This is a genomic window from Paenibacillus sp. HJGM_3 (assembly GCF_045062745.1).
Lineage (GTDB): Bacteria > Bacillota > Bacilli > Paenibacillales > NBRC-103111 > Paenibacillus_AA.
Window position 1 is genome coordinate 1 of sequence record NZ_JBJGED010000019.1, and the last position, 57,671, is coordinate 57,671.

The following is a 57,671-nucleotide window of genomic DNA, read 5'->3' on the forward strand; positions in this document are numbered from 1 at the left end:
TGGAGATTGACTTGGGTCCGCTGCGCATCTCGGCCGTACCAGAGCTCGTCCATGATCTGCGCTTTGCTGACCGGCTTGCCCTGGTGATGATACAGGTAGGCGAGCAGCTCCTTCGCCTTCGAATTCCGAAACCGGATCTCCGCGCCCCCTCGCATCTGAACGGTGAATGGGCCGAAGCGATGAACGACGATTCCCGGCTCGGGCGGCTGGCCCTGATCGGGAGCGTGACCGGCATTGCGGCCGGTTCGCTTCAGGAACCGGCCGAGCGTGCGGTTCAGGTCGTCCTGCATGACCGGCTTCAGCAAGTAATCAAGCGCCTCCACCTCGAACGCTTCCTTGGCGAACTCCTCATAAGCGGTCAGGAACGCGATCTGCAGCTCCGGCCGGCATTCCCGGAGCCGTCGCGCGAGCTCCAGGCCATGCATCTTCGGCATGTCCACGTCCAGCAGCACGAGATCGATCGGCTCCCGTTCGGTTAAGACATATTCCAGACAAGCGATCGGCCTGTCGAACAGGCCTGCGAGATGGACGTGCTCGAGCTGCTCGAGCAGCTTCCCGACTCGGCGCAGCGCGGGCTGCTCGTCGTCCACCGCGATGACTCGAATCATCGGCTCACCTCCCTGTGTTCCATCGCGGCATGGGGAATGCGAATGGTCACCTTCGTGCCTCCGCCGCTTCCCCGCCCGAGCTCAACCCCGGTGCCGAACAGCCTCAGCATGCGCAGATGAATGTTGCGCAGCCCTACGCCTCCCTTGCCCTCCGTCTCCATGGACTGGATCGTCCGCGCCCATTCGGGCATGCCTGGACCGTCGTCTTCTACGGACAGCTCCGTACCCTCCGCATCGGCGCGGACCGAGACCGTCACGGTACCACCGTCCTCCAGCTTCGTAATGCCATGCCGGACCGCATTCTCCACGAGTGGCTGGAGCGTCAGCGGCGGCAGCATGCAGTCCGCGTCTTCGTCCACCTCATAGCGGATGCGGAGCCGCTCCCCGAACCGGGCCCGCTCGAGCTGGAGGTACGCTTCGGCCAGCTCCAGCTCCTTGCTCAAGGGGACGAGCCGGTCCTTGGTCTTGAAGTCGAAGCTGCCGCGGAGATAGCGGCTCAGACTTAGCAGCAGATCGTGTGTCAGCTGCGGATCCTCGAGCGAGAAGCTGATGATCGTGTTCAGGGCATTGTATAGAAAGTGCGGCTTAATCTGTGCCTGCAGGAACGCCAGCTCCGAACGGACCGCTTCCTCGGCCGAGCGCTTCATCTCGAGCAGCGTACGCGTGCGGGCGCGCAATTCATAAGCCTGGAACGGCTTCGTCAAATAGTCGTTTGCCCCGGCCTCGAAGCCGACGATCACATCTGCCGGCTCGCTGCGCACGGTGGTGAGCAGGATAGGAAGCTCGCTAAGCGGGTAGGTCTGCCGGATGAGCCGGCACGTCTCGTAGCCGGACTGCCCGGGCATCATCACGTCGAGGATGACGAGGCCGATTCGGCTCCCCAGGCGGTCCAATGCGGCCATCGCTTCCTCGCCGCCGGAGACCGCCACGATCTCGTACGGCTCATCGGCGAGTACCGCCTGGATCACCCGGAGGTTGACCGGATCGTCGTCCACCGCCAGGATCACATGCTCGCGCCGCACCCCGCCGGCCGACCCCGGAGCTCCCGCAGCAGCCGCCGCCGCCTCTGGCCGAACGGCCGCTGCCGCGGTTCGAAGCGCTGCCGGGCCTGCCTGCTGCACAGCCGTGGGCATTACGCCGGATTCGCCTATCGGCAGGGTGATCGTGAAGACGGAGCCTCGGCCGACCTGCGACTTCACCGAGATTCGACCGCCATGCAGTTCGACTAGCCGTCTCGCGATGCCGAGTCCCAATCCGGCGCCGCCGTATTCTCTCGACTCCGAGGTGCCTACTTGCTCGAACGACTGGAAGATCGTCTCGAGCTTGTCGGCCTCGATGCCGATCCCTGTATCCGACACAGCCAAGTGCACCATCCCGCCTTCCGCCCAAGCGGATACCGCAACCTCGCCTTCCGGGGTGAATTTTATCGCATTCCCGATCAGGTTGTACACGATCTGCAGCAGCCGGCTCTCGTCGGCGTATGCATAGGGCAGCTTCTCCGGCCAATGGAAGCGCAGCGCGATCGGCTTGTCCCCGATATAATGACGGAACACCTCCTGCTGCGCCGATACTACGGCCCGAATATCGACGGGGCCGAGCTCCAGCTGCATGCCGCTGTTCTTGAGCCGCGACCAGTCCAGAATGTCGTTGATCAAGTTCGACATCCGGCGGGCGACGGAGATGACGATCTCCAGCTGCTCCCGCTGGCTCCCGGTGAGCGGCCCGGACTTCTCCTCGGTCAGAGCCAAGGAGAGATTCATTATCCCATGGAGCGGCGTCTTCAGCTCGTGGGAGGTGTTGGCCAGGAATTCGTCCTTCATCCGGTTCGAGGCGAGCAGCTGCTCCGACATCCGGCCGATAATCCGGTACGCGTTGGTGAATCGGCGGGCGAGCTCCATCGCTTCGATGAACACAAGCAGGATGACACCGTAGGGCACGAGCTGCAGATCGCTCCAAAGGATGAAGCCGTTGCTGTACAAGATATCGTGGATGGCTGCCGCCACGAAGAGCACCCATCCGGTCAATTGAAGCAGCGCGCCTTCCCGCCTGCGCCAGCCCGCCCAGGCGAATCCGAACAGGATATAGGCCAGGCTGGCCAGCGAGACGTATTTATACAAATCGATCAAGCGGGTATACCATTCCGTCGGGAGCAGCACCACCGTCCCAATGAAGGCGCAGCCTATTCCGGCCAATATTTTGATCGCAACAGGGTGGAACTCCCTCGGGTACAGCTCCCGCACGAACAACAGCGCGGCGGTCACGCCTCCGTAGTAAGTCAAGTACTCTATGAAAATAAGCAGACGAATATCGGTATGCGGGAAGAGCTGGACGATATACATGCCGCCCACCGCACCCATCCGGATCGCTCCTAATAGACAGCATATTCCGAAATAGAGCGTCGAGCGTTCCGACCGGCGCAGGACGAACAGGGCGAGCTGGTACAAGCCCAGCAGCGCGCAGCCGCCGAACACCGCCATCTCCGCATAGCCGGTGTGCTCCTTCAGCGCCAGCATCGAGGGTTCCGTCCCAAGCATCAGGCTGAACCAGATGCCGCCTTGCGGATACAGCTCATTGGCCACCTGAATCGTAACATCGAAAGTGTCGCCCTCAGGGTCGAACGAGACGGTTTGCGGCTTGTAGGCGGCCCGTACCGCGGTTCGATCCGGGGAGACGACGCCGGTCTCCGTGATGACGCGGCCGTCGACTAGAAGCCGGTAAGCGGGTGCGATCGCCGGGATGTGCAGTGCGAGCGGACCGACGCTTCCTTGGGTTAGTACGGTAAGCCGGTAGGTAGCAAAGCCCCGTCCCGGCAGTTGAAGGCCCTTCCATTCGCCGGGCACCTCCGCGAAGTCCGGCTCATTTCCTTCCGCGAAGCCTTCATCGACAGGAGACAACAACGCGTTCCAATAGAAGGCCCAGCGGCCGTTCAGACGGACCGGCCCGTCTTCCTGCAGATTCCACTGTCTGAGGTCCAGGACGCCGTCTACGGCCTGGGGACTGCGCTCCGCCGTCATCATCTCCGTGAGGGGCCAGCATAGCGCGACCAGGGCGAGCACAAGGCCGAGCAGCACGGCCAGCCGTTTGCGTGAATGTGGAGACATCGATCGTTCTGCACCGCTTTCCAGGGAGTGTAGCCTTTCACTCTCATCTTAGCATACTTCCGGGGGGCTCCTGCCCGTTAAGAAAAATTAGCATACATGAGAATGCCGAGCGCGCTTACGATCCACAGGGCGGGGAACACATTCCAGAGGATTGCAGCTCTGTAGCGCTGTCGACTGTATAACCGCCAGCCGGCTATCACTGCGGCGAGCAGTCCCGCCGGATAAGACAGTAGGTAGAGAATGACGAACCAAGTGAACGCCTGTGCGAACACGCTCGGGTCGTTGAAGCTCATGAGTGAGATGCCGGCCATGAACAACCAGACTGCGAGGAATAGTACGAACACAAGATGAAATCCAAGCAAGCTCCAAAGTACGGCTTTTCGTTTCATTGACTGCACCTCATCGATAGCGGCTGCAGAAGTCTGCGAATTCGCGGAAGGACATCGAGTAGACGTTGACCTTCCCATATGGGGAATCGTGCGACTGCACCCGGGATGTAAGCTTGCGATACAAGCGGTTTGTATAAGCGTTATCCGCCAGTGTAGGAATTCTTACTTCCCGTACGTTTGGGCCCGCATCCTCGATTTCCTCGACCAGCTTTTGCAAGCCCCTCACAAACGTCCGGTTATTCTGGTAGTCCTCCAGGAAGCAGCTGTTGCCGAGCACCGCAATGTCTTTGTCCTGATACTCATCCTCCGCCAATCCTAGCACAAAGCTGCCGATTCCGACCACCTGATCGGTTTCGTTCAGAATAATCGCACCCCGTCCATGCTTCATATAATTCCTGACGTCTCTCACCGCCAGGCTCACTCGGTAGTAGGGGATGATGCTCGTTCGATGCTGGATATAAAAATCGGTAAACCGGCTCCATTGCCGGGTGTCCGCGCATGTTTGGATTCGAATCATCGGCAATACACCTCATTATGGGTATAATAGAAAAAAATTGAAAACATGCTTGTTATTTCTAATTACCTGCCGTATATTAAAGTTGAATTCAAGCGAGGAGGTGAGCAGGAATGGGACAATCCGGCTGCAATATGCCACAGCAAACGGCGCCAGAGCGTGACGACGGATCGGCCGATCGGCAGTAACACGGGAAGGAGGCCGGCAGCCATGCCGGTCCCCTTCATCTGCTCCTGTGCGAAGAGATCCGAGCCACATATTGCCGTAATCGCTCGGGCGTAGTGACATAGAAGTCGAGCAAACCGCAGGAATGGGTTCTCGTATCGTGTAACGTCGCGATTTTGCCGAAGAGCTTTCTATGGGCTGCAGTCGAAAGGCAATAAAATTCAAACTGACGAATCGGTTGCGGCAGTTCGGCTTCCCGCTCGAGCAAAGCTTCCATCGCTTCCACGAGCTTCGTTCCCTTGCGCAAATCAGCATCAAGACAGAGAAGAAAGATTTCAATCCGGGCTGGATCAGCGCTTTTGTTCTCCCCGGTCCCGTAAGTATAGACCAACACGCCTCTAGCCTGTCGATCTTCATCATCCAGAGCAATCATAAGGCCGGAATCGTAGATGGATGTATACAAAAAATTCATGATCGTACTCCAATTGTACGGGACGCCGAGGTCCTCCACATGCCGGCACAAGAACCGGACCCCCTCTTCCTTCAATTGCTCCGTATCGGCGGTCATCCATTGCAGCATCACGCATCTCTCCTTTGCATTCGCGATTTTAGCGTCGCTTCGAGCTCTTCCCGGATGGCCGGATAGCGCAGCAGGAGCGGGTGGAAGTGGTTATAGGACAACGACAGCAGCCAGCAGGGCGTCGCCGTGACGATCGTGGCCGTTCGCGGAATGTGCTGCATCAGCGCGATTTCCCCGAAATGATCCCCGTCCTCGAGCACAGCTACTTTGCGGCGTTCGCCTCTCTCCGCGGCAATCATAACCTCGACCTTCCCTCTCGCGATCAAATAAAACTTATCCCCCTGATCGCCTTGCTCCACGACGGTCGCTCCGGCTTCGAACTTTTCCGTAACGAAGAGCCGGGAGATTTCGTCGAGCGCGCCGGAATCGATGCTTCGGAAGAAAGGCAGCTGGCGCAGCCGATTCGACTCCACTTGCGCGCCGTCTCCGCCGTGGGCAAGCAGGAACCCTTGCTGCTTCTCCCACATAGCACGGTATAGGCCGTCCTGCTGCAGCAGCTGCTCATGCGTTCCCGTCTCGGCGACGGTCCCCCGATCGAGGACGATGATCCGGTCGGACATCGCGGCGTAGGCCAACCGGTGCGTGACCGACACGATCGACATGCGCCGTCCCAGCGCCAGGATCGTCTCGTTCACGGCTCGTTCGGTGTCGGGATCGAGGGCTGAAGTGGCTTCGTCGAGGAACAGGACGCGCGGATTGCGCAGCAGCGCCCGGGCCAGAGCGATGCGCTGCCGCTGTCCGCCCGACAAGGAATCCCCGTACTGGCGCACGAGCGTATCGTAACCGTCGCGGAATGCGGCGATCGTGTCGTGGATGCCGGCCGCTCGCGCGGCATCTTCGATCTCCGCGTCGCTCGCGTCAGGCCGGCCTACGAGAATGTTGTCCCGGATCGTTGCCTGGAACATCACCGAATCCTGGAAGACGACCCCCACCTGTCTGAGTAACGTTGCATACCGGGCGTCGCGAATATCGTGCCCGTCGAACAGCACGGCTCCGTCCTGCGGGTCGACGAACCGCAGGAGCAGCTGGAGCACCGTGCTCTTGCCGGCCCCGCTGGAGCCGACGATCGACGTATAGCCGCTGACCGGGATGGCAAGATTCAGCCGCTGCAGCACCGGCTCGCCAGGCACGTAGCCGAACGTGACGTCGCGAAGCACGATGTCCGTCCGTAGAGGAGAGAGCTCACGGCCGTCCCGCTCGATTACGTCCGGCTTCCAGTCCATCGCTTGCCTGAGGCGGTCCAGACTCGTACGCGCCGAGAGAATATAGGGCAGCACGGAGGTTACGCCGAACATGGACGTGCCTACCGTGAAGAAAATCGAGTTGTAGGCGATAAATTCGCCGATCGTGAGACTTCCGTCGAACGTCAAATAACTGCCATAAGCGAGTATGGCCGCGGTCAGAATAGAAATGGCGAGCATCGGCAACCGGGTCAAGTTCGAGTTCACGAAGTTCCTCTGCACGCCGAGCGAGAGCATCGAATGGAGAATCCCATCGATCTTCGCGAGCATGCTGCTGCGCAGATCGAACGCACGGATGACGCGGAACGTCTTAATGTTCTCGTCCACCGATCGGTTGAACTGATCGAGATACTTATAATAGACGTCTCCGAGCGCCAGCGAACGAGACTTGAGCAGCCGAAAAGGGATGAATAAGAGAGCGGAACCGGCTACGGTCACCAACGTCAGCTTCCATTCCATCGTGAACAGGATGGCGATTCCGACCACGACGCTGGCGATCGAGAGGAATCCTCCGGTCAAGATATAGAGGACGGCGGACTGAATGGCCGGGATATCCTCCGAATAACGGGCCATTAGATCGCCGACGCCGAATCGGTCATAGAAGCGCTGGGACTGGAGCTGCATATGCCGGAACAAGCGCATCCGATGCTCGTACAGGAAGCCGGACCCGACTCGGGCTTTAGCGTAGTCGCTTGAGATGCCGATCAGCACGTTGAACAAACCCAGAATGAGCAACACGCCGATTATGATCGCGAGAGCTTTGCCGTCCCGGGGCAGCAGGGCGAGATCGATCAAATATTTGTAGCTGAGGGAGGAGAGGTAACGGAACAAAATGTCGATGACGGCACCCAGCAGGATTAGGAAGATGAAGAAGGGAGACGACCGAACCGCAGCGAGGATGCTCTTCCACAACATTGTTGTCCGACTCCTTTGTCAGTCATGCGTTGCCTGCAAGCGCACTTGCAAGGCCGCCATTAGATTCACTCTAAAGGAGAAGACTAGGTCGCAAACTGAAAAGAAAGCGCTTCATGTCAGGTTTGATCGAATTTTTTGAATTAGATTTGCAAAAGCTGAAGCGGTGTGATATTGTATTTCTATGATTTTAGAAATAACGAATTTTGAGAAAGGAGTGGGAACGATGGTCGAGGACAACGAGGATGTCAAACAAGCGGTGAAGGTGTACAAAGCGCTCGGTGAACCGACCCGGATCAAAATCGCAATGCTGCTTACGGAAGAAAAGAACTTGTGCTGCTCCGACATCGGCAGCAAGCTCGAATCCGTGGCCGGCTCTACGCTGTCGCATCACCTGAAGCAGCTGACGGACAGCGGATTGCTTACCCTTCGCAAGGATGGCACTTATATCTACTACAGCATCAATAAAGAAATCGCCCGCAAGTACGCACCTTATTTGCTGGAGTAGTTTTTTAGCCCTATTTTTTGCTTTATATTTCGATAATTCTAGATATATAGAAACATTAAAGGAGTTGGAGAGGTTGTCTAATACTTGGAAAATCTACATGCTGGCGGTGGTGAGCTTCCTTGTCGGCACGTCGGAGTTCATCATCGCCGGCATTCTGGATAAAGTCGCGGCGGATATCGGGGTTTCGGTCGCCGCCGCCGGTCAGCTCATCACCGTCTTCTCCCTGGCCTACGGGTTCGGCACGCCGTTCCTGATGGCGATGGCCGCCAAGGTCGATCGCAAGAAGCTGCTATTGTACTCGCTCGCCGTCTTCGTGATTGGGAACGCCGTCGCCCTCTTGCTGCCGGGCTTCGGCTTCCTGATCGCCTCCCGAATCATCTTGGCTCTTAGCACCGGTGTATTCGTCGTGACGTCGCTCACGGTTGCCGCGAAGCTCGCTCCTCCGGAGAAGCAGGGCAGCGCCATTGCCACGCTGGTCATGGGATTCAGCACCGCGCTGATCGTCGGCGTCCCGATCGGCCGGCTCGTCGCCTCCGTCTATGACTGGAACCTCGTGTTCGGCGGGATCGGCTTGTTGGGCCTGTTGGCGATGGTGCTCATCGCCTTCACCATTCCGTCTACGGAAGGAGAGGCGCCGGTGCCGCTGCGCGGGCAGCTCGCTCTGCTCAAGCAGCCGAGAATCGTCGTAGCGCTGCTGATCACCTTCTTCTGGATCGGCGGCTATTCGATTACGTACACGTACATCTCCCCGTATCTGCTGAACATCACGGGCATGAGTGAGAAGGGCGTCAGCATCGCCCTGTTCGCCTTCGGCATCGCCAGCCTGATCGGGTCCAAGCTGGGCGGCTTCAGCTCGGACCGCTGGGGCTTCTCCCGCACGCTGGTCGGCGGCATGCTCCTGCACTCCCTGGCCCTCGTCCTGATCTCGCTCGCGGCGCAAACACCCACGCTGATGTTCGGACTGCTCGTGCTGTGGTCATTCTCGGCTTGGTCATCCGGCCCGACGCAGCAAGTGCATCTCCTGACGCTCGCTCCCGACGCGTCCAGCATCATGCTCAGTCTGAATATGTCGGTGGTCCAGCTGGCTATGGCCGCAGGTGCCGTCATCGGCGGCGTTATCGTGGAGCAGGCATCGCTGACCTCGATCAGCTGGATCGGCGCAGCCGGCGTGGCGGTCGCCGCACTCACCGCCGCCAGAGCGTTCGGCTACTTCCGCTTCCCTTTTGCAGCACGCCGGAAGCAGGAGGAACCGCAAGGGCAGGAGCTCAGCGCCTAAAACGCATGGATGTGAAGAGAAGACCCTATCTGCGACCAATCAGCGGATAGGGTCTATTTCGCTTCGATCCACTTCGTGATTACGTCCAGCAGCTGTTCCTTTTTGGCCTGCACATCTTCCGGACTCGTCAAGGTTACAATCGCCCGGTCGTTCGACGCCCATTCCAACAGGCCTGTCGTGTCTTCGATCAAGCGAGCTTGTCCGGCATGCGCTCTTACCTTGGCGCCGCAGTGAAAAATTAGGCGGAACCGGCCTGTGCCGTGCAGATTAAACGTGATCCGGTCTTCGTTCTCATAGCAGAAGCTGGGGGCGTTCCATTTGATCTGTTCGGTGATGCCGGGATTAGCGCTTAAGATAAGATTGCGCACCTCCAGCATAGCCGGCTTCAGCGGGTGCTCGAGACAGTCCAGGTAAGCTTGAACTTGCTGGGGGCCTGACAAGGCCGTCGGCTTTTTAACAGACTTTGGCGTGGTCATGGCAACGATCGCTCCCTTTGGCAGATTTTCTCATTCGAAATACCTCCATCATAGCATAAAAAGGATGCGCCGAATTCTCTTGGATTGCTGCCCTGGAGCGTCCAAACGAATCGGGCTAGCCGCCAACCAAAGGGGACCCCGTCTCGAGGAGCGTCTTCATCCCCGACAAGACGACCGGCACGCCCGCTTCCAAGACGCGCGACGTATTCGGCGCTTCCTCGAATTCGTCGTGGACGACGGTGACTAGCGTAACGCCGGCGAGCTCCGCATGCGGCTCAATCTCCCATGTCAATCGGGAAGGCTGCTCATGCGCCGTATCGGAGAGGGAGAGCAGCTGCCACGTCATCACCAGCTTGCGCGGCGGGTCCACGACGAGCAGCTCGCCCTTGGCCTGCAGCTTGCCCTCGGGATCCCGGATTACGTACGGACTGCCGGCATTCCACTCGGCATGAATGGATCCGTTGTACCAATACTTGGATGTCAATGCCGGATCGGTCAAGGCGCTCCAAATTCGTTCCGGGGTTGATTTGATCGCGATTTGGTTCACATGGCTAGGTTTTGGGGTCACTGCGGGTTCACTCTCCAGTTCCGTTTTTAACTGCGTCAGCCCCGATACCCACGGCTCCGCGTACTTGCTCACCCAGCGGTCATAGATTTGGCGGATGGAGACCGGATTGAGATAATGCAGCTTCTCCCGGCCGATTTTGCGCGTAGTAAGAAGTCCCGCATCCTCCAGAACATGGAGGTGCTTCATGACCCCGAATCGGGACATCTGCAGGTGAGCGCACAGCTCGCTCAGCGAGCGGCCGTCCGAGGCGTGCAGCAGATCGAGCAGCGTGCGGCGGCTCGGATCGGCCAATGCTTTGAATACGTCATTCTCATTCTCCATGGGATTGCCTCCATGTATTTCATTCCTATTGACACGTGACCATAGGGTAACTTATATTAAAGGTGACACTTTGGTCACATTATACCATAAATCGGGTTTGTTGTCAGCTGACCATAAGGAAACTCATGGAATCGTGGAGGATGGTGAAAGATGGCGATCTCAGCGGATAAGAAAAAATACGATGTTATTGTGATCGGCGGCGGATTGACGGGATTGACGGCGGCTGTCTATATGGCGAGAGCGGGGAAGTCCGTACTCGTGTTGGAAAAGGAACGTCAACTCGGCGGGATGGCGCGTACGGTGAAGCTGAACGGAGCGTTGTTCAATCTCGGCCCCCACGCCATGTACGAAGGGGGCGCTGCGCTTCGTATTCTGCGGGAGCTGGACTGCTTGCCGGAAGGAGGGTATGCCTCGAAAGGCAGCTTGATCGGACTATGGAACGGAGGGCTCGTATCGGTCCCGAACGACCTGTCTGCCGAAGAGAACGAGGAGTGGCGCAAGCTGATGGGAGGGCTAAGCGGCATCGACACCGAATCCATTCGGTCGGTCAGCCTGCGGGAATGGGCGGAGGAGCACATTCGCCACGACCGCGTGCGCCTGTTCTTCCACGCCATGTGCAGGCAGTGGTCGTATTCGGATGCGATGAGCGAGCTGAGTGCAGGGTATGTTATCGAGCAAGGTCGTCTGGCAGGAAATGGGGTCCGTTACGTAGAAGGCGGGTGGCAGACCGTCGTGGACGATCTGCGCCGCGAGAGCCTCATGGCCGGGGCCGATCTCGTCACCGGTGTAAAGGCCGATCGAGTGCTGCTGACCGACGGGAGGGTTCGAGGCCTCGCCTTGACGGACGGGACTGAGATCGAGACCACGTCCGTCATCGTCTCAGCAGGGCCCGATGAAGCGTTCCGGCTCGTTCCGGAGGCCGGGCGAACGACGCTTGGAAGATGGCGTAGCGCCTGCCGTCCGCTCTATGCCGCCTGCCTGGATGTTGCCTTGAGAAACTTGCCGTTTCCGGAGCGTGTATTCGCTCTCGGGTTAGACGAACCGCTGTATTATTCCATCCACTCGGGTGCCGTTCGATTGAGCGATGATGGCGCGCACGTGCTGCATGTCATGCAGTACAACAATCACGATAGCGGCCGAAATGCCGTGGAGGACGAACGGCGGTTGAAGCGGGTGCTCGATCTGCTGCAGCCCGGCTGGGAGCACGATGTCGTTGCCATGCGCTATTCACCTAATGTACTCGTCGCCCATGATTCCCGCACGATCTACCACGACGGTGCAGGGCCGGCCTCCGATTGTGCCGTACCGGAGGTTCGCGGACTGCTCGTAGTCGGCGATTGGGTCGGCGAGGAAGGACGACTGGCCGACGCGGCGATGGCGAGCGCCAAGCGGGCGGCGTTGAGCGTCATTGGAGGGATTTGAGCCTATTACGATGGACTCTAAGTCACGGTAATGACTACATTTCCCTTTTTGTGCCCTTGTTCTACGTATCGATGCGCTTCGGGAACTTGTTCGAGCGGATAGCGCCGGTCTATAACCGATTTGATTTTCCCCGTCTCCATCAGCTCTTTGAGGAAATGCAAATCCTCCAACCGTTCCTTGGCAATCCCCTGACCTTCAACCGACAAAAAGGTTCCGTCCGGTGCCAGCGCCTCTTTGCATTTGGATTTCGTCGTTTTCCCGACGGTATCGAAGATAATGTCATACCGTTCGCCGCTTTTCGTAAAATCCTCTCTAGTGTAGTCCACCGCCTTATCGGCACCCAGCGTTTTCACCAACTCGATGTTGGCTCCGCTGCATACCCCCGTCACTTCGGCCCCGAAGTACTTGGCGAGCTGTACGGCAGAAGTGCCGACCGATCCGGATGCCCCGTAGATGAGCACTTTTTGCCCGTGCCGGATGTTCCCTTTTCGGAGAAAATGCAAAGCGCTAGTCCCGCCGAAAAGAACGGCAGCGGCTTCCTCATAGGTCGCGTTAGCCGGTTTCAGCGACACCATTCCGTCTTCAGGCAAACAGGCGTATTCGGCGTAAGCGCCGAATCGCATCGAGGGAAAGGCATACACCTGGTCGCCCTTCTTGAATCGCTTCACATCTTTTCCTATCGCCTCTATTTCGCCTGCCAGCTCCACGCCGAGAATCGGTTTTCTCGGTTTACGGAGGCCTAGAAACAATCGCATCGGGATCCAATACAAGAGTGGACTGTTGAAACCGCGAACCCGGCAGTCGCCGGATGTTACAGTCGTAGCGTGAACTTTCACCAATATTTCGTTGTCCTTGGGCTTACATTTCTCTACCTCTTGCAGCTGCAGTACATCCGGAGAGCCGTATTTCGTGCATACGATCGCTTTCATAGGATTCCTCCATCCTTGGTATGCGACTAGTATAGAGGCGGCACCGACATACATGTAGCTACTAAAGTATGGTTTCGTTCACAGCAACCCCCACTCGCGGGCGCGGGCGACTGCCTCGGTTCGCCGCTTGACCTGCAGCTTGTCGAAGATGATGCGGTTATGTCCTTTGACCGTAGTCAACGCGATGTAGAGACGCTCGCCAATCTCATGATTGGACAGCCCCTCGGCAATGAGGCGCAGAACTTCCAGCTCCCGCGCGCTGAGCGGCTCGATGAGGGGGGCGGCCGGCCGGGAGAGACTCGGATCGGATTGGGCCAGGCTCGACGGTTCCTCCGATTCCCATTCAGCGATCAGCTTACCTACGTACTCCGGCATAGCTGTACTAGCGGCCGCTTCCTCCAACACGCTGCGCATCGGCATCCCTTCGTCGACGAAAATCCGGATGAAGCCGCCAGGCTCGGCCATCGTCAGAGCATCGGCCACCACCTGCCCGGCCTTGAGCGCTTCGCCGTGCGCATGCAGCGCCACCGCCTGCACGACCATAAGCTTGAGCCGTTCGTCCTCCAGAAGGTTGGCCTCCGCCTGCTCCCGCGCTCGCGCCAGCACCGCCACAGCCGCAGCAGTGTCGCCCTTCGCCAGGTGTACCCGAGCCTGGCTGAGGGGAAGCTCCTCGTGCTTGTACGCGAGTCGGGCGGCTGCCGTCACATCGCCCTGGCGAAGCAGCACCAGCACTTGGGCGGCCGCGATACGGGGGAGTTGATGACTGTAATTATGCCTGCGAGCGTAATGCTCCGCCTTATCCAGAATAGCGGCCGCGCCGCTAGCCTCTCCGTGAGCCAGCTTCAGCCGGGCGAGAAATACCTCGCCTGCAACGACTCTGTCCGTGTGCTCGAGCTGCTTCGCCAGTTCGACGGCCTGCTCACCATGCTGCAGAGCGGCGTCCAACTCGTTCCATTCATACAACACACGGGCTAACCCCAAGTGCGCTTCGCAAGCGGCGGGCAGGGGCGGGTCCCCGGCGAGGCTCAGAGCACGCCGATACGTATCGGCCGCCGAATAGAGCCGGTTTTCGGCTTCCTCGATGTTCGCTAGACCGAGTGTTGCCATGAGGGTGATGATGACATGCCCGATTTTCTCGCCGATCGATAATGCTTCGGCATAGGCAAGACCCGCCGAGGCCCGATCTCCTTGGAGATAGTAAGCATAGCCCAGCGTCCATGTAGTCGCCGTGCGGACGGGCAGGTTGTCCGGGCGCAAATAGTCCAGAGCGCGCCGCGACTCGGCCAAGATCGTTTCCGCCTGGTGCCGGCTGACCGCCATCGAGGCGCGTATGGAGGCAATATGGCCGATCAGATCTCGATTCCTCTCGTCGGGCTCCATCCCGCTCAGAGCTTTTTCCGCCGCTTGCAGTTTCGGCTCGACCCCAGCCATCTGGCCCACCATCAGCAAGGCGGAGGCATGCATCACCCGCAACGAGGGCCTTGCATCCATGTCTTCTTCAGGCAGGGAATCCAGCCATTTCATGACCGGTGCTACCGCTCCACGAAAGAGCAAGGGTATGCCTTTGCCTTCCAGCAGGCGTGCCGCCCGGTCCGTATCGCGGGCGGCCGCGGCATGGTGAAACGCCTCAAGCTCAAGTCCATGGTCTTCGTACCATGTGCTGGCTCGTATATGGGATTCGTCCACGACGGTCACAACCTCTTGCTGGAGGAGCCGTTTCCGCAGCAGCTCGGCGAAGAGATGGTGATAGCGGTACCAGTGCCGTTCGTTGTCCAGCGGAACGATGAACAGGTTGGCGCGCTCGAGCGATTCCAGCGTCTGTTGGCCGGAAGAGGAGGGGGCCAAGACTTCGCCTCGAAGAACGGCGTCACACAGAGGACCGCACAAGCGGTCGAGGATCGACGTACGCAGCAGGAAGGTCTGAATCCCTACCGACTGCCTCTTCAGCATTTCCTCCACTACATAATCGAGTACGTAATGGTGGCTGCCGGTGAACGAACCGATGAAGCTGGCGGGATCTTGATGGCCCTGCAAGGAAAGCGCGGCTAATTGCAGGCCCGCCACCCAGCCTTCCGTGCGGGACTCCAGCAGGGTCACGTGCTCCGATGAAAGGGTCAGACCCATCACGCGGCCCAGAAATTCGGCTGCTTCCGATGCGGTGAAGCGCAAGTCGGCGGCGCGCAATTCCGTCAGCTGGTTGCGGACCCGCAAACGTGCCAGCGGCAGACGAGGATCCTCGCGGGTGGCGAGGACGAGACGCATCTGCGCCGGCATGCGCTCGAGCAGAAGGGACACGGCATCGTCGATCGGTCCGGGCTCTATGACATGATAATCGTCCAGCACTAGCACGAAAGGGTGCGGAATGGCGGTGACGTCATTCAACAAGGCGGTAATAATCGACTCGGGTGACGGCGGCTGAGCGGATTGGAGCCCGCCCAACACGCCTACCCCCACATGGGGCGAAACCGTCTGCAAGGCCACGGTGAGGTAGGTCAAAAAGCGTGCAAGATCGTTATCCCCTTCGTCCAGGGAGAGCCAGGCGGCCCGGTGGGGAAACGCGGCGAGCCATTCGCTGACAAGCGTAGTTTTCCCATAGCCGGCAGAGGCGGAGAGGAGGGTCAGCCTGTTTTGTACTCCCTCGTTCAGACGCTCAACCAGGCGGGGGCGGAGGACCGCTTTCACCCGCGGTTGGGGGATATACAGTTTCGTGGATATAAGGGGTGCCGACATCATAACCCTCCGTTGTTCGCTGTCCGATACAGTGGTTCGATAGGTAGTTATGTTCGACAGCTAGCTTATATTTCCCTTGATTCCGAAATAATTAACTCCACTTCTGAATCTAGTTAAGCAAGGACCTGTTCCCCAAAAGCAGTAAACCGGTTGATCGATCTATAAAACGGACTATGGCGATTTGCCGGCAAACGAGCTAAGATAGGAAGATCAGAGCGCACGGAAAACGGGTTGTGAACTAATCGCATTGGATCTCGAAAAGAGGGTGTCGCCAGTGGGGTTGCTGCGCAAAGCCAGCCGTAGAAAAAGCATTTTCATTACCCTGCTCTTCTCCTATCTCGCCATTCTCCTGTTGCCGGTGACGGCTGGGATCTACCTCTACCATCAGGTGGAGAAAATCATGGTGGATCATGCGAACCGCACGAACCTGGGGCTGCTGGAGCAGATCAAGCTGGTGGCGGAGGAACGGTTCAAGGAGGTCGACCGGATGTCCGTGCAGCTGGCGTTTAATCCGAAGCTGCAATGGGCGCTCAACCACGTCGAAACCGATCTCATCAAAAATGAGTTCGACCTGGCCGAAATCATCAAGGACTTCCAGAACGTCACGAAAGAACGCAGCGCCATCTACGATTTTATGGTGTATTTCAAAAATACGGATACCCTCCTTACCTCGTCCGGCAAATCGGATGTGTCGTTTTATTTCAATAAAATCCTCCGCTATAACGAAAAAGACGCCGACTGGGTCGAAGCGAATTTATTTTCCGGCAGCCGGCTGAAAACGTATTTTCCGGTCACCAACATCAAAGAGGGCGAACGGGTCAGCCCTGTGATCACCTATGTGCAATCGCTTCCAATCGGAGAACAGACGAACCCGAAGGGGTATTTGGTCGCTTTCATTCACGAGCAGGAATTCGACCGGTATTTCCAGCAAATCGAAAAGGTCAACGACAGCTCCATCTCGATCATCGACAACAACGGCCAGGTGATTTTGTCCACGCCGAGGGAGCATGCATGGTCCCCGGACGTATGGTCGCTCCTCCGCGACAAAGACGGGTATCACTCCTTCCAGGAAAACGGCGAAGCGATGCTGGTCTCCTCCACGACGGGCGAAAACGGCTGGAAATACGTCTCCATGGTGCCGATGCAAAGCGTCCTGCAGCAGGTCAACCTGGTCAAAGCATTGGCTTTGATGCTGCTCCTGCTGATCCTGATCGCCGGCCTGATCGCTTCTTACACGTTGGCCTACCGCAATTACAGCCCGATCCGCGAGGTCGTGCGCATCATCATGCAGGAGAATACGCAGAAGCGGGCGGATGCGGAAAATGAATACGAATACATCCAGCACTCCATCGTCCGCTCCTTGGGCGAAAAAAACCAGATGCGGCAAACGCTCATGCAGCACCTGCCCGTCATCCACGCCAATTTTTTATCGAGGCTGATCAAGGGCCACATGGATGTAACCGCTCTAACCGAAGAAACCTTGACCTTCATGGGGCTGCGGTTCGAATACGACGCGTTCGGCGTGTTCCTGCTCGAGATCGAGGATTGCCGCGATTTCATCCAGAAGGATACGGAGCGGGAGTGGGCGGACGTCCGGGTTTTGCTGACGAATTTATGCCGCGACCTGCTGGGCAAACACGGGTATATCGCGGAGCTGGACCGCACTCGGCTGGCCGTGCTGGTGGACGTGGGGCCGGCCGCGGATCCCGGGCATCCGAACGGGACGGGGTTTGCCGAGCAGCTGCAGGAGGCGGCGTATCAACGTTATAACCTGAAGCTCTCCATCGCCATCAGCCAGGTGCACCGCGGGCTCGAGGAGATCGGCCGCTGCTATCGCGAGGCGCTGATCGCCCTGGATTATCGGATGATTCAAGGCTCTCACGCCGTGATTTACCACCGGGATCTTACCGGGCTCGAACCGCATGCTTACTACTACCCGCTGGAAGATGAAGTGCAGCTGATGAATTTCCTCAGAAGCGGGGACGACGCTAGTGCGGTCCGGCTCTTGGATCACATCTACGAGGCGAACTTCCAGTCGCATGCCATCTCGCCGGAGATGGGCAAGTTCCTGCTGATCGACTTGCTCAGCACGATCGTGAAGGTGGTCAACGGCATGCAGCTGACGGACCAAAAGCGGTTCGGCAGCTTCCTCGATCCGGTGAAAGTGATGGCCGAATGCGCGACGGCGGAAGAGATGATCCAGAAAACGAAACAGATAAGCCGGCAAATCTGCACGTTCGTCCGGGAAGAGCGAACGGAGCACGGGGACCGGTTCTACGGTAAAATTTGCGGCTACATTGACGAGCATTACGCCGACAACGGCTTGAGCCTGGCTTCGATGGCCGAGCATTTCGACGTGAGCCTGCAATACTTGTCCACCTTCTTCAAGAAACACAGCGGCGAAAACATTACCGACTATATTGCGGCCGTCCGCATCCGGGAAGCGAAGCGAATGCTCGCCAATCCTGCGCTTACGATGGGGGACATCGCCCTCAAAATCGGGTACGCGAATGCGGTCAGCTTCGTGCGGTTTTTCAAAAAAGTGGAGGGCGTGCCGCCGGGGAAATACCGCGACATGCAAGAGCCATAAGATTAGGAGGAAAAAGAGATGTTTGATGCGTTGCACGAGCCTTATGCCTCCCGCCGTTCCGCGATTTATGCGCGGAGCGGCATGGTGGCGACCTCGCAGCCGCTGGCCGCACAGGCCGGGCTTGAGGTCATGAGAAAGGGCGGGAACGCCATAGATGCGGCGATTGCCGCCGCGGCGGCGTTGACTGTGGTGGAGCCGACCTCCAACGGAATCGGCGGAGACGCGTTTGCCCTGGTCTGGGTGAAGGACAAGCTATACGGCCTCAACGCCAGCGGTCCCGCCCCCTCGAGCTTGTCGCTGGACGAGCTGCGGCGGGCGGGCATCGATACGATGCCCCGGCACGGTTTCGTCCCGGTAACGGTGCCGGGCGCTCCGGCTGCTTGGGCTGAGCTGTCCGCCCGCTTCGGCAAGCTGCACCTGACGGAAACGCTGAAGCCGGCGATCCAATACGCGGCGGAAGGGTTCCCGCTGTCTCCCGTCCTGGGCAGCTATTGGAAGGGAGCGGTAAAGGTGTTCGGCGGCTCGCTGAAAGGACCGGAGTTCGAAGCCTGGTTCCGAACGTTCGCCCCGGGCTGCCGAAGCCCCGAGATCGGCGAGATTTGGGCTTCCCCGGACCATGCCAGGACGCTGACAGCGATCGCGGAGACGCACGCCGGAGATTTCTACCGAGGGGAGCTGGCGGAGCGGATCGACCGGTTTTCCCTTCAGTACGGCGGCTACCTGCGTAAGGCCGATTTGGCGGCCTACAAGCCGGAATGGGTTGATCCGATCCGTGTCGGGTACCGAGGGTACGACGTCTGGGAGATGCCGCCCAACGGCGCAGGCATCGTAGCGCTGATGGCGCTGAACCTGATGAAGGGGTTCGAATTCGGGGAGCGCGACTCCGCGGAGACGTACCACAAGCAGCTGGAGGCGATCAAGCTGGCCTACGCCGACGCCAAACGGCTGGTGGCCGATCCCCGCTCGGGGCCGGTGCCCGTAGCGGAGCTGCTGTCCGACGCGTATGCGGACGAGCGGCGCCGCCTGATCGGCGGGACGGCGTTGGAGCCGGAGCCCGGCCGGCCGGCGGCGGGCGGCACGGTTTATTTGTGCGCCGCGGACCGGGAAGGCAACATGGTGTCGTATATCCAAAGCAATTACATGGGCTTTGGCTCCGGCCTCGTCGTGCCCGGCACCGGCATCGCGCTCCACAACCGGGGCTGCGGCTTCTCGCTGGATCCGGCGCACCCCAATCGGCTGGAGCCGGGCAAGCGGCCGTACCATACGATTATCCCCGGCTTTTTGAGCCGCGACGGGGCTCCCGTCGGGCCGTTCGGCGTCATGGGCGGATTCATGCAGCCGCAAGGCCATCTCCAAGTGGTGATGAACACGGTCGATTTCCGGCTGAACCCCCAATCCGCGCTGGACGCCCCGAGGTGGCAGTGGATGGAGGGGAAGACGGTGGAGCTCGAGCACTCGACCCCGCGTCCTCTATTCGAGAAGCTGGCCCGCATGGGCCACGACGTGAGATGGGCGCGGGGCTCCGGAGGGTTCGGCCGGGGGCAGATCATCTGGAGGCTGGACAATGGGGTGCTGGTCGGAGGCACCGAACCGCGGACGGACAGCCAGATAGCCGCTTGGTAGCAGGCGACGGGCCTTCTTAGGAAGGCCTTTTTTGCTGCCAGCCCGCGCTGCAGAAGGCAGCTCCCCCCTCTACCAGAAAGCGAATCAACGGGAACGGAAACGGATAACGCCAAACGAGTAAACCGGTTTACCCGGTTTTAATATGGACTATATGCGGAATATCGCGTCCCTACTATGATCAAAGCAAGCCAAACCGGCTCTAAGTGCTTTCAAGCGCTAATTCAAGGGAGGTTAACGAAGCATGAGGCTTTGGAGGAAAAAAGGAGTTTTGACAGCGCTTTCGATCGCGCTGCTCGGCGGCGTTACGGTCGCCTGCAGCAGCGACGACGAGCCTGCCGCCTCGCCGAACGCCAGCACGTCCCCGGCTCCGGCGAGCACGGGTCCGAAGTACCCGGCATCCTTCTCTTATTGGGTCATCATGGACACCGAAGCGGCCGTCTCGATCAAAAATTACAGCGAGATGGGCGTCTTCAAGCAGATGCAGAAAATTACAGGAACGAAAGTCGACTTCCAGCATCCGCCCGCGGGCGAGCAGCAGGTGAAGGATCAATTCAACCTGATGATGGCGACCGGCAGGCTGCCCGATGTGATGTACTATAGCTGGAAGGCGAATTCGCCGGACAAAGCGATCAAAGACGGCAAAATTGTTCGCCTGAACGAGCTCATCGACAAATATGCGCCCAATCTGACCAAGGTGTTGAAGGATAAGCCCGACTTGAAGCGCCAGCTGACGAGCGACGAAGGCAACATCTATGTGTTCCCTTCCATTGGAGAGGATAATCCGGTATTCGTCACCCACGGGTTGTTCGTCCGCAAGGATTGGCTCGACAAGCTGAATCTGAAACCGCCCACAACGATCGACGAGTGGGAGAAGATGCTGATCGCCTTCCGCGACGGGGATCCGAACGGCAACGGTAAAAAGGATGAAATTCCGTATTTTTACCGCCAAACCGATTACGAAACCGACTTTCCGTTTCTCGGCGCTTACGGGCTGAATGCTGCCTTCTATCAAGATAACGGGGTGGTGAAGTTCGGTCCCTATCAGCCGAAATTCAAAGAATATTTGACGCTCATGAATCGCTGGTACACCTCCGGCTTGATCGACAAGGATTATCTCACGACGGACACGAAAGTCCGGGACAGCAAAATGCTGAACGATCAAATCGGCGGGATGGCCGGCTGGGCCGCCAGCAACTTTGGCGCATACGTCCAGCTCAAGAAGGAGCAGGATCCGAATTCGAAATTCAGTCTCGTCGGGGTTCCGTTCCCGTCCCTGAAGGCGGGCGAGCTGGCCGTCACGAGCGGAGCCGACAAAGCCCAGTGGGGCGGCAGCGGCGCAGCCATCACCACCTCGGCCAAAAACCCGGAGGAAATCGTAGCTTGGCTCGATTACGGCTATAGCCAGGCGGGCCATATCCTGTACAACTTCGGCGTGGAAGGCGAGAGCTATAAGGTGGTGAACGGGAAACCGCAGTATACCGACGTCATCCTGAAAAATCCGAACAAGCTGTCGATCACCCAGGCGCTGGGGCTGTATACAACCGTTGCTACAAGCGGCCCTTACCAAAACAACGAAGACGCCGACAAGCAGTGGCATCCGGGCGAAGAGCTCCAAGCGGCGATGATTACGTGGACCAAAGCGGACCGCAGCAAATATATGCCTTCGAACTTGAATATAGAGGAGCAGACGAAAATCGCCTCGATCATGACCGATCTGAGGACCTACATGTTCGAGATGATCAACAAATTCATTATGGGCGCAGAGCCGTTGTCCAAGTTCGACGACTATTTGAGCACGCTGAAAAAACTCGGCATCGAAGAAGCGACCAAAATCTATCAAGCGCAATATGACCGATATTTGAAGAAGTAACCGCTGAGGGATGTTCGTATCTAACGCAAAGTTTCGGCACGAGCATCCCTTTCCGGCCGGAGAAGGAGGAACTGTGCATGCAGCTTGAAGCCAGACCGGTAGCGAAGCTGAACGCGGCGGACAAATTGAAATTCGGCTATCGGTTGAAGCGGGATCTGAAGGTGAATCGCTATCTTTATCTAATGGTGTTTCCCGTCGTTTTGTTTTATATCGTCTTTCATTATATCCCCATGTACGGCATCCAGATCGCGTTCAAGGATTATTCGCCGGCTACGGGGATGTGGCATAGCCCCTGGGTGGGGCTCAAATATTTCAACGATTTTTTTCACAGCTTTTATTTCGGGCGGCTGATCAAAAATACGCTGCTGCTTAGCTTGTATGAGCTGCTGTTCCAATTCACGGCTCCGATCGTCCTGGCCTTTCTGCTGAACGAGCTGCGCAGCGCCTTGTTCAAGCGGATCGTCCAGACGGTCGCTTACCTGCCGTATTTTATCTCCATCGTCGTCGTGGTCGGCTTCATCGTCGATTTTCTGGCGCGGGACGGATTGATCAACAACATCTTGTCCGCTCTGTTCGGCATCGAAAAGGTCGCTTACCTGGCCGAACCCGGCTGGTTCCGAACGATATTCGTCTCTTCGGGTATTTGGCAAAACGTCGGCTGGGGCACGATCATTTATTTGGCGGCGATCGCCACCATCGATCCTTCGCTGTACGAAGCGGCCAAGGTGGACGGGGCGAACCGGTTTCAGCAAGCCCTTCATATTACGCTGCCCGGGATTACGCCGACCATTATCATCCTGCTGATTTTGCAGATCGGCAGCCTGATGTCGGTCAACAGCGATAAAATTTTGCTCATGTACAATACGGCAACCTACGAAACGGCGGATGTGATCGGGACCTATGTGTACCGCAAAGGCATCCTGGAAGCCAGCTTCAGCTATAGCGCCGCCATCGGCTTGTTCAATTCCGTCATCAATTTCATTCTCTTGGTTCTCGCCAACTCGATCAGCAAACGAGTGACCGAAACCAAGCTCTGGTAAGCGGGAGGTTCCGATTCCATGATTCGACCGACAGCAGGAGAGCGTCTCTTCGATATCGGCAATGTCGTGTTTATGCTGCTGCTTATGTTCGTGACCTTGTACCCGTTTTGGTATGTGCTGGTCGCTTCCATCAGCGAACCGGGGTATATCGCCGCGACGCGGGGGGCAATCTGGTGGCCACACGGGTTCAACCTGGGGTCCTACAAGGCGGTGTTTCACAATCCGGTCATTCAGACGGGGTATCTGAATACGTTGTTCGTCGTCGTCGTAGGAACCGCCCTGAACATCCTGATGACGTCGCTCGGCGCGTATGTGCTGTCCCGGCAAAACGTCATGCTGAAAAACGCCATTATGTTTATGATCGTGTTTACGATGTTTTTCGGGGGCGGGCTCATTCCCAATTACATCCTGGTGACGAGCCTGGGCATGCTGGACAGCTTGTGGGCGCTCATCATCCCGGTCGCCGTGAGCTCCTTTAACCTGATCATCATGCGGACGGCGTTCCAGGCCGTGCCCGTCAGCCTGGAGGAGTCGGCCCGGCTGGACGGCGCGAACGATTTTACGATTTTGTTCCGGGTGGTGCTGCCGCTGTCTTTGCCGGTCGTGGCGGTGATGATCTTATTTTACGGCGTGGCCCATTGGAACTCCTGGTTCGGAGCGCTCATTTATATGCGCGATCGGACGCATTATCCGCTGCAGCTCATTCTGCGCGAGATCCTCATCAGCAACAGCACGGACAGCATGACGGTGGATTCCGGAGGCGACAAGCTGCAGGTCGCTTTGACGATCAAATATGCGACGATCATCGTCGCCACGGGCCCGATTCTGATTTTGTATCCGTATTTGCAAAAGTTTTTCGTGAAAGGCGTCATGATCGGTGCCATTAAAGAATGATGTAGGGACCGAAAGGGGGACTTCATATGAAATTCAGTTTGTCCAAAGCGGATATTACTCCGCAAACTCCCGTCTGGATGGCCGGCTTCGGCGATCGGACCCATGAAAGCGAAGGTATCCACGATCCGATTTTTGCCAAGGCGGTGCTCCTGCAAGCGAACAAAACGCTGTTGATCCTGACCCTGGATTTGTCCGGCGGCGATCGAAGCTTCATCGTGGGGATCAAGACGATATTGGAGGAAACGTTCGGCTTGAAGCACGACGAGGTGCTCATCAACTTCTCGCATACGCATCATGCTGTTGCCGCGCGGGGAGAAACGCACGGAGAACGGGATCCCATGTACCGAAGCGCCATCGATTACCGGTTCATCCGGGACACCATCGTCCGGCTTGTCACGGAGTGCTGCTCGAATCTGGAGGAAGGACAACTGCTGCTGGGCCGGGGCACCTCTATCTTCGGCGTCAGCCGCCGCAAATTGACCGACAAGGGCGTTTTATGGAAGCCGACCTATAACACCCCTATCGATCACGATTTGTTCGTGTTCCAGCTGCTGAACGCCGCCGGGGAGCGGAAGGGCATCATCTACAGCTATGGCTGCCACCCGACCTCGATGAGCTCGGACAATTATTTGATTTCGAACGATTTTCCGGGTCGCACCAACAGCTACCTCGAGGAGACGTACCCCGGCACGATGGCGGTGTTCCTGCAAGGCTGCGCAGGAGAAATCAAGCCGCTCAAGTGCTCGGTCGGCGACGACTTCATCAGCTGTACCTTCGAGCAGATGGAGGAAGCGGGGGTGGATCTCGCCAAAGACATCGTCCGTGTTCTGGAGAAGCAGCCGTTTACCCCGGTTCAAGGCGTGTTCAAATCGATTTTAGTGGAAGCGTCTTTGTTCATGGAGCACACCCCGATTGAATTTTTCGAAGCGATCGTGAATAACCCCCAGATCGGCGAAGTGCGCCGGAGAGGAGCCCAGCGCAAAATCAAGCTGTTCCAGGAGGGCTTGGCCAAGGACCGGACCTCGATTTACATCTGCATCTGGCATCTGGATGAAGACACGCGCCTGATTGCGATGGAGGGCGAAATCTCGACCGAATATTCCATGCTGCTCAAGCAGCTGTTCCCGGGCGGTAAAACGATCGTTTTGGGGTATTCGAACGGAGTTACCTTCTATGTGCCGACCCGCAAAATGATCGGCGAAGGCGGCTACGAGGTGGATTATTTGCATATCGGCGGGCCGTACACAGGGATTTTTTTGCCGGAGATCGAAGATATAATCGTGGGTCAAATTACAAAAGCAGATTTGGCCCTCCGAAAATCGGAAGCCAGTGTGAACTGAGGAGAGGGATGCAGCTGTGGAACACATCGTGGAGCAATGGATGGAGCGGTTGACACTGGAGCAGAAAATCGCCCAAATGATCGTGGTAAGAGGGCACGACTACTTGGACCAAGCCCGTCGGATGAATGCAGAAGATCAGATCGGGGGGATCGGAGCGGTCCTGCTGACGACCAAAGGCTCGCGCAAGCTGGAGGACGTGACGAAGTGGATCCGGGAATTTCAAACCGGCGCTTCCGCTCCGGTCCTGTTTTATCTGGACGCCGAAAACGGCCTCGCCGATACGTTCGAATTCGGGACGCCGTTCCCGACGCTGATGGCGCTCGGCGCCACCCGGTCTCGGGAGCTCGCTTACCGGATGGGGCGTACGATCGCGGCGGAAGCCCGCGCTCTCGGCTTCGGCGTCGTCAGCAATCCGACGGTGGACGTCAACTCGAATCCCGACAACCCGATCATCAATACCAGAGCCATCAGCGACCGGCCGGAGCTGATCGTCGACTTGGCGGCGGAGATCGTACGCGGGATGCAGGAAGGCGGCGTCGTGCCTACGGCCAAGCATTTCCCGGGCCACGGCGATACGCAGGAGGATTCGCACGTGTCCATGCCTGCGGTTGAGCGCAGCAAGGACTATTTGATGGAGGTCGACCTCAAGCCGTACCGGGAGCTGATTCCCCGGGGGCTGATGGGGATCATGACGGCGCATATCCTCTATCCGGCGCTGCTCGCTCCGGGAGAAGAACGGGTGCCGGCCACCTTGTCCCGCACGATTATGACGGACCTGCTCCGGGACGAATTCGGTTTCGAGGGGCTGCTCATCTCCGACAGTCTGACGATGAAGGGGATCAAAACGCAATACGGCATCGAGCAGGCGGCCGTACTGGCGATTAAGGCGGGCCACGATATCATCCTGCAGGATTATGAATCGGATCCGGCGATTACGTTCCAGGCCGTATTCAATGCGGTGCGGACGGGCGTGCTCGAGATGGAGCAAATCGATGCTTCCGTAAGGCGTATTCTGGAGATCAAAGCCCGGTATAACCTGCTGGACCTCGTCCCGCTCGAGCCGGAAGAGGTGCTGAAGGTCGTGCAATCGCCCGAGCACCGGGCCGTCGCCGCGGCCATCAGCGACCGGTCGGTAACCGTGCTGGAAGCGGCCACCTTGCCGTTCGCTGACCGGAAAACGCTGCTGATCGCCACGGTCGGGCAGGAAGAGGGCATGGAGGCGGAGGACCTCGGGTATGTGGTCAAAGGCAAAACCGGGTATCTCCAAGAGCAAATGCAGCCCTATGTGCGGGACTTGGACCGGGTCATCGTTCACGAGCATCCGACCGACGAGGATTTCGCCAAAGTCCGGGAGGCTTTGGAAGGAAACCGCTACGAGCAAGTGATTTACGCTACCTTCGTGCGGGTGTTGTCCTACAAGGCAGGAAGCGGGACGGTGCCGCAAGTCCAGCTGGATCTGATGAACCTGATCCGGGAGCGGCATCCGGAGACGGCGCTGCTGATTTTTGGGAGCCCCTACATCCTGCGGAAAATGGACCCGCCTTCCAACTGCATCTGCACCTATGGAGATTGTGTCTATTCCATCGATGCGGCGCTGAAGGTGTTGTTCGGCACCATGCAAGCAAGCGGCAAGCTGCCGGTTAACGTCAATGAAAAATATCCGTACGGGTACGGTTTGTAATGAATGTCGAACGACAAGAACATAGCCCGATCCAACCCGCATAGCTTGCGGGTTTTTGTTTTTGGTCTCGGTGTAAAGATGAAAATAACCAAGCTTAAGATTTAGGGGGTCAGATTTGACCCGAGAAGGATAATTGTTTCCCAGTAAAGTTTAGCATCGCCTCGTTTATCGGCGAGGTCGATCGCTCTACCATGAGAAGTGAGCTTGTGACTTTCGATCCGGCGGTGGAGTTCGCCGCAAGGCAGGACGTTTCCCGCTTCAACCGGAAAGGAACACCAGTCAGGCCGGGAGACATCGACGTTCGGGCGTTGAACTCGTCAGTTAAAATCTAAGCGACAAGGGGACGGGCCATGAAGAACAGTTACTTGATTCACGATTTGATCCGGATTTGTCCGCAATCCGGCCAAGTGTTGGAGGAGCAGGCGCGTGTCCGTACGCTGGAGGAGCTGGCGGAACAGCCGGCGAACCTGATTTCTCCGCGGAACGCCTATGTATGCTTCCAGCTGATCGTACGGCTGGGCGGCGGTACCGTGCCCAAGATCCTTATCGAGGCCGATGCCGTCACGGGGGAGCAGGACGAAATTGCCGCCCGGGAATTCGATTTCTATGCGGAGTGGTTTCACTGCGTGAAAGACCGGTACTATCCGGATGCGCTCGTACCGTTGGCTGAGGGAGATTCGGAGGCGCTCTCGCTCGCAGCGGTGACGAAGCGGAACGCCATTCCGGAACAGGCCTATGCGGCCGTCTGGGTCGATCTGTTCGTTCCTGCGAATATTCGGGCCGGTGACTATCGCGGCGCGGTTCGCGTGAGAATTGGCGACGCGACCGATACGCATGAATTCCGGCTTAAGGCGCTGGAAACCGCCGTGCCGAACGAATCGCTCGTGATTGCCGATCTGAACAGCTACGCGGACAATCTGTCCAGAAGAATCGATTACTTGCGAAGCAATCGATATCGCTACGAGGACGGCACCTATTTTCAGGTCGAGAAGCAGTTTTTCCGGATGGCCCACGAGCACCGGTGCCTTTTTCATTATTTGCCTTATGAGCATTCGGGGAACATTCCCGACGTCTTCATCCCCGAGCTGGAGGGTCGCGGCAAGGAGATGCGCGTGAAGGACTGGTCGCGCTTCGACGAGCATTTCGGCCCGTATCTGGACGGCTCTGCGTTCGCAGACACGAAACGCGGCGCCATTCCGATTCCGTATATGTATCTTCCGTTCAATTTTCATTGGCCGGCGGATTATGTGAAGTTCGGGACCAAAGGCTACCGGACGGAGTTTAAGGCTATCATGGAGGAATTTCATCGGCATTTTACGGAAAAAAGCTGGCTGCAAACGAAATTTGAGCTTTTCCTCAACCATAAGAAGCGGTATAAGCTGTTCCCCTACGACGGAGACGAAACGCGCTTCATTTGGGACGAGAAGATTAACGATATTTTCTACGACCTCTCCAAGGATGCGTTAGAGAAGGAGAGCGGCGCCCAGTTCATCTTCCGCACCGACTCGAGCTGGAGCTACGGATTGCATTATGAGAAGTATGCCGATCTGATCCGTCTGTGGGTTGTCAACGAGCAAATTTTCTCGTGGTTCCCGGAGAGCTTGGAGGTGCTCCGTGCAGCCGGCAACGACGTATGGACTTATGGAAGCGCTCAGCCAATAAGCCAGACGCTGTTCGGCACCGTAATTGCTCCTCTTGCGGCGGTAATGAGAGGGGTGGACGGGATCGTATACTGGGAGAATACGCTCTGGGGCGATGATTGGCACCATACCCCCGAATCGGATGGAGGCACGACGATGTTCTATCCGGGTGACCGGCTGTTCGGCATTCTTGGTCCCATTCCGTCGATCCGGCTCAAAACACTGCGCAGCACGATGCAGGTGGTCGATTGCATGGAGCAGTGGATCCGTAAGCAGCCGGAGGGCGGAAGGCACCGAATGGGCGAGTTGATCGCCAGCGTCCTCGGCATCGAGCCGGGCTCCTGGTGGCCGGGCAAGCCGGATTTCCTTCAGAAGCCGCCTTACGAATGGCTGGGCGGAGTGTTCAGCGAAGCACCGATAGCGACGCTGTACAAGGGACAACCGCCGGAAACGTTCGCGGATCTACAGCGCGCATTATGGGCCATAGTAGGATAAGGGAGGAGGAACGCAACATGAAACGATTGTGTGATCCGTTAATGGAAATCGCTCGGATCGGAGCGCTGTTCGTTCCGGGAGACATGTTCGAACAGGTGATGCCTCCCGAACGGCGCGAATATCCCTTAATTGTGGCGGGCTCAACGAGTCAGTTCGCGGTCAGCGACGAGGTGGACTTCATGGAGGATCACTTCAATGCCCTGAAGCGGGTTCTGTTGTTGACGGAGCGAATCGATCCGGAACGGCGTCCTTATGCGGCGCTATGGATCCGACGTCCCGAAAATCCGTCGCACGGCGAAGTGATGGTAGCCGGCCGGGCTTTGCCGTCGGAAGGGTGCGATATTCAGCCGTTATGGCCGGAAATATTGCGCGCCTTCTCGGGCTTGCCGACACGCAGGGACCGGGGCTGCGGGGAAACGGTCTACTATCCTATTCGCAATTCGGATGAAGAAATCGTGGGAGTTCTGGAGATCACCGCAAACGTCCAGCCGCTTTTCGTATAAATAGGCGAAGTTCCAATTGTTGCACCATGCGATCGGTCGTCCCGATAAACCGTTTCGGGTTCGGCCTCTCGTGCGGTGCTTTTTTACCGTTTTCTCACTTTTCGCGAGAGGAGAGCTCGCTCGAAGCGCCGAACAGTACACATACGGATAAAAATAACCGGAAATAGATAAATGTATCCCATAGCGGCCTTATGGATCGTTTAAGCAATATTAGAAGTAGGCAAACTTACAGGCGGGGAGAGAGCGCAATGGCACGTGTACTGGTCGTGGACGACGAGCAAGAAATTCGGAAAGGTCTCGTAACCCAAATTCCTTGGGCGGAGTGGGGCGTGGACGAGGTGCTCGACTCCGATGACGGCGATACGGCACTCGAGCTTGCGCTCCGGTTACGCCCGGATCTGATCATCACGGATATTCGCATGCCTCGCATGAGCGGGCTGCAGCTGATTGAGAATCTCGTGCGCCGCTCCTACGAAGGCGACTTTATCGTCATAAGCGGCTTCGATGATTTTCATTATGCCAAGGAAGCGTTCAAGCTGGGGGTATCCGATTATTTGCTCAAGCCGATCAGCAAGGACGAATTGGGCAAGGCGGTTGCGATATGCTTGCAACGCATACGCGAACGAACGGCACTGGAGCAAAACCGAAGCTTCCTGCGGGAAGGGTACGAGCTGGCGATTCTCAAGATGAGGGAGGCAGCGCTGCGCGAATTGATCAGCCGCCCGACCCGCGAAGATCAGGGGCTGCGGATCGAGCATAAGCTGCAGCAGCTGGATCTCGAATGGCTGCTTGGCGCGAAGCTTCGGCTCCTTCTGTTCGGGGTCGATAGCATGAAAGCGTTAACAGATGAGCCGTCCGCGAACGATAAGGATCAACTGCTTGATTCCGTCGGCCGAATATTGCTGCAGACGTTCGAAGAGTCGCTGCATGACCGGTACGTGCTGTTCCGTTCCAAAGATGACGATTGGGTAGTCTTGCTTGAAGACAAGGGGGAAGCCGAGCCGCTTGAAACCGTGTCGGATGCGGCTGCCGAACGAATAAGGGCGGAGATGAAGATCCGTGTATACCGGAGTGAATCGGATAGCTGCGGTACGCTGGCGAACGTATTCGATATGCATCGCAAAGCGCAAGCATCGCTTGTTTATTCGAAGGTTCACGGAAGCAGCGGAGACATTGAAGAGGAGAGCGATCCGGACGGCCGACTCGAGCTTCATCATGCGAGCTCCAAAGAGCTGGTGGAGATGATGAAATTCGAGACGGAGCACGAAATCCGGGAAGTAGCGGAGAGCTTCTCCAAGCTCGTCAAATCATGGAACGTCCATCATCCGAAGGATCTTCAGCAGCGAACGTTCGAATGGCTGCTCGACATCTTCCGGACCGCGCAGAAATCGGGCTGGAAGGAGACAGCCTGGGAGAAAAATCCGATCGTCCTATGGGAGCGGCTCGAGCGCTTCGACACCCTGGAGTCGCTCAAGCAGGAGGTAACGCTCCTGCTTCTTCAGGCAGCCGAGAGCATGCGAGAGCAATTCGGCTCGAGAAGTCAGATCGTGCACGAAGCGCAGCGGATCATTCTACAGCGCTATCAAGAAAACCTGACATTGCAAACGGTTGCAGAACAAGTGCATGTGACGCCGGTATGGCTCAGCAAGCTGTTCAAGAAGGAAACCGAGATGAACTTCCTGGAGTATATGACCGACATCCGGTTGACCAAAGCGGCGGAGCTGCTCGGCGATCTGAACCATAAGGTGTATCAGATCAGCTACATGATCGGGTACCAGGATCCGGTCCATTTCTCCAAGCTGTTCAAGCGAAAATATGGCTGCACGCCTCAGGAATACCGCAACAGCAAGGGGAATCAGCATGAATAGATTTCTGATGGCCGCGCTAGGGCGATTCTCGATCCGACATCAAGTGATTCTGCTGTTCTTCCTCGTGATCGTCCTTCCTTTCTTGTTTATCGGCTATTTCGCCTATTCGAAATCCGTCAAAGCCATTCAGGACGTGAGCTCCGTCGTGTCAGAGGAGATGATGGGCAAGAACGCCAAAAATCTCGACAACTATTTGGAACTCGTAGACACCGCGCAGAACGAAATCATGTATTCATCCGAGATGCAAAACCTGCTGAGTATCGAACCGGCCGACACGCTCGAGGAGATGGAAATCGCGGCACAGCTCATTCAATATACCAGCATGCTCAGCAGCAACTCACAAGCGTACTCCATCCGGATTTTTCCGATCGAGCCGTCCCGCTATCCGTCATTCACCCATTCGATCTACCAGGGTGTCGACGTCGAGAAGGAGGATTGGTTTCGCCATGCGAAGGATATGAAGTCGCCCTTCTGGCAGCTGTTCCTCCCGAATGATAATAAAGCTTTCTACAAGGAGCCGATTCTGTCGAAGATCAAGCAGCTGTACGGGCTGGACAAGTCACAGCCGCTTGGCTACGTCGCCGCCGATATTAAAGCGAGCACCCTTAGCTACTACCTGGCTCCGGTCAAGACGCTGGATCAGCAGCAGATCATGCTGCTGGACGAGAACGATATGATCGTATATCACCAGGATCAGTCGCTGATCGGTACTCGCATCGACTCGCTCGAGCTCCGCGACTATTTGCATCAGTCCCCCGAGACGTCACATCCCATTGATATCGGCGGGACGAAGTATATCGTGACTACAGCGCCGCTCGCCCACAACGATTGGAAGGTCGTCAGCCTGCTTCCGGTCTCCGTCCTGACGAAGCCGGTGTCCGGCATTGAGCGTATCAGCCTGCTGTTTCTCTTTTTTTATTTTGCGTTATCCGTCTTTACGATCGCTTACTTGACCTCGCGGTTCACCAATCCGATTCAGAAGCTCGTTCTGGCCATGCGCAAGGTGGAGCGGGGCGATTTTTCGTCCGGCTGGCCCCAGGTCCAACGTGCGGACGAAATCGGCTGGCTATACCGCGGCTTCGACAACATGGTCCGGAGAATCGATCAGCTCGTGGAGATGGCGGAGAAGGAGGCCAAGAACAAGAAAGAGCTGGAGTTTCAAGTGCTCACGCATCAAATCAATCCGCATTTTCTGTACAACACGCTGGAGGCGATTCGTTGGAAGGCGGAAAGCCGCAAGGCCGACGACATCAGCGAGATGGTCAGGTCGCTCGGCAATTTGCTTCGGCTCAGCTTGAACGACGGCCGCGAGCTGTCGACAGTAGAGAGGGAGATCGAGCATGTCAAGGCTTATGTCAGCATTCAAACGGCGCGTCAGCAAACTTCGATCCGGATCGTCTATATGATCGACGACGACATCATGCGCCTGCCCTGCCTGCGGCTGCTGTTCCAGCCGCTGGTGGAAAATGCGATCAAGCACGGTACGCGGCATGCGGGCGAAGGCGAAGCGGTAAAAATCGTCATTACAGGCAGCAGGGAAGCCGCTTTATTGCGGTTTGAGATCATGGATAACGGTCCGGGCATACCGGAGGAAGTCCGCGACTCGCTGCTGTCTTCGGAGACGGTCGCCCCGAATCAAAGGAAGGGAGTCGGTCTTCGCAACGTTCACGAACGGCTGGTCATTTACTTCGGAGAACGTTACGGGCTTCGGATTGCGGGCCGTACGGGGAGCGGGACCGTCATTGAGCTGCTTCACCCGGTGCTGGATGAAGCGTCCGGGCTCGGGAACAACCTTTAAACCCGCACGGCACCTGACCTTTTCGCGTCAGGTGCTTTTCCTTTTTCCAAGCCCGAGTATCCCGGAAGATTAATAATCACCTAGTAAACATCAATTTTAATAGATACAAAGCGGTTCGTGCCGGGTGATAAAATGAGGTCAAACAGGATGGAGGAATGGGAATGAATACGAAAGCCGTTTCGGACTTGAAAACGATTCCAATCAACAACAGGAGAACGTTGCGGTTTTCCCGGTTTTGGAAGCAGATCAAAAAACAGCATGTACTCTTATGGATGTCCGTTCCGATCATGCTGCATCTGGCTTTGTTCCAGTTCGTGCCGTTGTGGGGCTGGCTCATGGCGTTCAAGGATTATCATATCGGACAAAACCTGCTGGAGGCGAAGTGGGTCGGGCTGAAGCATTTCCAAACGCTGCTCGGGCACAGCGATTTCCTCCAGGATTTGCGCAACAACATCGTCATGAATTCGATGCAGCTGGTAACGGGAACTGTGTGCGCCGTCGCACTCGCCATCGTACTGAGCGAGCTAAGAAGCAAATGGTTCGTCCGCATCGTTCAGACGATGACCTACTTGCCGCACTTCGTTTCCATGGTGGTCGTAGCGAATATCTTCGTCATGCTGCTCTCCCCGGACGGGGGATTGGTCAATGAGCTTATGATCCAGTGGGGCTGGATTGACGAAGGGATCTTTTACTTCGGCCAAGCCAAATGGTTCTGGATTTTGCACACGCTGATCATGACGTGGAAAGGGTTCGGCTGGGGCGCGATCATCTACTTGGCGTCGATCTCCGGCATCGATCCGAGCCTTTACGATGCGGCGCAGGTTGACGGAGCGAGCCGCTGGCAGCGCGTGAAGTATATCGTAATCCCGTCGATTATTCCTACGTTGGTGCTTCTGACTATCCTGGACATCGGCTACTTGATGACCGGCGGCTTCGAATCGCAGTTTCTGCTAGGCAACGTGATCAATGCCGAATATTCGGAGGTCATCTCGATTCTGGCACTGAGGCTGGGGCTGAATGAAGGGGACTTCTCGTTCGGAACGGCTGTCGGCATCTTCAATTCCGTCGTCAGCGTGACGCTCGTCCTTATCGTGAATGCGATTGCCAGAAGGTATAAAACCAACCTTTTTTAACGATTGGAGAGAATCCGACCATGCTTGATCAACGGACTATGGGTGAGCGAATCGTCGATGCCGTTTTCTACACGCTGTTGACGTTGGCCGCCATTTCGACCGTATACCCCTTCGTATATTTGCTCATCATTTCGCTGAACGAGACCTCGGATGCCTTGAAGGGCGGCCTGTATTTGCTGCCCCGGAAGTTTACACTCGAGAATTACGCTTATGTATTTCAGAACGAGAGGCTTGCTAGGGCGACCCTTAATTCTGTGCTGCGAACGGTGATCCAAACCTTATTGTCCGTCTTCTGCTGCGGGATGCTCGCATACGTGCTCAGCCGGCGAACATTTATATTCCGCAAGCTGTTCAGCTTCCTCCTCATCGTCACCATGTACGTCAGCGGGGGGCTCATTCCCACCTATTTGCTGATCAAAAATTTGGGGCTGATGAACACGTTTGCCGTTTATATCGTTCCCGGCATCGTGAGCGCTTTCTACGTCTTCGTAATGAGAACGTTCTTCGAGCAGCTGCCCGATGGACTCGTCGAGTCGGCTTATATCGACGGAGCGAACGATTTTCGGATCTATACGCAGATCATTCTGTGGATCAGTCTTCCGGTCGTGGCAACGGTTGCACTCTATGTCGCCGTCGGCGAATGGAACACGTGGTTCGACAACTACCTATACAACAGCCGCAATGAGAAGCTCGCCGTCCTTCAATACGAGCTGCAAAAAATGATTCAGACCATCGAAACCAGATCTTCGGAATCTGGAGAAAGCGGGGGGATTCGAATCATTTCACCACTCACCATCAAAGCGACGTTAACCATTCTCGTTACCCTACCGATCCTGCTCGTCTATCCGTTCCTGCAAAAATATTTCGTCAAAGGCTTGACGCTTGGGGCTATGAAGGACTGATTTCATTGCCGTCTCCGGTAAGCGAGTCATGTTGGGGACGATATGAAATAAATCGATCAAAAATCGGAGGTCGCAAAGAATGTGGAAAAGGAACAAGCTTAACCTGTTAACCGCCGTATTGGTAACCGGAAGCCTGCTGGTCACCGCATGCTCCAAAAGCAATACGGGCGAGGGGTCCACACAGAGCCCGACCCCAGCCGCGACGGGAACTGCGTCACCGGGGCCGGCTACCCCGGCTAAGACGCCGTTCACGTTCACGATGAATACGGACAATCCGATCATGAACTGGACGAGCGACGTGGCCAAGGAAATTACCAAACGCACGGGTGCCACCATTAAGTGGGACATCATCACCGGCGACTTCCGGACGAAGATGAACGTTTGGCTCGCGGCAGGCGATTTTCCAGAGGTCGTGAACATTCACGACAATACGCTGCAGTCGTATATCCAAGCGAAGGCCGTTATCGATCTTACCGATCTCATCAAGCAACACGCTCCCAATATTATGAAAGCGTATAACAACGACTTGACCTTGCTTAAAGATAAAAATGACGGGAAAATATACGGTCTGCTGCAGCCCCCGACCAAGAAGGTGAACGATCTAACTAAGAAGGGATGGATCGGCATCCAATCGGCCGTCCTGAAGGACGCCGGATATCCGGCGATCAAGACGCTCGACGATGTCCGCAACGTCGTCGCGAACTATATGAAGAAATATCCGGAGATCGGAGGAGGCAAGACAATCGGCTTCTCCAACTACGGATCCGCGAATCAGTTGTTCAATATTTTCGATACGGCGGCTCGATCGTATGGCGGCTTCGCGAGTACGGCGTCAGTATTCGTCGACGATCAGTGGAACGCCAGATTGCGCTTCTTCGAGCCAGGGTATACCGATTTCTTTAAATTCTTAAACAAAGTCAATGGGGAAGGGCTCTTCGACCCCGAATCGCTGGTGCAGACACCCGAACAGTTTGCTACAAAATGCAACCAAGGCCGCGTGCTCGCCATATTCGGTGGCGGAGGGGACTGTAACAGCACGCTGGAGAAAAATAACATGGCCGACCGCTCCTACGTCTGGTTCGACATCGTGGCGCCAGGGAAAACCAAATATGAAGTGAAACCGACGGGAGAAGCGAACCGCGGCGGCGAAATGTGGCTGTCGATTACGAAGAACGCCAAGGACCCGGTCCGCATCATCCAGTTCTACGACGATATGTTCAAGCTGGAAAACCAAATTCTTGTCGGCTGGGGATTCGAAGGAAAGTATTATAAAGTCGAGAACGGGAAACGGGTTGTGACGGATTGGCTGGTCGATCAATATAAAACCCACCCGGATACATTCTGGGAGGATGTGGGGTTAGGTTATGCCCGTCAGATGTCGACCAACTATGGAGCCGGTTTTACGCTTTCGGACGGCGATTTTGCAATGTGGCAATTCTCGGAAAGCTGGATTTCGAAAACCACGAGCCCTGTCGTGGTAGAGACGCTGTCGAAATACGGGGCAAAAACGCAAGCCGATCTGCTCGTCAAGTCGATTGAAAGAGATTATGGAAGTACGGCCGGCAAGGGGACGGACGAAATGAAGAAGTTTAATACGGAAGCCATTGCCGAGTACGGCAAAACACTGCCGAAGTTTATTCTCGAGAAGGACGCGTCCAAGCTCGACGGTATCTGGCAAGGACTCGAGAAGACGCTCAAGGAGAAAGGACTCGATAAGTATAACCAAGCCTCAACGGAGATTTATCAAGCCGCCTCGAAAGAAATCAAGAAGTAAGCAAGCGGCGTAAGCAAGGGCCGTTCCGAGCAGCGAGAGCTGCTGAAGGAACGGCCCTTCGTTCTTCAACCCTCCGGAAGCTAAAAAACAGGACAAGGAGTGTGGACGCGATGATCGGTAATGTACAGGGTCGTCGATTGTATAGGAATGGCAAGGTGTTTTTGAACGGTCATTTTATGGATAATCGAAGTCTGTTAGTCGACGGGGAAGGGAGAATTGAAGCGGTCGGCGGTGCGGAGTTATACTCAGCGGACACGCCCGTTCTCGATCTGGCGGGAAATCTCGTCATCCCCGGGTTGATCGACGTCCATGTTCACGGGGGAGGAGGGTGCCAGTTGATGGACGGATCTTACGAGGGGTTGAACGGGATGAGCCGGTTTCATGCGGCACACGGCACGACCTCTTTCCTCGGGACCACGGATTCGGCCTCCGGGCGGGAAATCCTGAGCGCGTTGCAACTGGCACACGATGAGGAAGTGAAGGGGCTGGACGGTGCAGAGCTGCTCGGGTTCCATCTGGAAGGGCCCTTCCTGAATCCGATTCGCGGCGGGGCTCAGGATCCGTCCCATATTCGGGCCGTGAACCTCGACGAGCTTCGTCGATATATCGAGGCTTCGGGAGACCGAATCCGCCTTGTCACGCTTGCTCCTGAGATGGAATTGGGGATGGAAGCGGTCGAGCTGCTGTCCCGTGCAGGCATAACCGTATCAATCGGGCATTCGGATGCGACATACGGTCAGGTGGCGGAGGCGATTCACAGAGGGGCGAGCCATACGACGCATCACTTCAACGGGATGAGCCCGTTCCATCATCGGGAGCCCGGCGTCGTCGGCGCGGGACTGATGTTTTCGGACCTGACGACCGAGCTGATCGCGGACGGCGTACACGTTCATCCGGCCGTCGTCAAGCTGCTGTTCGACATCAAGGGCGCCGATCGTATCTGCATGATCACGGATGCGGTGGCCTGTGCCGGCCTTCCCGACGGCGATTACGGCCATTCGCTTATGCGTGACGGCCAAGTATGGCTTAAGGACGGCTCCAGCCTGGCGGGCAGCTCGTTAACGATGCTTCAGGCGTTGCGAAACACCGTTGCTTTCACCGGCTATACCCTGGAGCAGGTGCTGCCCGCCTTTACGGAGGCGCCGGCGCGTCAGTCCGGGTTTCCGAACCGCAAGGGGAGGTTGGAGGCGGGGATGGACGCCGATTTTCTCATCGTTCGCGAAGATGTCACGCTTTTGGCGACTTATGTTCGAGGAAGGGCGGTTTACGAAAAGGAATAGCGTATTCGGTTACAAGGCGCGGAAAGAGATCCGCATAAATCCTGAAATCTAGCATTATGATTTAATATAAAGTGTTGTGCAGCATACCATAAACTTCCGCTGAACCCAAACTGGGGGGCTGTATCATGAAGGCGTTTCACTCTTTCATCCACAACATCCCCTTCAAGCGCAAGCTCATGCTGTTCTCGCTCCTGCTGAGCATAGGCCCCGTCCTGATCGTGGGCTTCTCCTCCTCCTATATCACCGCCCGTACCATGCAGGCCGAAGTCAACGCCCACCATGCCTCCGCCCTCAACCAGATGCAGTTCCAGATGAACAATCTGATCAAATCGCTTCACATTACGTCCATCCGCCTCGCCACCAACCTGTCTCTGGAAAAATCCGTCCTGCTCGGGCCGAGTATCGACAATCTGAATCAGACGCTCGAGGTGTCGGAAGCGATCCGCCGCGAGATGAGCCTGTCTACATTCAAATTCAACGTCTCGCTCGTGTATCCGCAAAACAGCTACGTCTATACGACCGCCACGGAAGCGAACAAGCTGAGTGGGGCGCAAGCCCGCGAGCTCGTCGCGCAGAGCAAGCCGCTGTACAACTCGGCATTCATGGTCCTGCCCGACCCGGACCGCAACCGCGAGGACCTGCTGCTGTTCCGCCCGGTTCCCCTCGCAACCTCTTATACGGAAGGCATCCTCGTCCTGCACGTGAGCGTTCACGAGCTGGTCAAGTTTCTCACCGCGCTCTCGGAGAGCACGGAGAGCAAGATCTTTATTGTTGATTCAAGCGGCTCCGTCATCGTGAGCAGAGATACCCGCGATATCGGCACCCGGCTGAACCTGTACCCGGCTGGAGCGCCGGCCGATTCCGTTTTATCGGAAGCGCTTCCGCGTCACTATAACCTGGACGGTACGGACTATACGGTTTCCTCCCAAAGCTCGCAATTCGCCGACTGGAGCTACATCATCGTGACGCCGAGCAAAGCGCTGACCCAGCGGTCGGACTCGATTCGCGCCATTACCTGGACCATTGTCGCCGGTATCGCCGCCTTGTGGGTGCTCGTTGCGTTGTTCGGCTCCCATCGGCTCTACTTCCCGATCGCCCGCATCCTGCAAAAGTCACTCGCAAGCGTTGCCCCAGGCAGCGCCCAACCGACCGGCGACGGGCTGAAGGCGCTCGACTCCTTTATCGAGACGATGGTCAGTACGAACCGCGAACTGAAGCAGGAGCTTCATGATCAATCGCCTTACCTGCAGATGAGCCTGCTCCAACAGCTCCTGCTGGGCGAGATGTCCGAAGCCCAAATCGCGGACAAAATCGCCCGTTTCCGGCTGCCGATCAAGGGCACTTTATTTTGTGTCGCCATAGTTGCCGTCGATCAGCACAAGCGCTTCATCCACAAATACAAGGAACGCGACCGGACCCTTATCCATTATGCCATGCGCAAGATGATCGAAGAATTGTGCGGCGACGAGTTCTCCTGCCTCACCACTGTCTCCCAGCCGGGCTCGATCGCGGTTCTGATCGGCGTGGAGCCCGGCGGCGGGGGCGAGGCGAATCGCTTGCCGCGCCGGCTGGACGACATCCGGCTTCGGGTGAGCGAGTATTATCAATTCACCGTCAGCGTCGCAGCCAGCTCGTTCCGACACGGATATACGAGCATACACGAAGGCTACCAGGAAGCGCAAAACCTGCTTCGCCGGCGCCTCACGCTTGGCCCCGACTCCACCATCCTGGACGGCGCGGAAGAGGGGGAGGGCCGCCTCCGGAGTCCCAATTACAGCGAACTGCAGAAGTCGATCGTAACGCATGTCATTCACGGCAATTTGGAGGAGGCCGAGGCGCAGCTGTCCGAGCTGATCGACGGATTGCCCGAGAACATCCGGAGCGCCGAAGCCGCGACCGGCGCTATCGCTTACCTGCTGGGGGAATTGGACTACATGCTGCACCGGTTGGAGTGCAAGCTCGACGATGTGCTGGAGGCGGATGCGTACAAGGAGCTGTATGCCCAGACGACGATTCAGGAGGTACGGGACTGGCTGGCCGGTACCGTCTTCCCTGCGGTCAAGCGCCGCTTGGACGCGGCCGCCGTAACTCGGCAGGAGAGGCTCGTGCAGCAGGTGCTGCATTATCTCGGGGAGCAGGCGGAGGCCAATATCTCCCTTCAGCTGGTGGCCGAGGAGTTCCGGATTTCCCCTTCCCATCTCAGCCGGATGTTCAAAGAACAGACAGGCAAAACGTTCAGCGACTATTTGCTCGAACACCGGATGCACAGGGCCAAGGAATGGCTGACCCACACCAGCATGCCGATCAAGGACATCGCCGACCAGCTCAGCTACACGAACGTTACGAATTTCACCCGGGCGTACAAGCAGTTCTTCGGAACATCACCGGGCAAATACCGCAGCCGGACGCTCTCCGAATGACTTATCAGCAGCGCGCAAATGGCTTATCAAGAGCCGCTTCGCCTTTCGCAGCAAGTGATAATTGCTTGTCAGCCGCTCCCCCCTCTATATTGAGGATGCACCGCCCAAAATCCATATGGAGCCGGAAAGGGGACCGTCATGAAACACGTTCGGAATAAGAAGAGAGTGGCCGGTCTGATCGTGCTGTCGATGCTTGCCGTTACCGTAGTTTCCGCGTGCAGCAGCAATGGAAAATCCGAGGAGGGGGGTGCAGAGGCCCCGAAGGACATTCATATCCTGCTCTCCCACACGTTGGCGAAATACGCCATGCAGTACAAGGACGACGACATCTATACCAAAGAGCTGTCCAAGCTGTCCGGCTTCAACCTCAAGTATGAGTTCCTCGGCCACAACACCGACTATATCCAGCAGCTGACCGTCCGCTTCGCGTCCAAAGACTTGGCAGACATGGTGCGCACCGACAGCATCCTCTCCAGCATCCATCCCGGCGCGCTCGAGCAGGGCGTATTCACGCCTCTGAACGACCTTCTCGACAAATACGGCCCGAATCTCAAGAAAAAAATCGCCCAAGAGCAGTGGGACAGCCCCAGAGTGTCAAAGGATGGAAAAATCTATGGCATTCCGTATTTGACTGCCGCTCCCGCCTACAAAGTGATCTATATCCGTCAGGATTGGCTGGACAAATTGAACATGCCGCAGCCTAAAACCCTGGATGACTACCTGAAGTTTTTTGAAGCGGTCAAGGTACAAGATATGAACGGCGACGGGGATCCGAATGATGAATACGGGTTCTACGTCCGGGAGAACCTCGACTACTCGGACTTGTTCTTCAAGGAGTTCGGCGTGCACCCGAGAGAGTGGATCTGGAGGGACGGCAAGCTGCAGTCCGGCATGATTCAGCCGGAGATCAAAGACGCTTTGCGTTTCTGGAAAATGCTATATGAGAAAGGCTATATCAATCCGAATTTGTTCACGAACAAGAGCAGCGATTGGCGCGCCGGAATCAAGCAGGGCAAAGGCGGCTCCTGGATGCACGACGTGCCCAACTATGCGGCCGATTGGCAGCCCAGCTTGTTCGTCAACGAGAAAAACGTGAAGATCTCGATGCTGCCCGGGCCGGAAGGACCGAAGGGCAAAGGCCTGTCGCCGGTCAGCGATCAGATCGGACACGTCTGGGTCATCCCTTCCACGAACAAGCATCCGGAGAATGTAATCAAATATTTGGATTGGGCTTGGTCCAATCCGGCTGCGGAGAAATATTTCTCTTACGGAATCGAGGGCGTCAATTACACCGTCGAAAACGGCAAGGTCAAATACGACGCCGCCAGCAAGGCGAATACGGACAACGATTCTTGGGAGTTCTACCGCACCACCCAAAACCCTATGAAGGACGGGCGTCTGGAGCCGCTTGTCCTCGATATCGACCCGAACGCGGAGATTTTGAAAAAGGGGCTCCAGGCGGCGAACCAGTCCATCTACAAAAACGACGGGCTTCACATGCCGGTTCTGGAGTCCTTGAAAACGCGGCCTGAGCTCGGATTCGGCAGCGGAACGCTGTTCCTCGACATGTTCGCCAAGGTGATCACCGGCAAAGCCGACTTGGATGCCTCCTTCGACGAATTCGTGAAGGAATGGAAGAGGCGCGGCGGCGATCAAGCGATCCAGGAGGCGACGGACTGGTACAACAAATTCCACGCCAAGAAATAAGGGGGGTCGCCCATCGGCCTGCTTTCCGGGAAAGCAGGCCTTCCGGCGCCCGAGAGAGGAGAGTCCGCCATGTTTCGAAGTGCGGGGAAGCGGGACGCGCTTGTGTTGTTTCTACTCGCCTTGCCGGGCTTGCTGCATTTTGTCATCTTCAAATACATTCCGATCGGCGGCAACGTCATCGCCTTCAAGAACTACAACATGTTCCTGGGCATCTGGAACAGCCCCTGGGCCGGTTTATTACATTTCAAGAACATGTTTCAGTTTGCCGAGTTTTTTCAAATTTTGCGCAACACGCTCATGCTGAGCTTGTATTCGATCCTCTTCGGCTTCCCCGCACCGCTCGCGCTGGCGCTCTTGCTGAACGAAGTACGGCGCATGTGGCTGAAGCGCCCGGTGCAGACGCTTCTCTACCTGCCGCATTTCCTGTCGTGGGTCATCGTCGGCGGGATCTTCATCAATCTGCTGACGGTCGGTGGATTTTTGAACACGCTGCTCAAGAGCCTCGGCTTCGGCGAAACGGAGCTGCTCACCGATCCGGAGCATTTTCGCGGCGTGCTCGTGACGATCGGGATCTGGAAGGAAGCCGGCTGGGGCATGATCATCTATTTGGCTGCGCTGGCGGGCATCAACCCTAATTTGTACGAAGCCGCCATGGTGGACGGAGCCGGCCGCTGGCGCCAAATGTGGTCCATTACCCTCCCCTCGCTGATGCCGGCCATTGTCGTGCTGTTCCTGCTGCGGGTCGGCAGCGTCCTCGATACGAATGTGGAGCAGGTGCTCATCTTCATCAATCCGCTCGTGCGCAGCGTCGGAGAAGTGATCGACACCTATGTGTACCGCGTCGGTCTGCTGGGCGCGCAATTCAGCTATACGACCGCCATCGGCATCTTCAAGTCGGTGATCGGACTGATCCTGATCCTGGGCCTGAATTTCCTGAGCAAGCGGACCACCGGCGAAAGCATCTATTAACGAGGCGGGAGGGATACCGTTATGCCCAGCTACAAATCGGACCGCGTCTTCGGACTGTTCAACGGCACGCTCCTTATCGTCATCAGCCTGTCCATGCTCGCTCCGCTCGTGCATCTCCTCGCGGTTTCGCTCAGCTCGCCGAAGTATGTCGGCGCGAAGCAGGTGTATTTTTGGCCGAAGGAATGGAATGTGCAGGTGTACAAGACGATCTTCGAGACCGATTCGTTGTGGAGGGCGCTTGGCGTCAGTGTCTATATCACCGTGTTCGGCACGCTGATTGCGCTGGTCATCACCTCCACCATCGCCTACTCGCTGTCCCGGGCCCGCATGCCCTTCCGGCGCCTGATCCTGCGCGGCATCATCGTGACGTTTGTCTTCTCCGTGCCGCTCATCCCCAGCTACCTCGTCGTCCGCTCGCTCCAGATGGAGAATACGTTGTGGGCGCTTATGATTCCGGGCGCGCTTACGGCGTTCAACGTCATCATCATGAAGACCTTCTTCCAAGGGATTTCCAGCGAAATGTTCGACGCGGCGAAAATCGACGGCTGCGGCGAGGCCGGCATCTACACCCGGATCGCCATCCCCCTGTCCACCCCCGTCATCGCCACCATCGCGCTGTTCCATGCCGTCGGCCAGTGGAACTCCTACTTCAGCGCCTTAATTTACATTCATTCGAAGTCGCTGCTCCCGATCCAGGTCGTGCTGCGCAATCTCGTCATCGAGGACAATTTGGGTTCGTTCACGCAGCTCGGCACCGTCGATTTGTCGCGACCCGCTACCCCCGAGATGCTGAAGGCCGGCATTATTTTGTTCGGCACGCTTCCGATTCTGATCGTCTACCCGTTCCTGCAGAAGTATTTCGTCAAAGGCGCCATGCTCGGGTCGTTGAAGGAATAGCCTATTTTTCCAGCACAAACATCCCCGGCAGCCGCAGACGGTTGCCGGGGATTTGCAAAATTATTTGGATGCTGTAGCTTTAAGCGGTTTGCTTTCCATAATCTGATCCACTTCTTCGTATCCGGGCGGGAAGGCAAAGTTGTAACGCGCGGGAAGGGCAAAAACATACGTATTGTTGCGCCCCAATTCGCTTGGAGCGACAGGTGCTGCTCCAATATGGAATTCTCCCTGTTGAAGAGCGTTCCATTGACTAAGGGTAAAGACCATAATGGGGATATCCTGCCTTGGCGTTTGGGCTGTCCAGCGAGGATCCCGAATTGTAATCAAAGGACCGGTTTCCACAACTTTTTCACCGCGGTCCCCATCCATGGCAAGACCGTCCCATTTATTATTGATAATCGAATAGCCTTTCCAACGATCGGGCAAAGCAAACTGAAAACCGTATTGGGCATTCGTATACACGATGGAGTCTGCATCGGCGGACGCAGGCGAGTTCCATGTTTCTCCGCCGTCGGTCGTTTGGAACTCGACGGTTTTCTTATCGGTATCGCTCACAAATTCGATCTTAAGCGTCCCTAGCTTCACATCCGTTTCCTTGAACACCGGTGGATACACATTGCCGTAGTGGTATCCCGAAGGAATGGCGATCTCTTGCTTGCTCCAGCTCTTGCCTCCGTCTTTGGTTCGAATCAGAGGTACTGGTGTTACACCATGATAGGTGGCACTAATCCACCCATTCCGGTCATCGCGAAAAGCAACGCCGGTTACGTACCCGTCCACAATTTGACTGACGTCATTTACAAACAACCAGGATTTTCCGTTATTCTCGGACTTATAGAGTGTTTTCCCCATTTGCCCCAGGGCCGGTTCCGATGTGAGAAGGAGCCAACGGCTATTGGAAGCTGTGGACGAAAAGACGTTTTCTTCCTTCACGTCTTTCTCCCAGTCCTTACTGATCGGGACGTTGGACAGCAGGCTTGGCGTACTTGTCGGAGTCGGACTCTCCGTTTGCACCGCGGGGGTTTGGTTAGGCGCGACAGAGTGACCCGGTCCGATGTTCGATAAGAAGCTTGAAAGGGCTACAACGGCAACCACCGCCGCAGCGGCGACTCCGCCCCAATACCATCTGGTCCTGGCAGGCGCTTGCTTTTCCGTTCCAATCCGGCGTTTGACCCCGGCTGCAAGGTTGCGATGGAAGTGATTTCGCTTAAACGGTTCCTTCCCGGCTTGATCATACCATTCCGGTTTACTCATGGACCCCAACCTCCTGAAGCTTTTTAGAAACCTTGGCTCGTGCACGATGCAGACGGGATTTTACGGTTCCTTCCGATACCCCGAGCACCCCAGCCATCTCTTGAATCGTCATTTCATGCTGGAGATCCAGCAAGAGAACTTCGCGATAATGGAGCGGCAAATCCAAAATGATTCGCCAAATCTCATTGGCTGCCTCGCGATCCATAAACTCGTGCTCAGCGGACGTTGCCGTATCGCTGCGTCTGACCCACTCAAACAGCGTCACCCGCCGCAGAAACGCGGAATTCCGGTGATTGAAGGACAGATTACGGGTAATTTTGAGCAACCATGTTTTCACCGTCGATTCTCCGCGAAAGTCCTTTACACTGCGGAATGCCCGCAGAAAGACTTCTTGGGAGATATCATCCGAGGCATGGCGGTCCCGCGTCAGAAAATAGGCGAAGTTCCAAACATCCTGGCCAAAATCTTGCATCAATTGATCCAGTGCAAAGGAATTCACGTCGGATGTTAAAGTTCTTAGGTATTCGTATTCCTCCACGATTTTCCCCTCCCACTTAAACAGACAGAGTACCCCAAGTCAAAGTTCCCGGCTCCCATCATTTTTCCCTTGATTCATAATTATTTAACTGCCATCCTGAATCTAGTTAAAGTAAAATAGAGTCCATATAATCAGATCAATTCCCATCACGCAGAACTTTTTCTGGAGGGTCTTCGATGTATACCGTGTTAGTGGCCGAGAACGAGCCGTGGGTGTTGAAAGGCATTGTCAAAATGGTGGAAGAAGCCGGAGAGGAATTCGAGGTTGTCGGAGCTTGCAGCAATGGGGAAGAAGCGTGGAGCATGATTCAGGAAGTATGGCCCATGCTTCTGATCACCGATATTATGATGCCGGATCTGGACGGATTATCGCTTTGCAAAAGAATTCACGAACATCGCCTCTCACTCGTCTCCATTATCGTCAGCGGGTACGATAACTTTCAGTACGCCCAAAAAGCGATGACCTACGGGGTGTCCGAATATTTGCTGAAGCCTTTGCAATTCGAGCTCCTCGCGGAAACTTTGAACCGGTCGAAGGAAAAACTCGAAACGCTCAAGGACTTGAACCGCTACATCGTCAAATTTCAGACCTTATTGGACAACCGGCAAGGGCTTCCGCCCAAGCATGTTTTGCAAAAGCAGGTCGAGCTCGTTCAGTCGGTACTGAGCATGAGCTATATCCATCAAAACGTGCGAATCAGCCTGCTCAATATTTTTGAACATAAACTGAAGATGCTGCTGGAAGAATGCGACGTCAGCTATAAGGAAGTTCCCGCATACGATGCCAACCAGGAAGACAGCATTCTTCGCTATTATACCGTGATGCTGGAAAAATGGTATCTGTCGCAAAACAAAGCAGGAACATCAAGCATGCCAAAAGTGATCGAACAGTCCTGCCGATATATCAAGGAAAACTTCAAGGAAGAGATCACGTTAACGGAAATGGCCGCCTTAACGAATTTCAGCGTCTCCCATTTCAGCACGTTGTTCAAAAAGCATACGGGAAGTTCATTGGTCAACTATGTGAACGGAGTCAAAATCGATGAAGCCAAAAAGCTGCTTCTCTCCACCTCGTATTCCGTTTCCGAGATTACGGAGATCGTCGGATTTTCCACAACGCCGTATTTTTCAAGGGTATTCAAATCGACCGTAGGCCTATCGCCTCTCGAGTATAGGAAGAGGATGGGGACATGAAGTGGCATAATTGGCATTACCGCTTTTCTTTTAAAACGAAGATTCTCGCATTGGTGCTGTCTGTAAGTTTTATCTCGATCGTATTGATGGCCGTTTTTACTTCTTACTATTATACCGTATCGGCGAAGAAAGACTTTTACTTGATTGCCGAAGATTCGACAGCGAGAATCAATCATCAGCTGGATCGGTACTTCAATCAAATCGCCCAATCGACTTATGCCTCCATAGCCGGCCCTTTGCCCACCAATCCGCTGCTCGGCAATAATCCGGAGAGCGGTCTTTTGCAAAATTGGCTCAAATTCGGAGAGCGGTTCAGCCTGACCGAGGAATCGCTTGTGAAAGGGATTTTGACCCGATATATTGCCTTGAACGACTCCAACATTTTGGGCATTGTACTCCGCTCTCTGGACGATCGCCTTGCTTATTCCCAGGACAGCAATCTTCCCCAAAACCATTCGGCGCCGTGGATCGCGAATCCGATGTCCGAGCGACTTCGGGTCGTCCCCTACTATTATGATCGCAGCAGTACGACGGCTACCGCCTATCCTTTCGTTACGTTGATCATTCCCGTCTTTGACCCGAATACCGTGAAAATGGTCGGCAATCTCAATATCGCGCTGTCCATCTCGGAAATCTCCAATATTCTCGGACAAGCCCGTTTGGGCAAGACGGGGTATTTTTTCATTGTCGATTCCATGGGCAAAATTATTTACCACCCGGACGTTCAATTCGTAGGGGAGCTTTTGGAGAATACCGCTCTGCATGAAATCCGGCTAGCCGCGGAGTATGACGAGGTGAAGCAGGAAGGGAAAACGATTCTGGTGTCCAACAACCATTCGAAACTGACGGGTTGGAATATCGTGGCCTATGTGCCGATGGATGAAATGGCAAACGGGCTTAACGTGGCCCGGAATTCTACGTTACTAATTATGACGGGCATTATCGTCCTCTCCTTGTTGTTCACTCCCCGAATCGTCGGTCTGGTCGTTCGCCCCATCCGCCGCTTGAGTCAATTAATGAAACGGGTGGAGAATGGAGAGTTGTCCGTCAGCGCGGAGGTCGTTCCCGGGAAGGATGAAATCCAGCAGTTGAACAGGAGCTTTAATCGAATGACGGAGAGGCTGAAAGAGCTGATCCTGAACGTTCACGATCTGGAGATGAAGGAAGCCCACATGCAGTTAAGGCAAAGAGATGCTTTGATTCAGGCGCTTCAAAATCAAATCAACCCGCACTTGCTCTACAACACCTTGGAGATTATAAAAAGCATTGCCTATATAGAGAAAGTCCCCATGATCGAGAAGATGACGACCAACCTGGCCAGCGTATACCGCTATACGTCCAAAATGCCCGGGTCGGAGGTGCCGCTTCGGGATGAGCTTCGAAATCTGCAGCATTATTTGGAAATTGTCGACATTCGGTTTTCTCCCAAATTTCAGAGCCGAATCTTGGTGGATGAACCGTATATGGATTGTCAAATTATTAAGCTGTCGATTCAACCGATTGTGGAGAACAGCGTGAAATATGCGGTCGAGCCGAAAAGCGGCAATGCGGTCATTCAAATCAATGCGTATGAGGACCAGGGCGATCTGGTTATTGAAGTTGCCGATAATGGGAACGGCTTCTCCGAGGAGACCCTGCAGCGGATCCATGAGAGCTTTCGGGCCGTGGAGGAGCAGTCCGGACGGGCGACCGCGGATAACACGGAAGAATCCGTCGGAATCATCAATGTTCACGCCAGAATGGTATTGAATTATGGAGCCCCGTACGGCGTAAGCATACGCTCGGTTCAGGGACAAGGGAGCGTCGTGGCGCTTCGATTCCCCAAAAAGACAAAACAAGGACTGTAAAATCGGATAAAAAGTCCGTAGAATCCTGAAAAAGTGAGGCTGCCCCTGAGGTTATAATCAAGTTGCAAACCAATCATGGCATGAATCGAACTGGGGAGGTCTTCCAAAGCATGAAGAAAGCGTTAATCGTGATGGGCGCCTTAAGCTTGGCGCTTGTTATGGCAACCGGATGTCAGCAAAAGGATGAGGCGTCGAGCAATAATGCAAATTCAACCCCTGCCAAAACGGACGATAAGTCGGAGAAAATCAAAATCGAGATGATGGCGGCCTCTTGGACAGGGGGCGGCTGGCCGGACAACAATCATCCGGTCATTCAGTACATCAACAAAAAGTTTAATGTCGATCTACAAATTCAATGGGTTCCCAATGCCAATTTCGCCGAAAAGCTGAACGTCGTCTCCGCTTCCGGCAAAATGCCGGATGCGATCCGGGTCGATTCCGGCATGTTTCAGAAGTGGGTGGATGAAGGGGTCTTTCTGGACTTGCAGCCGTATTTGTCCCAATATCCCGTCTTGAAGAACATCGCCCAGCCTGAGGAGTGGGCCCTCTTGAACCCGTCAGGCAAAATTTACGGCATTCCGATCTATGAAACCGCCCAAAACTCGGTCTATGTTCGCGGCGATTGGATGGAAAATTTGGGCTTATCTTTGCCTGATGCGAAAGAGTTTACCATTGAAAAGTTTTATGAGATCGCCAAGGCCTTCACTACGCAAGACCCGGACAAAAACGGAAAGCAGGACACCTTCGGGTTCTCGGCGCTGGGGAACTCGCTCCAGCTGGGCGATCCGCAGCTGATGGCCGCATTCGGCATCGCCAATGGCTGGAAGGTCGAGAACGGCGAGCTCGTTCCTATGCAGACGCAAGCCAAGGAGTGGACCCAGTTCCTGACCTTCATGAAGAAAGCTTATGACGAGGGCGTACTCGACAAAGATTTTATTACGAATACGAATTTTAATGACAAATATGCGCAGGGCAAGGTCGGCTTCGCCATCGACATGCACTACCAGTTCAGTCAGCAAACAAATCAGCAGCTCCAGAAGATTGCCCCGAACGCCAAATTCGTCGAACTGTCGCCTCCGGCGGGAGCGAACGGCATTAGAGGGACGAGGACGCCTTCGAGCGGCATGCTGAAGCTCGTCCTGAGCAAGGATATGGATGAGAAGAAGCGTCAGCGTATGCTGGAAATATTGAACTGGTGGGTATCTCCGGAAGGAGAGGACATCATTAAGAACGGGATCGAAGGGATTCATTATCAGAAGAAATCCGATGGCTCGTATGAAATGACAGATACGTTAAAGGCCGAAGGCGAAGGACGGCAAAGCCTCTTGTGGAACTGGATGCTGCGGGGCAATTCGAATACATTCAATATCTACAAGTGGAGCGATCCGAAATGGGCCAGCGAAATGGAGAAGTCCATTAAAAACGCCAAGCAGTACCCTTACAAGAACGCCTCCGACGGGTACCTGAGCGCCTCCGACACGTTTACGAAACAAGGCAAAACGCTGGACGACAAATTCCTTCAATCCGTTCTGGAAATTATCGCCGGCAGGAAATCGGTTGACAGCATCAACGATGCGATCAGCGAATGGAAGAAGAACGGCGGAGACAAGATCGTCCAGGAAGTCAATACGGCGTTCAAAGCGAAAAAATAACTCGGAACAACCGGGAACAGTCTTGCGAGGTTGCGGCCTCCTGAGACTGTTCTCTTCATGACAGGCTGCTTTGAGAGGAGGTATACCGTGTTTAGTGGTTATTGGCGCAGAGCCTTTCCTATTTACTTGATGGTTTTTCCCGGATTATTGTTTTTTATCGTGTTCAAATACGTTCCCATGTTCGGCATTTTGATTGCTTTTCTGGACTACAGTCCGTTCAAGGGGGTCAGGGGCAGTGATTGGGCGGGACTGGACCATTTTCGCAGACTGTTCTCCGAAGGGGATTTCTGGAACCTGCTGCAAAATACGCTGATGCTGAATGTGCTGGACGTTTTGTTCTACTTCCCGGCCCCGATCCTGGTTGCCTTGCTCCTGAACGAAGTTAGAGTGAAATGGTTTAAAGGCACGGTTCAAACGATTTTGTACGCTCCCAATTTTATATCCTGGGTCGTCATCGTCGGTATAACGCTCCAACTGTTCGCCACCGGCTCGGGCGGGATCAACGAGCTTTTGGACAGCTGGGGATTCGACCGGATCGAGCTGATGACGGATCCGAAGTACTTTCGCTGGGTATGGCTGTTCCAGAACATTTGGCAAGGGGCGGGGTGGGGCGCCATTATTTTTCTGGCCGCCTTGTCTTCGGTCGATCCTACGCTGTATGAGGCGGCCGAAATGGACGGCGCGGGCCGCTGGCGTCAGCTCTGGCATATTACGCTGCCTGCCCTGCGCGGGGCGATCGTGATTTTATTCATCCTGCGGTTGGGACACATCATGGACCTCGGCTTCGAGCATGTTTTTCTGCTGCAGAACCCGATGAACCGGGATGTCTCCGAGGTATTCGAGACGTTTATTTACAAGGTCGGCCTTAACGAAGGCGACTACAGCTATTCGACCGCGGTCGGTTTGTTCAAATCCGCCATCGGCCTGGCGATGGTGCTGGCTGCAAATGCACTGGCCAAGCGAACGGGACAGGAGGGAGTGTTTTGAAGATACGTACAACGGGAGCGGATCGGATCCTCGACACGATTGTCTATGTCTTGCTCCTCATCGGTACGGTAGCCGCCCTGTTTCCTTTGTTTTATGTGCTTGCCATTTCGTTCTCCACGGAGCGGGAATATTTGACGCGCGGTTTTTATGTCATTCCCGAACGCTTCACGTTGGACGGCTACCTCTATTTAATGACACATCCGGGATTTAAGAAGGCTCTCCTTAATGCGGTCATCATCAGCGCGGTTGGAACGTTTATTAATATTGTGCTAACTACATTGATGGCATACGGCTTGTCCAAGATTTGGTTAAAAGGCAGAGGCATTCTGAACTTTCTCGTGGTGTTTACGATGCTGTTCTCAGGGGGGATGATTCCGACTTATCTAGTAGTCAATTCGCTCGGTCTGATTAACAGCTTCTGGGCGCTTTGGTTGAGCTCGGCGATCATTCCCTTTAACCTGGTTGTCATGAGGAGTTTCTTCCGGACGGTTCCCGTCGAGCTGGAGGAATCCGCCCGAATCGACGGCAGCGGGGAATGGAGACTGCTCACGACCATTATTCTCCCTTTATCCATGCCCGCCGTCGCCACCTTTACGCTATTTTATCTGGTCAACAACTGGAACACTTATTTCTCGGCGATTCTGTATTTGAACGATAACAAGCTGATGCCGCTGCAGGTCTTTCTCAGACAGATGTTGATCGAAGACGATCCGACCATCTCGAATGCTTCGAGCGTGCTGTACCGTTACACGCCGGCTGCGAAGATGGCGGCGATTATCATCACGGCGATGCCGCTACTGATCGCGTATCCCTTTTTCCAGAAGCATTTTAATAAAGGCGTTCTGCTCGGTTCCGTAAAGGGCTGAATGCGAGGAGAGACTATCAAATGCATAAACCGAAATATGTCGCCCATCGAGGGCTTAGCATGCACGCGCCCGAAAATACGATCGCTTCCTTCGAATTGGCCGGACGATCGGGGTTCTGGGGGATCGAATGCGATACGTATTGCACGACCGACGGTCACTGGATTGTCCACCACGACCGGACGGTTGACCGAATGACGGACGGGACGGGGAAGGCGAAGGATTTTACGTTCGACGAAATCCGCAGCTTGAACATTGTAGCCGGAATCGGCATAGAAGCGCATCCCGGTCTACGCATCCCGACCTTGGGAGAAGTATTGGATGTATGCAAAAGGTATGGGATGCATGCTTTTATTGAGATCGAGGAATACCATCATGACGCGGATCTGGAGAACCTTGTTCAACTGGTCGAACGGCATGGGATGTTGGAAAACTGCAGTTTCATCTGCTTCAACGCCGATGATCTAAAGAAAATGCGAGCGATTAACCGTCAAGTACCGCTCGGGTATTTATCCGCAGAACCGCCATCGGATGCCGATTTGGACCTGGTCCAACAGTTAATGCCGGCCTTTCTGGACTACTGCTATCGGTCGACCAAACCTAAGGACGTACGCATATTGACAGCTATGGGGATTGACGTTTCAGTATGGACGGTCAATTTCTGGGACGATGCCGCTCCCTTCATCGAGACGGGGGTTACTTATATCACAACCGATACTATATTAATGGACAAAACCGCTCTAAAATCCCCGTAAATCGGGGATTTTTTAGGGCGATCCGTAGGACGGTATTCTTAATTGTGATGTCTCGAGTAGTTGGAGAATTGTTCGTCTATGCATGGTTGGAATAATAGTCGGCCAATGCGGCGAATGACTGTTTGGGCTCCCAAGGCATGTCTTTATATGTTGCACCATTACGATCCTTCAACGGTTTGACCAAGCCGAAGCTCGCCGTATCCAGGTCGAATCGCGCGCTTTCATGGAAAGGATAACTGGGCATAATGAACGTAAACCAGAAGACCCCGTCTACTTTCTCCGATGTCAGGATATCCAGCGTCTCTACAAGATAATGGGCCTGCACACTTTCGTCCCGAACATACTCCCCCTTCAGGAGTGGGGGTGTCTCATTCCGATCTACGATCGCCCACCCATAAGCGCCTTTGTCTTCCGCCCCTCGATAGGTGCAGCACCCGAATTCCGTTATGACGACCGGCTTCCCGATGTCCAAGTACTTTTTCAGCTTCTCCCGGTAAGATTGTTGGTTGCGGGCATCCCGATAGTAGTCGATCGCCACCATGTCGAAAGGCTCCCAATTCACATTCTCCCAAGGACCGGACGCGTACGTAAGGGGGCCATGAAAATGTTCTCTCACCACATTCGCCGCACGTGCCAGAAAGGCATTTAACCGTTTGTTAAAAGAGCCCCTCCGAATCGTACTCTTCAGCAAGCGCCAAGGCTTCATAAACGTTTGAATGCGTTCAAACGCGGTTTCTCCGTCCACTAGGCCTTTCATAAAAAACGTATGCTCGCAGCCGGCTACAAAAATAACCTGAGGCGACTGTGCCCGCAAAGCTTCCGCAGCCTTGGCGCATTCGGCGAAGTATTGCAGGGTCTCTTGTTCGTCCGCATCGACTAAAGCCGGTGAAAACCACACTTCCAGCCCTTGCTCCAGCGCATATTGTGCAGCCGTCACAAGCCGTGAAATGTCTTGCCCCGAAATTCGGACGGCATTGCAATGCAAGTCGTTCGCGATGATCTCCATCTCCCGGCGCGCAGTAACTGGGTCGAACGAATCGCGCGACGACGGCGTTTGGGGTCCCCGGGTATGCGTTCCGACGTCGTAGTTGACGCCTTTCCGATTGAGTTTGCCATTCTCCATGATCATCGTCTCCTCCAAGAGCGTCGACAATTGTTTTCAAGCACTAAATATGTTAGAGTTTAATCAATATTTATTTACTAAAGTCGTATAATATCCGTCGTTTTTCTTGATTATTATAAATAAATGTTTACGAAATATCAAGATCAAATAGGAGCGCCAGATGAACTCGAAACCCGATCAGATCGCAGCCAGCTACATCCAGCTCATTCCGCTGCTGTTTACGACCCTCAATCAGCCAAACAACAGTGCAACGGTTCCGAAAAAGGCGGCCGATCTCACTCACTTGCAATATCACATACTGGAGGAACTCTTCCATCACAAGGAAGGGATTACGGTCACCCAGCTGGCCAAAAAAATTCAAATTTCCAAGCAGCAATTGACCCCCTTGATCTCGAAGCTGGAATCAAACGGGCTTCTACTCAAGGAATCGGATGTCCATGACAAAAGAGCGGTGAGATTGCGTTTATCGGAGAGAGGGGAACAACCCGTGGTGCAGCGCTGGGAAGCGTATCATCGAGTCCTCAGCGATCAGTTGAGCAGCCTTGGTGAGGAAGATTTGACCGACTTCGACTATGCATTGGGCAAAATCAAGCACATTCTTAGCAGGTTGAAGTAGCGGAAGCGTCGTGGAGGAGGGAATCGAAAAGCTGTTTGCTTCTGTATAGTTCGATTTATGAAGTCGAATTGTATGCGCCTATTTCGAACCACGCAGCCTTTTAATTCGACGAATGAAGCTGTCGATTAAATCGTAAAATTTCGAGCTAAAGAAGCCCCATCGTGGACCCGAATGACGTGTTAGTTCGATTTTGCCAAACTAGAGTCGGTGCCTAAGGGAAGTCCACGCTAAGCAGTTCGATTTTGCCTAACTAAGCGGCGGTATTCCGGGGTCCGTGTTCTAAACGTGCGCTCCAATTCGGCGAAATCGAACTAGAGCTCGTCCAAATGAAATCTAGCCTTTGTAAGTTGGCAAAATCAAACTAGAGCGCGTTTGTATCGGATGGATGAGAGCAATCCAGGAGAAACTCTATCACCATCGATATGCTATTCTTTGTTTGTGACCCCAAAAACTATGAGTAGGAGGAGACAAGAATGGCCAAGATTCAAAAAATCACCCCCAACCTCTGGTTCAACGATCAGGCGGAGGAGGCCGTACAATATTACGCTTCGATATTCAAAAACTCCAGGATCGGGAGAGTCTCCCGCTACGTAAATGACGGGAATGAGCATCACCGGGTGCGTGAGGGGACCGTCATGACGATCGAGTTCCAGCTTGAAGGACAAGAGTTCGTAGCTCTAAATGGGGGGCCGCTGTATAACTTTACGGAGGCCTTTTCTTTGATCGTGAATTGCGAGACACAGGAAGAAGTCGACTACTATTGGGACAAGCTTTCCGAAGGCGGGGACGAAGGGGCTCAAGTATGCGGTTGGCTGAAAGACAAGTTCGGCGTCTCATGGCAGATCGTTCCCGTCTTCCTGACCGAAGTGGTCCACGACCCCAATCCGGTAAAGATTCAAAAGGTGTTGCAAGCGATGTACCGAATGAAAAAACTGGACATCCCTACGTTGCAGCAAGCTTACGAGCAAGCGTAAATTGAAAAGCCGCCTGGCTGCCGAAGAGGCAGCGAAGCGGCTTTTCAAGAAACCTTATACAATTAGTTCCGGATAAGATGATCGAATGCACCTAGTGCGGCAGTAGCGCCCGATCCCATTGAGATAATAATTTGCTTATACGGACTGTTCGTACAATCGCCTGCGGCGAACACGCCCGGGATGCTCGTAGCCCCACGGCTGTCCACGACGATCTCGCCCATGCGAGTGCGTTCGATCGTGTCGCCTAACCAATCGGTATTCGGCACCAATCCGATCTGAACGAATACACCCTGCAATTCAATGTGATGAACGGCTCCCGATTCGCGATCGATATAGGAAATCCCGTTTACTTTGTCCGTCCCGGTTATTTCTTTGGTTTGGACGTTCTTCAGCACCGTAACATTCGGCAGACTGTACAGTCGCTTTTGCAGGACGGCATCCGCCTTCAGCTCGGGCATGAACTCCAGCACCGTGACATGGCTCACAATCCCGGCAAGGTCGATAGCGGCCTCGATCCCGGAATTGCCGCCGCCAATAACCGCTACGTGTTTGCCTGCGAAGAGAGGACCGTCACAATGCGGGCAATAGGCCACGCCTTTGTTCTTGAACTCGGCTTCGCCGGGGACGTTCACATTGCGCCAACGGGCACCTGTAGACAAAATGACAGTTTTGCTCTTAAGAATCGCACCGTTTTCGAGTTCAACTTCGATGAGGTCCTTTTTCTCCAGCCGTTTGGCTCGCTGAAGCTTCATGACGTCCACGTTGTACTCCTTCACATGCTCTTCCAGACTTGCTGCCAGCTTAGGACCTTCGGTATATTTCATGCTGATAAAGTTCTCGATGCCCACCGTGTCCATAACCTGACCGCCGAAGCGCTCTGCCACAATGCCGGTCCGAATGCCTTTGCGTGCCGCATAGACCGCTGCGCTGGCGCCGGCCGGGCCGCCCCCAACGACGAGCACATCGTAAGGCTCCTTCTCGAATAATTCCGATTCGTCAGGACCGCTGCCAATCTTGGAGAGAATCTCCTCGAGGGTCATACGGCCGCTGCCGAAAAATTCACCATTCAAGTAAACGGACGGCACGGCCATCACGTTTTTGCTTTCGGCTTCCGCTTTGAACGCGGCCCCGTCAATCATCGTATGCGATATACCGGGATTGAGGACACTCATCAAGTTAAGTGCCTGTACCACGTCAGGACAATTGTGGCAGCTCAAGCTGATGAACGACTCAAACCGATACTCGCCGCGGATGTTTTTGATTTGGTCAATGACGCTCTGTTCGACTTTGGGCGCTCTGCCGCTAACTTGCAGCAAAGCTAAGACGAAAGAAGTAAATTCGTGACCCAGCGGGATGCCGGCAAAAGTGATTCCCGTATCTTCGCCGATCCGGTTCACGCTAAAGCTCGGCGTCCTCGGCAACTCGGCCCGTTCGACCTTAATTCTGGAGGACATGCCGACGATTTCATCCATTAACGCCAGCATATCCGTGGATACCGCATCGGACGCTGCGCTGACTTTGATCAGCACATCGCCTTCCATAAGCTGAAGGTATTGGTTTAATTGTGCCTTAATTTCTCCGTCCAGTACCATTCAAACCGCTCCTTAGATTTTGCCTACGAGATCAAGGCTTGGCTTGAGCGTCGCAGCGCCTTCTTCCCATTTTGCCGGGCACACTTCACCTGGGTTTTTGCGAACATATTGCG

At 55.5% G+C, this 57,671-nt stretch carries 45 protein-coding genes (1 of these 45 running past the window's edge); 30 read left to right on the plus strand and 15 right to left on the minus strand.

Features of this window, described 5'->3' with window-relative positions:
* The 6 genes from ACI5FR_RS20075 to ACI5FR_RS20100 form a co-directional block, all read right to left on the minus strand.
* A partial coding sequence (locus ACI5FR_RS20075) for a response regulator (protein WP_405457558.1) occupies positions 1–608 on the minus strand: 608 nt, incomplete at its 3' end.
* A complete protein-coding gene (locus ACI5FR_RS20080) occupies positions 605–3,709 on the minus strand; it encodes a hybrid sensor histidine kinase/response regulator (RefSeq protein WP_405457560.1) in 3,105 nt (1,034 codons plus the stop codon). The genes ACI5FR_RS20080 and ACI5FR_RS20075, both read right to left, overlap by 4 nt.
* 77 nt (positions 3,710–3,786) lie before the next feature.
* Positions 3,787–4,098, minus strand: coding sequence for a hypothetical protein (locus ACI5FR_RS20085; RefSeq protein ID WP_405457562.1), 312 nt, complete (start codon positions 4,096–4,098; stop codon positions 3,787–3,789).
* 10 nt (positions 4,099–4,108) lie between these two features.
* Positions 4,109–4,615, minus strand: coding sequence for a hypothetical protein (locus tag ACI5FR_RS20090; RefSeq protein ID WP_405457563.1), 507 nt, complete (start codon positions 4,613–4,615; stop codon positions 4,109–4,111).
* A 220-nt stretch (positions 4,616–4,835) separates the two neighbouring features.
* The gene (locus ACI5FR_RS20095; RefSeq protein WP_405457565.1) at positions 4,836–5,357 is read right to left on the minus strand and encodes a hypothetical protein; all 522 of its coding nucleotides are present in this window, start codon (positions 5,355–5,357) and stop codon (positions 4,836–4,838) included.
* Positions 5,357–7,513 (minus strand): ABC transporter transmembrane domain-containing protein, encoded by a 2,157-nt coding sequence (locus ACI5FR_RS20100; protein WP_405457567.1) that lies wholly within the window; start codon positions 7,511–7,513, stop codon positions 5,357–5,359. The genes ACI5FR_RS20095 and ACI5FR_RS20100 overlap by 1 nt, the downstream gene beginning before the upstream one ends.
* Before the next feature lie 223 nt (positions 7,514–7,736).
* On the opposite strand from ACI5FR_RS20100, the gene ACI5FR_RS20105 reads away from it, so the two are divergent.
* Together ACI5FR_RS20105 and ACI5FR_RS20110 are read left to right on the plus strand one after the other, a co-directional pair.
* The gene (locus tag ACI5FR_RS20105) at positions 7,737–8,018 is read left to right on the plus strand and encodes an ArsR/SmtB family transcription factor (RefSeq protein WP_405457568.1); all 282 of its coding nucleotides are present in this window, start codon (positions 7,737–7,739) and stop codon (positions 8,016–8,018) included.
* Positions 8,019–8,091: 73 nt separating this feature from the next.
* Positions 8,092–9,294: an MFS transporter gene (locus ACI5FR_RS20110; protein ID WP_405457570.1), complete on the plus strand. Its 1,203-nt coding sequence runs from the start codon at positions 8,092–8,094 to the stop codon at positions 9,292–9,294.
* Between the two features lie 53 nt (positions 9,295–9,347).
* Here ACI5FR_RS20110 and ACI5FR_RS20115 read toward each other — a convergent pair whose 3' ends face one another.
* Together ACI5FR_RS20115 and ACI5FR_RS20120 are read right to left on the minus strand one after the other, a co-directional pair.
* Complete coding sequence (locus ACI5FR_RS20115) at positions 9,348–9,770, minus strand: DUF1801 domain-containing protein (RefSeq protein ID WP_405457572.1); 423 nt, start codon at positions 9,768–9,770, stop codon at positions 9,348–9,350.
* Between the two features lie 115 nt (positions 9,771–9,885).
* Positions 9,886–10,659 carry an ArsR/SmtB family transcription factor gene (locus tag ACI5FR_RS20120; protein WP_405457574.1) on the minus strand — a complete coding sequence of 258 codons (774 nt, stop codon included), beginning with the start codon at positions 10,657–10,659 and terminating at the stop codon, positions 9,886–9,888.
* Between the two features lie 150 nt (positions 10,660–10,809).
* Between ACI5FR_RS20120 and ACI5FR_RS20125 the strand changes: the two genes are divergently transcribed.
* Positions 10,810–12,081: a phytoene desaturase family protein gene (locus ACI5FR_RS20125; RefSeq protein ID WP_405457576.1), complete on the plus strand. Its 1,272-nt coding sequence runs from the start codon at positions 10,810–10,812 to the stop codon at positions 12,079–12,081.
* A gap of 17 nt (positions 12,082–12,098) precedes the next feature.
* On the opposite strand, the gene ACI5FR_RS20130 is transcribed toward ACI5FR_RS20125, so the two are convergent.
* Both ACI5FR_RS20130 and ACI5FR_RS20135 read right to left on the minus strand, forming a co-directional pair.
* Positions 12,099–13,010: an NAD(P)-dependent alcohol dehydrogenase gene (locus tag ACI5FR_RS20130; protein WP_405457578.1), complete on the minus strand. Its 912-nt coding sequence runs from the start codon at positions 13,008–13,010 to the stop codon at positions 12,099–12,101.
* 78 nt (positions 13,011–13,088) lie between these two features.
* The gene (locus tag ACI5FR_RS20135) at positions 13,089–15,740 is read right to left on the minus strand and encodes a winged helix-turn-helix domain-containing protein (RefSeq protein ID WP_405457579.1); all 2,652 of its coding nucleotides are present in this window, start codon (positions 15,738–15,740) and stop codon (positions 13,089–13,091) included.
* Positions 15,741–16,014: 274 nt separating this feature from the next.
* Here ACI5FR_RS20135 and ACI5FR_RS20140 point away from each other — a divergent pair, with 274 nt between their 5' ends.
* The 19 genes from ACI5FR_RS20140 to ACI5FR_RS20230 all read left to right on the plus strand — a co-directional run bounded on the left by ACI5FR_RS20140 (position 16,015) and on the right by ACI5FR_RS20230 (position 44,164).
* Positions 16,015–18,330, plus strand: a complete 2,316-nt coding sequence (locus ACI5FR_RS20140; protein WP_405457582.1) for a helix-turn-helix domain-containing protein — start codon at positions 16,015–16,017, stop codon at positions 18,328–18,330.
* A gap of 18 nt (positions 18,331–18,348) precedes the next feature.
* Positions 18,349–19,953 (plus strand): gamma-glutamyltransferase family protein, encoded by a 1,605-nt coding sequence (locus tag ACI5FR_RS20145; RefSeq protein ID WP_405457584.1) that lies wholly within the window; start codon positions 18,349–18,351, stop codon positions 19,951–19,953.
* A 268-nt stretch (positions 19,954–20,221) separates the two neighbouring features.
* A complete protein-coding gene (locus tag ACI5FR_RS20150; protein WP_405457587.1) occupies positions 20,222–21,823 on the plus strand; it encodes an extracellular solute-binding protein in 1,602 nt (533 codons plus the stop codon).
* Positions 21,824–21,900: 77 nt separating this feature from the next.
* Positions 21,901–22,863, plus strand: coding sequence for an ABC transporter permease (locus tag ACI5FR_RS20155; RefSeq protein ID WP_405457590.1), 963 nt, complete (start codon positions 21,901–21,903; stop codon positions 22,861–22,863).
* A gap of 18 nt (positions 22,864–22,881) precedes the next feature.
* A complete protein-coding gene (locus ACI5FR_RS20160) occupies positions 22,882–23,757 on the plus strand; it encodes a carbohydrate ABC transporter permease (RefSeq protein ID WP_405457592.1) in 876 nt (291 codons plus the stop codon).
* A gap of 26 nt (positions 23,758–23,783) precedes the next feature.
* Positions 23,784–25,097 (plus strand): neutral/alkaline non-lysosomal ceramidase N-terminal domain-containing protein, encoded by a 1,314-nt coding sequence (locus ACI5FR_RS20165; protein ID WP_405457594.1) that lies wholly within the window; start codon positions 23,784–23,786, stop codon positions 25,095–25,097.
* Positions 25,098–25,113: 16 nt separating this feature from the next.
* Entirely contained in the window at positions 25,114–26,778 is a 1,665-nt protein-coding gene (locus ACI5FR_RS20170) for a glycoside hydrolase family 3 protein (RefSeq protein WP_405457595.1), read from the plus strand.
* 350 nt (positions 26,779–27,128) lie between these two features.
* Positions 27,129–28,913, plus strand: coding sequence for a hypothetical protein (locus ACI5FR_RS20175; RefSeq protein ID WP_405457598.1), 1,785 nt, complete (start codon positions 27,129–27,131; stop codon positions 28,911–28,913).
* A gap of 17 nt (positions 28,914–28,930) precedes the next feature.
* On the plus strand, positions 28,931–29,416 hold the full coding sequence (locus ACI5FR_RS20180) for a hypothetical protein (protein ID WP_405457600.1): 486 nt from the start codon (positions 28,931–28,933) through the stop codon (positions 29,414–29,416).
* 248 nt (positions 29,417–29,664) lie between these two features.
* Positions 29,665–31,284: a response regulator gene (locus ACI5FR_RS20185; protein ID WP_405457603.1), complete on the plus strand. Its 1,620-nt coding sequence runs from the start codon at positions 29,665–29,667 to the stop codon at positions 31,282–31,284.
* Positions 31,277–33,082, plus strand: coding sequence for a sensor histidine kinase (locus ACI5FR_RS20190; RefSeq protein ID WP_405457604.1), 1,806 nt, complete (start codon positions 31,277–31,279; stop codon positions 33,080–33,082). The genes ACI5FR_RS20185 and ACI5FR_RS20190 overlap by 8 nt, the downstream gene beginning before the upstream one ends.
* 161 nt (positions 33,083–33,243) lie before the next feature.
* Positions 33,244–34,215, plus strand: coding sequence for an ABC transporter permease (locus ACI5FR_RS20195; protein ID WP_405457606.1), 972 nt, complete (start codon positions 33,244–33,246; stop codon positions 34,213–34,215).
* Between the two features lie 20 nt (positions 34,216–34,235).
* On the plus strand, positions 34,236–35,117 hold the full coding sequence (locus ACI5FR_RS20200; RefSeq protein WP_405457608.1) for a carbohydrate ABC transporter permease: 882 nt from the start codon (positions 34,236–34,238) through the stop codon (positions 35,115–35,117).
* Positions 35,118–35,196: 79 nt separating this feature from the next.
* Entirely contained in the window at positions 35,197–36,891 is a 1,695-nt protein-coding gene (locus tag ACI5FR_RS20205; RefSeq protein ID WP_405457610.1) for a hypothetical protein, read from the plus strand.
* Between the two features lie 110 nt (positions 36,892–37,001).
* Complete coding sequence (gene nagA / locus ACI5FR_RS20210; protein ID WP_405457612.1) at positions 37,002–38,171, plus strand: N-acetylglucosamine-6-phosphate deacetylase; 1,170 nt, start codon at positions 37,002–37,004, stop codon at positions 38,169–38,171.
* A 125-nt stretch (positions 38,172–38,296) separates the two neighbouring features.
* Positions 38,297–40,591: a helix-turn-helix domain-containing protein gene (locus ACI5FR_RS20215; RefSeq protein WP_405457614.1), complete on the plus strand. Its 2,295-nt coding sequence runs from the start codon at positions 38,297–38,299 to the stop codon at positions 40,589–40,591.
* 138 nt (positions 40,592–40,729) lie between these two features.
* Complete coding sequence (locus ACI5FR_RS20220) at positions 40,730–42,298, plus strand: extracellular solute-binding protein (RefSeq protein ID WP_405457615.1); 1,569 nt, start codon at positions 40,730–40,732, stop codon at positions 42,296–42,298.
* A gap of 69 nt (positions 42,299–42,367) precedes the next feature.
* Positions 42,368–43,267, plus strand: a complete 900-nt coding sequence (locus tag ACI5FR_RS20225; RefSeq protein ID WP_405457617.1) for an ABC transporter permease — start codon at positions 42,368–42,370, stop codon at positions 43,265–43,267.
* A 21-nt stretch (positions 43,268–43,288) separates the two neighbouring features.
* Positions 43,289–44,164 carry a carbohydrate ABC transporter permease gene (locus ACI5FR_RS20230; protein WP_405457618.1) on the plus strand — a complete coding sequence of 292 codons (876 nt, stop codon included), beginning with the start codon at positions 43,289–43,291 and terminating at the stop codon, positions 44,162–44,164.
* A 60-nt stretch (positions 44,165–44,224) separates the two neighbouring features.
* On the opposite strand, the gene ACI5FR_RS20235 is transcribed toward ACI5FR_RS20230, so the two are convergent.
* Both ACI5FR_RS20235 and ACI5FR_RS20240 read right to left on the minus strand, forming a co-directional pair.
* Complete coding sequence (locus tag ACI5FR_RS20235) at positions 44,225–45,418, minus strand: WD40/YVTN/BNR-like repeat-containing protein (RefSeq protein ID WP_405457620.1); 1,194 nt, start codon at positions 45,416–45,418, stop codon at positions 44,225–44,227.
* A complete protein-coding gene (locus tag ACI5FR_RS20240; RefSeq protein WP_405457622.1) occupies positions 45,411–45,956 on the minus strand; it encodes an RNA polymerase sigma factor in 546 nt (181 codons plus the stop codon). The genes ACI5FR_RS20235 and ACI5FR_RS20240 overlap by 8 nt, the downstream gene beginning before the upstream one ends.
* Before the next feature lie 176 nt (positions 45,957–46,132).
* On the opposite strand from ACI5FR_RS20240, the gene ACI5FR_RS20245 reads away from it, so the two are divergent.
* The 6 genes from ACI5FR_RS20245 to ACI5FR_RS20270 all read left to right on the plus strand — a co-directional run bounded on the left by ACI5FR_RS20245 (position 46,133) and on the right by ACI5FR_RS20270 (position 53,253).
* Positions 46,133–47,149, plus strand: a complete 1,017-nt coding sequence (locus tag ACI5FR_RS20245; protein ID WP_405457625.1) for a response regulator transcription factor — start codon at positions 46,133–46,135, stop codon at positions 47,147–47,149.
* Positions 47,146–48,996, plus strand: a complete 1,851-nt coding sequence (locus tag ACI5FR_RS20250; RefSeq protein ID WP_405457627.1) for a sensor histidine kinase — start codon at positions 47,146–47,148, stop codon at positions 48,994–48,996. The genes ACI5FR_RS20245 and ACI5FR_RS20250 overlap by 4 nt, the downstream gene beginning before the upstream one ends.
* A 110-nt stretch (positions 48,997–49,106) precedes the next feature.
* Positions 49,107–50,648, plus strand: a complete 1,542-nt coding sequence (locus ACI5FR_RS20255; protein ID WP_405457629.1) for a type 2 periplasmic-binding domain-containing protein — start codon at positions 49,107–49,109, stop codon at positions 50,646–50,648.
* 87 nt (positions 50,649–50,735) lie between these two features.
* Positions 50,736–51,635, plus strand: a complete 900-nt coding sequence (locus tag ACI5FR_RS20260; protein WP_405457630.1) for an ABC transporter permease — start codon at positions 50,736–50,738, stop codon at positions 51,633–51,635.
* On the plus strand, positions 51,632–52,501 hold the full coding sequence (locus ACI5FR_RS20265; protein WP_405457631.1) for a carbohydrate ABC transporter permease: 870 nt from the start codon (positions 51,632–51,634) through the stop codon (positions 52,499–52,501). The genes ACI5FR_RS20260 and ACI5FR_RS20265 overlap by 4 nt, the downstream gene beginning before the upstream one ends.
* Positions 52,502–52,521: 20 nt before the next feature.
* Positions 52,522–53,253 carry a glycerophosphodiester phosphodiesterase gene (locus ACI5FR_RS20270; protein ID WP_405457633.1) on the plus strand — a complete coding sequence of 244 codons (732 nt, stop codon included), beginning with the start codon at positions 52,522–52,524 and terminating at the stop codon, positions 53,251–53,253.
* Between the two features lie 76 nt (positions 53,254–53,329).
* Here ACI5FR_RS20270 and ACI5FR_RS20275 read toward each other — a convergent pair whose 3' ends face one another.
* On the minus strand, positions 53,330–54,376 hold the full coding sequence (locus tag ACI5FR_RS20275) for a glycoside hydrolase family 113 protein (RefSeq protein WP_405457636.1): 1,047 nt from the start codon (positions 54,374–54,376) through the stop codon (positions 53,330–53,332).
* Positions 54,377–54,536: 160 nt separating this feature from the next.
* On the opposite strand from ACI5FR_RS20275, the gene ACI5FR_RS20280 reads away from it, so the two are divergent.
* On the plus strand, positions 54,537–54,992 hold the full coding sequence (locus tag ACI5FR_RS20280) for a MarR family winged helix-turn-helix transcriptional regulator (RefSeq protein ID WP_405457637.1): 456 nt from the start codon (positions 54,537–54,539) through the stop codon (positions 54,990–54,992).
* A 473-nt stretch (positions 54,993–55,465) separates the two neighbouring features.
* Positions 55,466–55,966, plus strand: coding sequence for a VOC family protein (locus ACI5FR_RS20285; protein ID WP_405457639.1), 501 nt, complete (start codon positions 55,466–55,468; stop codon positions 55,964–55,966).
* Between the two features lie 62 nt (positions 55,967–56,028).
* On the opposite strand, the gene ahpF is transcribed toward ACI5FR_RS20285, so the two are convergent.
* Positions 56,029–57,558, minus strand: a complete 1,530-nt coding sequence (gene ahpF, locus ACI5FR_RS20290) for an alkyl hydroperoxide reductase subunit F (RefSeq protein ID WP_405457641.1) — start codon at positions 57,556–57,558, stop codon at positions 56,029–56,031.
* Between the two features lie 12 nt (positions 57,559–57,570).
* Positions 57,571–57,671, minus strand: the final stretch of a protein-coding gene (gene ahpC, locus ACI5FR_RS20295) for an alkyl hydroperoxide reductase subunit C (RefSeq protein WP_405457644.1). Its footprint extends 463 nt past the window's final position; only the last 101 of its 564 coding nucleotides appear in the window; its start codon lies beyond the right edge, outside the window — the gene reads right to left on this strand; the stop codon is at positions 57,571–57,573.

Bases quoted from the DNA above. Each gene is read 5' to 3' on its own strand.
- ACI5FR_RS20080 (WP_405457560.1), bottom strand. From the start codon at position 3,709: ATGTCTCCACATTCACGCAAACGGCTGGCCGTGCTGCTCGGCCTTGTG.
- ACI5FR_RS20085 (WP_405457562.1), bottom strand. From the start codon at position 4,098: ATGAAACGAAAAGCCGTACTTTGGAGCTTGCTTGGATTTCATCTTGTG.
- ACI5FR_RS20090 (WP_405457563.1), bottom strand. From the start codon at position 4,615: ATGATTCGAATCCAAACATGCGCGGACACCCGGCAATGGAGCCGGTTT.
- ACI5FR_RS20095 (WP_405457565.1), bottom strand. From the start codon at position 5,357: ATGCTGCAATGGATGACCGCCGATACGGAGCAATTGAAGGAAGAGGGG.
- ACI5FR_RS20100 (WP_405457567.1), bottom strand. From the start codon at position 7,513: ATGTTGTGGAAGAGCATCCTCGCTGCGGTTCGGTCGTCTCCCTTCTTC.
- ACI5FR_RS20105 (WP_405457568.1), top strand. From the start codon at position 7,737: ATGGTCGAGGACAACGAGGATGTCAAACAAGCGGTGAAGGTGTACAAA.
- ACI5FR_RS20115 (WP_405457572.1), bottom strand. From the start codon at position 9,770: ATGACCACGCCAAAGTCTGTTAAAAAGCCGACGGCCTTGTCAGGCCCC.
- ACI5FR_RS20120 (WP_405457574.1), bottom strand. From the start codon at position 10,659: ATGGAGAATGAGAATGACGTATTCAAAGCATTGGCCGATCCGAGCCGC.
- ACI5FR_RS20125 (WP_405457576.1), top strand. From the start codon at position 10,810: ATGGCGATCTCAGCGGATAAGAAAAAATACGATGTTATTGTGATCGGC.
- ACI5FR_RS20130 (WP_405457578.1), bottom strand. From the start codon at position 13,010: ATGAAAGCGATCGTATGCACGAAATACGGCTCTCCGGATGTACTGCAG.
- ACI5FR_RS20135 (WP_405457579.1), bottom strand. From the start codon at position 15,740: ATGTCGGCACCCCTTATATCCACGAAACTGTATATCCCCCAACCGCGG.
- ACI5FR_RS20145 (WP_405457584.1), top strand. From the start codon at position 18,349: ATGTTTGATGCGTTGCACGAGCCTTATGCCTCCCGCCGTTCCGCGATT.
- ACI5FR_RS20155 (WP_405457590.1), top strand. From the start codon at position 21,901: ATGCAGCTTGAAGCCAGACCGGTAGCGAAGCTGAACGCGGCGGACAAA.
- ACI5FR_RS20160 (WP_405457592.1), top strand. From the start codon at position 22,882: ATGATTCGACCGACAGCAGGAGAGCGTCTCTTCGATATCGGCAATGTC.
- ACI5FR_RS20165 (WP_405457594.1), top strand. From the start codon at position 23,784: ATGAAATTCAGTTTGTCCAAAGCGGATATTACTCCGCAAACTCCCGTC.
- ACI5FR_RS20175 (WP_405457598.1), top strand. From the start codon at position 27,129: ATGAAGAACAGTTACTTGATTCACGATTTGATCCGGATTTGTCCGCAA.
- ACI5FR_RS20180 (WP_405457600.1), top strand. From the start codon at position 28,931: ATGAAACGATTGTGTGATCCGTTAATGGAAATCGCTCGGATCGGAGCG.
- ACI5FR_RS20185 (WP_405457603.1), top strand. From the start codon at position 29,665: ATGGCACGTGTACTGGTCGTGGACGACGAGCAAGAAATTCGGAAAGGT.
- ACI5FR_RS20190 (WP_405457604.1), top strand. From the start codon at position 31,277: ATGAATAGATTTCTGATGGCCGCGCTAGGGCGATTCTCGATCCGACAT.
- ACI5FR_RS20195 (WP_405457606.1), top strand. From the start codon at position 33,244: ATGAATACGAAAGCCGTTTCGGACTTGAAAACGATTCCAATCAACAAC.
- ACI5FR_RS20200 (WP_405457608.1), top strand. From the start codon at position 34,236: ATGCTTGATCAACGGACTATGGGTGAGCGAATCGTCGATGCCGTTTTC.
- ACI5FR_RS20205 (WP_405457610.1), top strand. From the start codon at position 35,197: ATGTGGAAAAGGAACAAGCTTAACCTGTTAACCGCCGTATTGGTAACC.
- nagA (WP_405457612.1), top strand. From the start codon at position 37,002: ATGATCGGTAATGTACAGGGTCGTCGATTGTATAGGAATGGCAAGGTG.
- ACI5FR_RS20215 (WP_405457614.1), top strand. From the start codon at position 38,297: ATGAAGGCGTTTCACTCTTTCATCCACAACATCCCCTTCAAGCGCAAG.
- ACI5FR_RS20220 (WP_405457615.1), top strand. From the start codon at position 40,730: ATGAAACACGTTCGGAATAAGAAGAGAGTGGCCGGTCTGATCGTGCTG.
- ACI5FR_RS20225 (WP_405457617.1), top strand. From the start codon at position 42,368: ATGTTTCGAAGTGCGGGGAAGCGGGACGCGCTTGTGTTGTTTCTACTC.
- ACI5FR_RS20230 (WP_405457618.1), top strand. From the start codon at position 43,289: ATGCCCAGCTACAAATCGGACCGCGTCTTCGGACTGTTCAACGGCACG.
- ACI5FR_RS20235 (WP_405457620.1), bottom strand. From the start codon at position 45,418: ATGAGTAAACCGGAATGGTATGATCAAGCCGGGAAGGAACCGTTTAAG.
- ACI5FR_RS20245 (WP_405457625.1), top strand. From the start codon at position 46,133: ATGTATACCGTGTTAGTGGCCGAGAACGAGCCGTGGGTGTTGAAAGGC.
- ACI5FR_RS20250 (WP_405457627.1), top strand. From the start codon at position 47,146: ATGAAGTGGCATAATTGGCATTACCGCTTTTCTTTTAAAACGAAGATT.
- ACI5FR_RS20255 (WP_405457629.1), top strand. From the start codon at position 49,107: ATGAAGAAAGCGTTAATCGTGATGGGCGCCTTAAGCTTGGCGCTTGTT.
- ACI5FR_RS20270 (WP_405457633.1), top strand. From the start codon at position 52,522: ATGCATAAACCGAAATATGTCGCCCATCGAGGGCTTAGCATGCACGCG.
- ACI5FR_RS20275 (WP_405457636.1), bottom strand. From the start codon at position 54,376: ATGGAGAATGGCAAACTCAATCGGAAAGGCGTCAACTACGACGTCGGA.
- ACI5FR_RS20280 (WP_405457637.1), top strand. From the start codon at position 54,537: ATGAACTCGAAACCCGATCAGATCGCAGCCAGCTACATCCAGCTCATT.
- ACI5FR_RS20285 (WP_405457639.1), top strand. From the start codon at position 55,466: ATGGCCAAGATTCAAAAAATCACCCCCAACCTCTGGTTCAACGATCAG.
- ahpF (WP_405457641.1), bottom strand. From the start codon at position 57,558: ATGGTACTGGACGGAGAAATTAAGGCACAATTAAACCAATACCTTCAG.